The sequence below is a fragment of the Streptomyces griseoruber genome (genome assembly GCF_001514205.1).
In the GTDB taxonomy this organism is placed as follows: domain Bacteria; phylum Actinomycetota; class Actinomycetes; order Streptomycetales; family Streptomycetaceae; genus Streptomyces; species Streptomyces griseoruber.
Map to the genome: position 1 here is coordinate 259,510 of NZ_KQ948769.1, position 47,465 is coordinate 306,974.

Consider the following 47,465-nt stretch of genomic DNA (forward strand, 5'->3'; position numbering starts at 1 on the left):
CAGTGGAATTCGTCCACGCCGCTCTGGGAGGGGTCCAGGCCGTCGACCCTCGCGTACAGGTCCCCCTGCCGCGCGAAGTCCGAGATGTCGACCGCGCTGACCGACGGGACGAAGCACACGTGCGGTTGCCGCAGGTCCGCCTCGCCGCCGGCCTCGATCATCGACTTCGCGAGGATCTCGTACGTCGCGAGCGTCCCGCCCGGTGCGCCGTCCAGCTCCGGGAAGTCGCTGGTGGTGATGGTGCGTTCGGTCTCCGGGAACTTCCGGTACAGGTAGGCGACCGTCACGTCGTCGCCCTGCGCCTGGGCGTAGAAGGTGGTGCCGGGGTAGCGGACGTCGAGCCGCAGTGTGACCTCGCCGGGCTCGACGTCGGGCAGCCCGATGCCGTCGCCGCGGCCGTTGGCGACGGCCAGCTTGCGCGGGATCCGCGGCCACTGGCCGACCCGGTCCAACTCGTTGAGCAGTGCCGTGCGTTCGGGGGCCACCCCGATCTTCTGGGTGGTCTTGTCGTAGTGCTGCCACAGCATCTGCCGCGCGGCCGGGCTGTTCATCTGCTGCGCGAAGGGGTGGGGCTTGAGGTCCAGGCCGTGCGGGAGCAGGTGCGCGAACGCCTGGACGCCCGCGGGGATGGTGGCGCCGCGGTGCGGGGTGTCGAACGAGAAGTACACGCCCGTCTGGTGCTCGTCCTCGTGGAAGTCGGTCTCCATCCTGGCGAGGGTGTAGCGGGTGATCAGCCCGCCCATGCTGAAGCCGCCGACGATCAGCCGCTCGGAGCCCTCGCGGAGCTGGATGGCCTTGCGGATGGTGGCCTCGGCCGCCTTCGAGTTCTCCAGGATGGACGCGGTGCGGTTGTCGAAGCCGAGCAGGATCACGTCCCGGCCGCTGCGACGGAGTGCGGTGAGGAAGGGATGGTCCTCGCCGTCCAGGAACTGGTAGAGCTTGGCGAGGTCGCTCTTGCCGTGGTTGAAGCCGTCCGCGATGATCACCGGCCGGGTGAGGCGGCGGTCGTCGCCGGCGTGGAAGACCCAGGCGAAGCCCTTGTCGATGTCGGCGTCCCACACTTCGTGATCGGGGACGTCGATCGGCTGGCTGGGTGCGTCGAGCGGGTCGCCGATCCTGATCGGGCCGATCTGGGGCTCGGTCTTCTCGGACATGGTCGTACTCCTCGTGGGAGGGGAGAGGGGGACGACAACATCATGTGGCATATTTCGGGCAAATCGCCTGTCGGAAAATTTCTGAAAGCCGTGCAACCGTTCCCGCCCCCTGTGTGTCGTACAGGGCGTCGGGACCTCTGGAGGGGGATCTGGGGGGATCGCGGGGGGTTTCGACAGTTGGAGGGGGCAAGCCGAGGGGCCCGGTCGACGGACCGGGCCCCTCGAAGTTTTCCCGCGACGTTTCAGCAGGTCAGCGTCGCTAGAAGAACACCCCGCAGCGCAGCAGCACATTCGCGTACGGCCGTGCCTCACCCGTGCGGACCACCAGCCGCGCGCCCGCCGACAGCACCTTCAGTTCTTCGTGGGAGACGTACGCCAGCCGGGTGAAGTGCCCCGCCAGCAGCCTCGCCGCCGCCGGGTTCGCCTCCCGTACCTCCGAGGCCGCCGTCGCGCCCTCCACGACCAGTTCCTCCAGCAGCCCCTCCACCACCTCCGCGAAGGACGGCACCCCCGCCCGGAACGCGAGGTCGACCACCCGCGGCCCGTCGGGTATCGGCATACCGGCGTCGCACACCAGCACCCCGTCCCCGTGCCCCAACTCGGCCAGTGCCCCGGACAGATGACGGTTGAGGATTCCGGTCTTCTTCACAGCGCGTCGACCTCCTCGGCCGTGGGGAAGGACACCTGGGCGCCCTCCTTGGTGACAGCGGCCGCCCCGACCCGGGCGGCGTACGCGGCGGCGACGGCGGGCGGCTCGCCGAGACCCAGCCGCCAGGCCAGCGCCGCGGTGAACGCGTCGCCCGCCCCGGTCGTGTCCACGGCCGCGACCCGCACGGCCGGAATCCGGGCGGTCCCGTCCGCGTCCGCCACCAGCGCGCCCCGCGCCCCCAGGGTGACGACCACCGAGCGCGGTCCGAGAGCGAGCAGTTCCCGCGCCCAGTCCTCCGGTTCGGGGCCCGCGAGGTCCCCGAGCACCACGCGCGCCTCGTGCTCGTTCACGATCAGCGGGTCGCAGGCGGCCAGCACCTCGGCGGGCAGCGGCCGGGGCGGTGACGGGTTCAGGACGAACCGGCTGCCGGGAGCCAGACTCCGTACGGTCTCCACGACCGTCTCCAACGGGATCTCCAGCTGCGCCGAGACCACCCGGGCGGCCCGGAACAGGCTCCCGGCCGCCCGGACGTCGGCGGGGCTCAGCCGGCTGTTGGCACCCGGTGAGACCACGATGCTGTTGTCCCCGGACGGGTCCACCGTGATCAGCGCGACCCCGGTGGGCGCCCCGCCGGTGAGGATGCCGGCGGTGTCGACGCCGGCCGCTCGAAGGGAGTCGCCGAGCAGCCGGCCGTGCGCGTCGTCGCCGACCCGGGCCAGCAGCGCCGTACGGGCCCCCAGACGGGCGGCCGCGACAGCCTGGTTGGCGCCCTTGCCACCCGGGTGGGTGGCCAGGTCGGAGCCGAGGACCGTCTCGCCGGCCGCCGGGCGGCGGTCGACGCCGATCACCAGGTCGGCGTTGGCCGACCCTACGACCAGCAGGTCGTAGCCGTGCATCGTTGTGTTTCCTTACGTCGGTTTCGGCGTCCCGTGCGGGACGACGTCAACGGGTGCGCGGACGACGTCAGGAGGCGAACTCGGCGATGTTCGCCGAGGTGACGACCTTGACCGGCACCTTGACCGTCGTGTCGACCTTCTTGCCCTTGGCGGCCTTCACGGCGTTCTCGACGGCCAACTGGCCCAGCAGCTTGGGCTGCTGCGCCACCGAGGCGAACAGTGTGCCCGCCTTGACCGCGGTCAGTCCGTCCGGCGTGCCGTCGAAGCCGACGACCTTGACCGTCTTGCCCGCCTTGCTGCCCAGGGCCTTGATCGCGCCGAGCGCCATCTCGTCGTTCTGCGCGAAGACACCGGTGATGTCCGGGTGGGCCTGCAGCAGGTTGGTGGTGACGTCCAGGCCCTTGGTGCGGTCGAAGTCGGCCGGCTGCGAGGCGACGACCTTGATGTTCGGGTAGGCCTTCAGGCCCTCGGTGAAGCCCTGGCCGCGCTCGTTGGCGGCCGAGGTGCCGGCGGTGCCCTGGAGGACGAGGATGGTGCCCTTGCCGCCGAGCGCCTCGGCGATGGTCTGGGCGGCGAGCTTGCCGCCGGCGACGTTGTCCGAGGCGACGGTGGTGGCGACCGTGGCCTTGTTGACCGTGCGGTCGGCGGCGACGACGGGGATGTTCGCGTTGTTGGCGGCCTTGACGGACGGGCCGGCGGCGTCGGAGTCCACCGGGTTGATGATGATCGACTTCACGCTCTGGCTGGTGAAGTTGTCGATCTGGTTGGCCTGCTGGGAGGCGTCGTTCTGCGCGTCGGTGACGGTGAGGGAGACGCCCTCCTTCTTCGCCTCGGCCTGGGCGCCCTCCTTCAGCTGCACGAAGAAGGGGTTGTTGAGGGTGGAGAGCGACAGACCCACCTTCAGGTCGGAGGAGCCGGACGACCCGGAGTTGCACGCGGTGGCGGTGAGGGCGAGCGAGGCCATGACGGCCGTGGCGACGGAGATCTGCTTGATGCGCATGACGGTTCCTTGCGGGTGAGGGTGAGCGTAGGGGTGCGGGGGGACCGTGGGGACTGGGGACGGAGACGCGGCGGCGGCTACGAGCGCCGGCGCAGCGTGTCCAGCAGGACGGCGAGCGCGATCACGACGCCGATGACGACCTGCTGCCAGAAGGCGGAGACCGACAGCAGGTTGAGGCCGTTGCGGAGCACCGCGAGGATCAGCGCGCCGATGAGGGTGCCCGACGCCTTGCCGACGCCGCCGGAGAGGCTGGCGCCGCCGATCACGACCGCGGCGATGGCGTCGAGTTCGTATCCGTACGCCGCCTGCGGCTGGGCGGAGGCCAGCCGGGAGGCGAGGACGATGCCCGCGATGGCGGCGAAGGCGCCGGCCAGGGCGTAGATGACCAGCTTCTGGCGCTTGACGCGGATGCCGGAGAGCCGGGCGGCCTCCTCGTTGCCGCCGATCGCGTACATGGCGCGGCCGATGTACGTGCGGTTCAGGACCACGGCGGTGATCAGACCCATCACGATCATCACCAGGACCGGTACCGGCAGCCAGCCGCCGATGGTGGTGCCCAGATTCGACACGGAGTCGGGGAAGGCGATCGGGCTGCCCTGCGAGATGACCAGGGCGAGGCCGCGGCCCACCGACAGCATCGCCAGGGTCGCGATGAAGGGCGGCAGCTTGCCGAAGGAGATGAGCGCGCCGCTGATCAGTCCGCTGCCGACGCCGGTGGCGATGGCGAGCAGGACCGCGATCCACACCGGGACGCCCTGGTCGGTGGCGGCCCAGGCCAGCACGGTGGCGGAGAGCGCGGCGACCGAGCCGACCGACAGGTCGATGCCGGCCGAGACGATCACGAAGGTGACGCCGAACGCCAGGATCGCGGTGACGGCCGCCTGGACGCCGACGTTGAGGAGGTTCTGGGTGGCCAGGAAGTCGCCCGACAGGAACGACATCGCCACGGCCAGGACGACCAGCGCGGTGAGGGCGCCGTTGTTGAGGAGCATCCGGCGCAGTGCGAGGGCACCACCCGTGTGCGTACTGCTCTTGAGCGTGTCAGTGGCCACGGGAGACCTCCACATCCTTTGCTGCTGTGTCCGTTGCCGCGGTCGCGCTGACGGCCAGCGCCATGACGGCGTCCTGTGTTGCTTCCTGGGCGGAGAGTTCGCCCGCGATCCGGCCCTGGGACATCACCAGGACCCGGTCGCTCATGCCCAGCACCTCGGGGAGGTCGCTGGAGATCATCAGAACCGCGTGCCCGGAGGCGGTCAGTTCGTTGATCAGCTGGTAGATCTCGACCTTGGCGCCCACGTCGATGCCGCGGGTCGGCTCGTCGAGGATGAGCACCTTGGTGTCGGCGAGCAGCCACTTGCCGATGACGACCTTCTGCTGGTTGCCGCCGGACAGCGTCCGTACGTGCTGGTGCAGTCCGGCCATCCGGACCTTGAGCTGCCCGGAGATCCGGTCGGCGGCCCGCCGCTGCCCGGCCCGGTCGACGAAGCCCGCGCGGGTGGAGCGGCCCAGGGTGACCAGGCCGAGGTTCTCCTGCACGGTGGCGTCCAGCACCAGGCCCTGGCCCTTGCGGTCCTCGGGCACCAGGCCGATCCCGGCGTCCATGGCGGCGTTGACGTCCAGTCGGCGCAGCGGGCGGCCCTGCACCTCGACGGTGCCGGAGTCGTACGGATCGGCGCCGAAGACGGCCCGGACGACCTCGGTGCGGCCGGCGCCGACCAGACCCGCCAGGCCGACGACCTCGCCGGCCCGGACCTCGAAGTCGACGTCGTGGAAGCTGCCGGCCCGGGTGAGGCCGCTGACCTTGAGCAGCGGCGCCCCGGCCTCGGCGCGTTCGCGCGGGTACTGCTGCTCGATGCTCCGGCCGACCATGAGCCGTACGAGTTCGTCCTCGGGGGTGTTCGCCGGGACCTGGTCGACGCTGCGGCCGTCGCGCAGGACGGTGACGCGGTCGCCGAGGGCGGCGATCTCCTCCAGGTGGTGGGTGATGAAGACGATGCCGACGCCGTCGTCCCGCAGCCTGCGGACGATCCGGAAGAGCTTCTCGACCTCTTCGGTGGTCAGGACCGCGGTGGGCTCGTCCATGATCAGGACGCGGGCGTCGAGGCTCAGCGCCTTGGCGATCTCGACCATCTGGAGCCGGGCGATGCCCAGCTCGCGCACCTGGGCGCGCGGGTCGACGTCGACACCGACGCGGGCGAGGAGGTCGGCCGCGTCCGCGTTCATCCGCTTCCGGTCGAGGAGGCCGAAGCGGCGCGGCTGGCGGCCCAGGAAGATGTTCTCGGCGACGCTGAGGTCGGGAACGAGGTTGAACTCCTGGTAGATGGTGGCGATGCCGAGCCGTTCGGCGTCCTGCGCGCCCTGGACACAGGTCTCGGCGCCGTCCACCAGGATGCGGCCCTCGTCGGGCCGGTAGGCGCCCGAGAGCATCTTGATGAGGGTGCTCTTGCCGGCTCCGTTCTCGCCGAGCAGCACGTGCACCTCGCCGCGGCGCAGATCGAAGTCCACGCTGTCGAGCGCGACGACGCCGGGGAAGGTCTTGCGTATTCCTTCGATACGCAGCAGTTCGTCCGGGTGGCTCACGTGGTGCTCCTCAGGTCCTTCGGGGAAGAGGCGGCCTCGCCGCACGAGCGGCGCACGACGAGACGGGCGGGGAGGGTGACGGACCGCGAGGTCCGCCCCTCGATGCGGTCGACCAGGGCGCGTACGGCGGCCCGGCCCAGTTCCCCCGTCGGCTGGGCGATCGCCGTGATCGGCGGATCGGTGTGCACGAACCACCGGATGTCGTCGAACGCGGCCAGCGCGATGTCGTCGGGAACGCGCAGCCCGCGCGCGCGGATGGCGTCCAGTGCGCCCAGGGCCATCAGGTTGTCGGTGGCGAACACGGCCTCGGGCGGCTCGGGCAGGTCGAGGAAGCCCTCGGTGACCCGCCGTCCGCTCTCGGCCTGGAAGTCGCCCTGGCCGATGTAGGCGTCCGGGAGGGGAAGTCCGTACTCGGCCATGGCCTCCCGGAAGGCCTCGATGCGCTCGCTTCCGGTGGTGGTGGCGGCCGGGCCCGCGATGATCGCGAGCCTGCGGTGCCCCAGCCCGTGCAGATGCGCCACGAGGTCCCGCACGGCGGCCCGTCCGTCCGCCCGCACCACCGGCACGTCGACGCCCGGGATCCACCGGTCGACGAAGACCATCGGCGTCCCCCCGCGCGCGGTGCCCAGCATCAGCGGCGAGCCGCCGTCGGTGGGGGAGACGAGCAGACCGTCGATCCGGCGGTCCAGCAGGGTCCGTACGTGGTGGTCCTGGAGATCGGGCCGTTCGTCGGCGTTGCCGATGATCACGCTGTAGCCGAGCGCGCGGGCCTCCTCCTCCACGGAGCGGGCCAGTTCGGTGAAGTACGGGTTCATCACGTCGCTGATGACCAGGCCGAGGGTGTGGGTCTGGTCGGTGCGCAGCGACCGGGCCACGGCGTTCGGGCGATAGCCCAGAGCCTCGACCGCGGTCAGCACCCGCGTGCGTGCGTCCTCGCTGACCGACGGATGGTCGTTCAGGACACGCGACACCGTGGCGACGGAGACCCCCGCCTCGGCAGCGACGTCCTTGATGCTCGCCATCGCCGCGCCACCTCCTTGTGGACTCGGTACATGATCGGCATGGAATCGATTACATCCACGCGCATGAAGGATTGGAATCGATTACAAGGGGGTTAATCAAGACTCCGGAGTGGCCGAAACCGGATCGTGATGAATCCAGGGGTGCGGCGATCGGACGCCCGACCGGACTGTCGGTGCCGGGCGGTACCGTCGGATCATGACCGATCAGGCGGGGGCCTCCCCGGCGGGAGAGCGGCGACTGGCCACCCTCGAAGGCGTGCTGGAGCGCATCACGTACGCCAACGAGGAGAACGGCTACACGGTCGCCCGGGTGGACACCGGCAGAGGCGCCGGCGACCTTCTCACAGTCGTCGGCGCGCTGCTCGGCGCCCAGGTCGGCGAGTCGCTGCGGATGGAGGGCCGCTGGGGCTCGCACCCGCAGTACGGCAAGCAGTTCACCGTGGAGAACTACACGACCGTCCTGCCGGCCACCGTCCAGGGCATCCGGCGCTATCTGGGATCCGGCCTGGTCAAGGGCATCGGCCCGGTCTTCGCCGACCGCATCACCCAGCACTTCGGCGTCGACACCCTGACGATCATCGAGGAGGAGCCGAAGCGCCTGATCGAGGTGCCCGGCCTCGGTCCCAAGCGCACGAAGAAGATCGCCGACGCCTGGGAGGAGCAGAAGGCGATCAAGGAGGTCATGCTGTTCCTCCAGACCGTCGAGGTGTCCACCTCCATCGCGGTCCGGATCTACAAGAAGTACGGCGACGCGTCGATCTCCGTCGTCAAGAACCAGCCCTACCGGCTGGCGGCGGACGTGTGGGGCATCGGTTTCCTCACCGCCGACCGGATCGCCCAGTCCGTCGGCATCCCGCACGACAGCCCGGAGCGCGTCAAGGCGGGCCTGCAGTACGCGCTGTCCCAGTCCACCGACCAGGGCCACTGCTATCTGCCCGAGGAGCGGCTGATCGCCGACGCGGTGAAGCTGCTCCAGGTCGACACCGGCCTGGTCATCGAGTGCCTGGCCGAACTGGCCGAGCCGGACGAGGACTCCGGCGAGCCGGGAGTCGTACGGGAGAAGGTCCCCGGTACGGACGGCGAGGAGGTCACCGCGGTCTACCTCGTCCCCTTCCACCGTGCCGAACTCTCCCTGTCCGCCCAGGTGCTGCGCCTGCTGCGCACCGAGGAGGACCGGCTGCCGGCCTTCCGCGAGGTGGCCTGGGACAAGGCGCTGGCCTGGCTGAAGGGCCGTACCGGCACCGAGCTCGCGCCCGAGCAGGAGGCGGCCGTGCGGCTCGCGCTGACCGAGAAGGTCGCGGTGCTCACCGGCGGTCCGGGCTGCGGCAAGTCCTTCACCGTGCGCTCGATCGTGGAGCTGGCCCGCGCCAAGCGGGCCAAGGTCGTGCTGGCCGCGCCCACCGGCCGCGCCGCCAAGCGGCTGGCCGAGCTGACCGGCGCCGAGGCCTCGACCGTCCACCGGCTGCTGGAGCTCAGGCCGGGCGGCGACGCGGCGTACGACCGGGACCGGCCGCTGGACGCCGACCTGGTGGTGGTCGACGAGGCGTCGATGCTGGACCTGCTCCTGGCCAACAAGCTGGTGAAGGCCGTACCGCCCGGTGCGCGGCTGCTGTTCGTCGGGGACGTCGACCAGCTCCCCAGCGTCGGCGCGGGCGAGGTGCTGCGCGACCTCCTCGCCGACGGCAGCCCGGTGCCCGCCGTGCGGCTCACGCGGGTGTTCCGCCAGGCCCAGCAGTCGGGCGTGGTGACGAACGCGCACCGGATCAACGCCGGGCAGCATCCGGTCACCGACGGCATGAAGGACTTCTTCCTCTTCGTCGAGGACGACACCGAGGAGGCCGGCCGGCTCACCGTGGACGTGGCGGCCCGCCGGATCCCGGCGAAGTTCGGCCTGGACCCGCGCCGGGACGTGCAGGTGCTGGCGCCCATGCACCGCGGGCCCGCCGGCGCCGGCACGCTCAACGGACTGCTCCAGCAGGCCATCACCCCCGGCCGCCCCGATCTGGCGGAGAAGCGGTTCGGCGGGCGGGTGTTCCGTGTCGGCGACAAGGTCACCCAGATCCGCAACAATTACGAGAAGGGGGAGAACGGTGTCTTCAACGGCACCGTGGGCGTGGTCACCTCGCTCGATCCGGTGGACCAGCGCCTGACGGTACTGACGGACGAGGACGAGGAGGTTCCGTACGAGTTCGACGAACTGGACGAACTGGCCCACGCGTACGCGGTGACGATCCACCGTTCACAGGGAAGTGAATATCCCGCCGTCGTGATCCCCGTCACGACGGGAGCATGGATGATGCTCCAGCGGAACCTCTTGTATACGGCCGTCACGCGCGCGAAGCGCCTTGTCGTCCTCGTCGGCTCGCGCAAGGCGATCGGCCAGGCGGTGCGCACGGTCTCGGCGGGCCGGCGCTGCACGGCCCTCGATTTCCGGCTCTCGGGCCGTTGAGCACCCGATTCTCGAACACATCACAAAAAATGATCGATCAAACGAGTCGTAAAGGTCACAGAGCACTTCCCCAACCGTGACGAAGGCGGCAGGATGAGCAAGTTGGCGGCACTGAGTGCCGTCGATAAGCCCAATGGTCGACCCCGAGTGCACTCTCCTGCGCCAAATGGGGGAGGGTAGAGACAGTCAGGGCAACCTCGAAGAAGAGGCACAACGTCGGTGAGGGATGACGTGAGCGACAACTCTGTAGTACTGCGGTACGGCGACGGCGAGTACACCTACCCGGTGATCGACAGCACCGTCGGCGACAAGGGCTTCGACATCGGGAAGCTTCGCGCCCAGACCGGTCTGGTGACCCTGGACAGCGGCTACGGCAACACCGCCGCCTATAAATCCGCCATCACGTACCTCGACGGCGAGCAGGGGATCCTCCGGTACCGCGGCTACCCGATCGAGCAGCTCGCGGAGCGGTCGACCTTCCTCGAGGTCGCCTATCTGCTGATCAACGGTGAGCTGCCGACGGTCGACGAGCTGAGCGTCTTCAAGAACGACATCACGCAGCACACCCTGCTGCACGAGGACGTCAAGAACTTCTACAAGGGCTTCCCGCGTGACGCCCACCCGATGGCGATGCTGTCCTCGGTGGTCTCCGCGCTGTCCACCTTCTACCAGGACAGCCACAACCCGTTCGACGAGAAGCAGCGCAACCTCTCCACGATCCGTCTGCTCGCCAAGCTTCCGACGATCGCGGCGTACGCCTACAAGAAGTCGATCGGTCACCCGTTCGTCTACCCGCGCAACGACCTCGGTTACGTCGAGAACTTCCTGCGCATGACCTTCTCGGTCCCCGCCCAGGAGTACGACCTCGACCCGGTCGTCGTCTCCGCGCTCGACAAGCTGCTCATCCTGCACGCGGACCACGAGCAGAACTGTTCGACCTCCACGGTCCGCCTCGTCGGCTCCTCGCAGGCGAACATGTTCGCCTCGATCTCGGCCGGCATCAACGCGCTCTGGGGCCCGCTGCACGGCGGCGCCAACCAGTCCGTGCTGGAGATGCTCGAGGGCATCCAGGCGGGCGGCGGCGATGTCGACTCCTTCATCTCCAAGGTGAAGAACAAGGAGGACGGCGTCCGCCTGATGGGCTTCGGCCACCGGGTGTACAAGTCCTTCGACCCCCGCGCCAAGATCATCAAGGCGGCGGCACACGATGTCCTCTCGGCCCTCGGCAAGTCCGACGAGCTGCTGGACATCGCCCTCAAGCTCGAGGAGCACGCGCTCTCCGACGAGTACTTCGTCCAGCGCAACCTGTACCCGAACGTCGACTTCTACACGGGTCTGATCTACCGCGCGATGGGCTTCCCGACCGAGATGTTCACGGTCCTCTTCGCCCTCGGCCGTCTCCCGGGCTGGATCGCCCAGTGGCACGAGATGATCAAGGAGCCGGGTTCCCGCATCGGCCGTCCCCGGCAGATCTACACGGGCGTGGTCGAGCGCGACTTCGTTCCGGTCGAGGAGCGCTGACGCCTCCGGCGGGGAAGCCGCAGGGGTTCCCCGCCGCCGGTTCGTATGTCAGGTGCGGCTGAGTGGGGCGCGACCGGCCACCGTGTACCCGCACCCGAAAGTCGGCCCAAGCCGTCTGCACGGGCATAGGCACAGACATAGCGGAAGGCGCCCCGGCGTCAGTCCCCCCACGGGCCGACGACCAGGGCGCCTTCCCATGTCCCGGTGCGGATTCCCCCCACGGGATCCGGCCGGGCGTTTGTGAGGACAGCGCCTGAATTCGCTGTGTCGATATGCGGTTGTCGTACGGTTGTCGTGCCTGCGGTTGAGCACAACGGGTGGAACCCGCCGTACTACCGCGTGTGCGATCTGCCGGGACGCGCACGCTGGGAGGGCCGCTCAAAGCTTCCCGGTGTACGTGCCCCGGCAACGCATCTCCGAGGAAGTCCCCCAAGACATCCCCAGACGCCGGTCCGCGCCCCCCAAGACGCTTTCCGACACCGTCAACTTAGACCTTCGAACCCCTTCGGTGGTTACGTTCACATCACTGTGATCTGTGTCTCTTGCATATGTCCGTTAGATGCGCAAGAGCCCGGATACAGCGAGCGAGGCCCAAGCGTAAGGATGATGCGCGAGCCTTGTGAAGAGCTTATGTGAGGCTCGCGCAGGACTCCAGGGGGTCTCAGTCAAAGGTGCGCAACCTGAGACTGTTCGTCACCACGAACACCGACGAGAAGGCCATCGTGGCCCCCGCGATCATCGGGTTGAGCAGTCCGGCGGCGGCCAGCGGCAGCGCGGCCACGTTGTATCCGAAGGCCCACACCAGATTGCCCTTGATCGTGGACAGGGTCCGCCGGGACAGCCGGATCGCGTCCGCCGCCACCCGCAGATCCCCGCGCACCAGCGTCAGATCGCTCGCCTCGATCGCCGCGTCCGTCCCGGTGCCCATGGCCAGCCCCAGATCGGCGGTGGTGAGCGCGGCCGCGTCGTTCACGCCGTCGCCGACCATCGCGACGACCCGCCCCTCGCCCTGCAGCCGCCGTACGACGTCGACCTTGTCCTCGGGCAGCACCTCGGCGATCACCTCGTCGATCCCGACCGCCGCCGCGACCGCCTCGGCGACGGCCCGGTTGTCCCCGGTCAGCAGCACCGGTGTGAGCCCCAGCGCGCGCAGCTCCCGTACCGCCTCGGCGCTGGTCTCCTTGACCGCGTCGGCGACCGCGAGCACCCCGCGCGCGCTTCCGTCCCAGCCGACGACGACGGCCGTACGACCGTCCCGCTCGGCCTCGTCCTTGGCGCGGGCCAGCTCCGGCGGAAGATCCTCGAAGAGCCGCCCCACGGCCACCTCGCGCCCCGCCACGCGCCCTCGTACGCCCCGCCCGGGCACGTTCTCGAAGTGCTCGGCCGCGGGCAGCTCCCCGGCGCGTTCCTCCGCGCCCACGGCCACCGCGCGGGCGACCGGGTGCTCGGAGGCGTGTTCCAGGGCGCCCGCGAGCCGCAGCAGCTCGGTCTCGTCCGTGCCGTCCGCGACGTACACGTCCTGGAGGGTCATCCGGCCGGTGGTGACGGTGCCCGTCTTGTCGAGGACGACGGTGTCGACGCGGCGGGTGGACTCCAGGACCTCGGGCCCCTTGATGAGGATGCCGAGCTGGGCGCCGCGCCCGGTGCCGACCAGGAGGGCCGTGGGCGTGGCGAGGCCGAGCGCGCACGGGCAGGCGATGATCAGCACGGCGACGGCCGCGGTGAACGCGGCGACGGTGTCCCCGGTCGCGCCGAGCCAGCCGCCGAAGGTGGCGGTCGCGATCACCAGGACCACGGGCACGAACACACCCGCGATCCGGTCGGCGAGCCGCTGCACCTCGGCCTTGCCGTTCTGAGCGTCCTCCACGAGCCGCGCGATGCGGGCGAGCCGGGTGTCGGCGCCGATCCGGGCGGCCTCGACGACGAGCCGCCCGCCGGCGTTCACGGTCGCGCCGGTGACGGGGTCGCCCGGCCCGACGTCCACCGGCACGGACTCACCGGTCAGCATCGAGGCGTCGACCGCGGAGACGCCCTCGACGACCGTGCCGTCGGTGGCGATCTTCTCCCCGGGCCGTACGACGAACCGGTCGCCCACGACCAGCTTGTCGGCCGGGATCCGGGTCTCCCGCCCGTCGCGCAGCACGGAGACGTCCTTGGCGCCCAGCTCCATCAGGGCCCTGAGCGCCGCCCCCGCGCTCCGCTTGGAGCGGGCCTCGAGATAGCGGCCGAGCAGGATGAAGGCGGTGACCCCGGCGGCGACCTCCAGATAGATCACGGAGGCGCCGTCCGTGCGGGAGACGGTGAGTTCGAACGGGTGCCGCATGCCGGGCATGCCCGCGTCACCCAGGAACAGCGCCCAGACCGACCAGCCGAAGGCGGCCAGCGTGCCCACGGACACGAGGGTGTCCATGGTGGCGGTGCCGTGCCGCAGGTTCGTCCAGGCGGCCCGGTGGAACGGGGCGCCGCCCCAGACGACGACGGGTGCGGCGAGCGTCAGCGAGAGCCACTGCCAGAAGTCGAACTGGAGGGACGGGACCATCGCGAGCAGCACGACGGGCGCCGAGAGGAGGGCGGTGACGAGGAGCCGCTGGCGCAGGGCCGAGAGCTCGGGGTCGCTCTCGGCCGTGTTCCCGGCCCGCTCGTCGGCGGGCTCCTCGCGGACGGGTTCCTCGGCCGTGTAGCCCGTCCTCACCACGGTCGCGATGAGGTCGGCGACCTCGGTGCCGGGCGGGTAGCTGATCTTCGCCTTCTCGGTGGCGTAGTTGACCGTCGCGGTCACACCGTCCATCCGGTTCAGCTTCTTCTCCACGCGGGACGCACAGGAGGCGCAGGTCATTCCGCCGATCAGCAGTTCGACTTCGGTGGTCGGGGCGGCTATCGGCGCGTCGGTGGCGGTGCTCGTCGTCATGGCCGTGGCGGGGGCGGTCGGGTCAGGCCCGGCCGGCCAGCTCGAAACCGGCCTCGTCGACGGCGGCGCGCACGGCCTCGTCGTCGAGCGGGGCGGCGGAGACGACGGTGACCTCGCCGGTGGTGGCGACCGCCTTGACGGAGGTGACCCCGGGCAGTCCGGAGATCTCGCCGGAGACGGCGCCCTCGCAGTGGCCGCAGCTCATGCCGCTCACCTGGTAGACGGTGGTGACGGAGCCCGCGGTGTCGGTCTGAGCGGTCATGTCGTTCTCCTAGGGGGGAGGCGGATGGGGCCGGCGGGGACCGGAGAGGTCTCCCAGTAACCCCACACTATACCCCTAGGGGGTATTTCTCCAAGAAGGATCCTGGCGTGCCAGCGAGCGCACCCAGGCCACCCCGAGCAGGGCCACGAGCACCGTCGCGCCGACCGAGAACAGTGTCAGCAGATGCTGCTGCTCCGTGGTCGGCCGCGGGATGTACCCCTCCGCGAAGAGCCGCCTGTCCAGGCCGCCGGCGGTCAGCCGGGCCACCAGCCAGATCGCGATCCCATGGGTGGAGTCCCACAGAGCGTGCAGCAACGCGACGCCGACATACGTGCCGACGACGGGCGCGGCGAACTGGAAACGCCCGTTCGGACGGCGGTACTCCAACAGGACCCCGCCCGCGACCGCCGTCCACAGCCCGTGCCCGAAGGGGGCGAGCACCCCGCGCAGGATCTCGGTCTCCAGCAGGGCGCCGAGGTCGATGCCGACCGTCGAGACGGCCGCGTCGAAGGCGTACCCGGCGCTCTCCAGGGCCGCGAAGCCGAACCCGACGGTCGCGCCCAGCACCACCCCGGCGCGCAGGCCCCGCAGCCGGGTCTGCCGGCGCAGCACGAACATCAGCGCGCCGAGCTTCGCCGCCTCCTCGATCAGCCCCGCCGCGACGAACATCCACAGCGAGGGGTGCAGCAGGTAGGACTCCATCACCGACGCGCCCAGCACGCCCAGCGTGCCGCCGGTCAGGAAGCAGCCCAGGATCAGGCCGACGCCCAGGTCGCGGCCGTGCCGCTCGTACGCCCACAGCACGAAGGAGACCGGGACGAGGAAGCTGCCGAGCAGGATCAGGGTCGGCAGCAGGGTGGTGTTCGCGGTGGCGTACGTGACGAGCGCGGTGAGCGCCCACAGCAGCAGCCCGCCGCCCAGGCAGCGCTTCCACAGTCCGGCCCGGATCCGCGGGGCCGACGGAGGGGGCTGCTGCGGTCCGGGGATGCGGGCCCGGGGCGCGCCGGGCGGCGGGGAGTGGGTCACGGCAAATCCCCTCGTCGTCAAGGGCCGCCCGGGCAGGGGTGTGCACCCGGAGCGGATTTACCGGCACTTTATGTAGGTACGTCCTGACGCGCAGTCCGGGGCGGTCGTCCGGAGGAGGGCCGTCCGGGCGGCGGGCCCCCGGCTACGGGGTCGCGGTGGCCGCGGGGGTGCGGGCCGGGCGCTCGCCGACCAGCGGTCGCAGATAGCGGATCAGGACGTTCTTCAGCTCCCGGACGTACGCCGCGCGCTCGGCGCCCTCGTGACCCAGGACCAGTTCCAGACCCGCCTTGTACAGGCCCAGGCACATGTGGGCGGTGCGGGTGAGGTCGGCGGGGGGCGCGTCGGGCAGGAACGAGGCGAGCAGTTCCTCGATGCGGGAGAGGAGGGTCGCGTGGAGCGCGTCGTGCTCCTCGGTCATGCGGCCCGGGACGTCGGGGCCGTGCATCAGGGCGAAGAACACCGGGTGGTCGCAGTTGAAGGCGATGAACCGGTCGACGGCCGCGTCCACGGCCTCCTCCACCGGGGTCGCCGGGCCGACCGGGGCGAGCGCCTCGCCGTAGGCCTCCCGCATCTGGTGCATGAGCCGGTCGCCCAGCTCGATGGCGATCGCTTCCTTGTTCGGGAAGAACTGGTACAGCGTGCCCGGTGAGACACCGGCCTCGCGGGCGATCGCGTTGGTGCTGGCGGCGGTGTAGCCGGTGGTGGTGAAGACGGTGGCCGCGGCCTCCAGCAGCTGCGCGATGCGCCGCTCCCCGCGTGCCTGACGGCGGCGCGGCTGTTGCTTCTCCTGGTTCTCGGGCACGCGGTTATCCCCAGCTCTTCGAACGCGGTTGACAAACGCGAGAGGTCGCTCGCATTCTGGGACCAGAAACGCGAGCACTATCTCGTGTTTGCCATTTTACGGTTTTCACGACTGCTTGCAGGGTGAAGGGGACACCGCACGATGACCGAAGTCAACAGCCCACCCCGCGCCGGAGGATGGACCCGCTTCGTGACCGCCAGGCCGGGACTGACCCTGCTCGCGGCCCTGGTGCTCACCGTGCTCGCCGTGCTGGCCGGCAGCGGTGTGGCGGACCGGCTGGGCAGCGGCGGCTGGGAGGATCCGGACGCGCAGTCCACGTACGCGACCAAGGCCCTGGAGCGCGAGTTCCCCGAGTCCCAGCCCAATCTGCTGCTGCTCGTCGACTCGGGCGGCGCCTCGGTGGACACCCCGGCCGTGCGGGCCGAAGCCGCCCGGCTCACCGCCCGGCTCGCCGCCGAGAAGGGGATCGTGGGCGTCGGCTCCTACTGGGAGGCCGATGCCTCGACGGCACCCGCCCTGCGCGCCAAGGACGGCCATGAGGCGCTGATCGCCGCCCGCATCACGGGCGACGAGAAGACCATGGGCGAGACCCTCGACCGCATCGCCCCCTCCTACCGGGGCGAACAGGGCCCGGTGAAGGTCAGGATCGGCGGCATCGTCGCCGTGCGGCACGAGATGCAGACCACCATCCAGGAGGACCTCACCCGCGCCGAGCTGATCGCCCTGCCGATCACCCTGGTGCTGCTGGTGATGGTCTTCGGCAGCGCGGTCGCCGCCCTGCTGCCGCTCGGCATCGGCATCGTCGCGATCCTGGGCACCAACGCGGTCCTCAGCGGTCTCACCGCGTTCACCGACGTCTCCGTCTTCGCGATGAACCTGACCACGGCCCTCGGCCTCGGCCTCGCCATCGACTACGCCCTGTTCATCGTCCGCCGCTTCCGCGAGGAACTCTCCACCGGCGCCGAGCCGCTCGGCGCGATCGCCACCACCCTGCGCACGGCCGGGCGCACGGTCCTGTTCTCCGCACTCACGGTCGCCGTGTCCCTCGCGGCGATGCTCGTCTTCCCCCAGTACTTCCTGCGCTCCTTCGCCTACGCCGGCATGGCGGTGGTCCTGCTGGCCGCCGCGGCCGCCCTGATCCTGCTCCCGGCGGCCCTCGTCCTGCTGGGTGACCGGGTCAACGCCCTCGACCTGCGACGGGCGTTCCGCGGAAGGCCGAAGGCCTCCGGGACGGAGCGCACCGGCGAGGGCGGCAGGGGCTGGGCCCGCACGGCGGACCTGGTCATGCGGCGGGCCCCGTTCTTCGCCCTGGCGACGACGGCCGTCCTGGTCCTGCTCGGACTGCCCTTCCTGGGCGTGAGGTTCGGCACGGCCGACGACCGCCAGCTCCCCTCCTCCGCCGAGTCCCACGTCGTGCAGCAGCACATCAGGGACGGCTTCCCGGGCAGCCCCGGCGGCGGCCTGGAGGTCCTCGCCGAAGGGAAGGCGACCGAGGCGCAGTACAGCGCGTACAAGGCACGCGTCGCCGCGCTCCCCGAGGTGGTCCAGGTCGACGGCCCCCTGGTGAAGGGCGACGCGGCGTACTTCACCGTGCAGCCCGAGGGCGAGGCCGTCGGCGACGCGGCACAGCACCTGGTCGGGGACCTGCGCGCCCTGAAGACCCCCTTCGACACCAAGGTGACCGGCACGGCGGCGGTGCTGGTCGACTCCAAGCACGCGATCGGCGCACAACTTCCCTGGGCGGGCGCCTTCGTCGCCGTCGTCACCCTGCTGCTGGTCTTCCTCCTCACCGGCAGCGTGCTGATCCCGCTCCAGGCCGTGCTGCTGAACGCGCTCAGCCTGACGGCGATGTTCGGCGCGGTGGTCTGGGTCTTCCAGGACGGCCACCTCTCCGGCCTCCTCGGCTTCACCAGCCCCGGCTCCATCGAGACCACCCTGCCCGTGCTGATGTTCTGCGTGGCCTTCGGCCTCTCCATGGACTACGGCGTGTTCCTGCTCTCCCGCATCAAGGAGGAGTACGACGCCACCGGCGACCACGAGCGCGCGGTCCGCCTCGGTCTGCGGCGCACGGGCGGGCTGATCACGGCGGCCGCGGTGATCCTCGCGGTGGTGATGGTCGCGATAGGCACGTCCCGGGTCACCAACACCAAGATGCTCGGCCTGGGCATCGCCCTCGCGGTCCTGATGGACGCGATGGTGATCCGCAGCCTCCTGGTCCCGGCGATCATGCGCCTCACGGGCCGGGCGACCTGGTGGGCCCCGGCGCCGCTGCGCGGATTCCACGCGCGGTTCGGCTTGAGCGAGGGCGACGAAAACCCACCCGGGGGCGCGGGGAACTGGGCGACCGGCCACGATGGACCCGCAGACACACACGGCGACGGGAGCCCAGATGCGAGCGGTGGTCTTCGAGAAGTACAGCGAGCCGGCTGAGGTACGCGAAGTCCCCGACCCCCGGCCGACCCCCCACGGAGTGGTCGTGCGGGTGGAAGCCACCGGCCTCTGCCGAAGCGACTGGCACGGCTGGATGGGCCACGACCCCGACATCGTCCTCCCGCACGTCCCCGGCCATGAACTCGCCGGAACCGTCGAGGAGACCGGCGCCGGCGTCACCCGCTGGCGCCCCGGTGACCGGGTCACCGTCCCCTTCGTGTGCGGCTGCGGAAGCTGCCCGTCCTGCGCGGCCGGTGATCACCAGGTGTGCGAGCGCCAGACCCAGCCCGGCTTCACGCACTGGGGCTCCTTCGCCCAGTACGTGGCCCTGGACCACGCCGATGTGAACCTGGTCGCGATCCCGGACGACCTGTCGTACGGCACGGCGGCCTCCCTCGGCTGCCGGTTCGCCACCGCGTTCCGGGCGGTCGTGCAGCAGGGCCGGGTCGCGGCGGGGGAGTGGGTCGCGGTGCACGGCTGCGGCGGGGTCGGCCTGTCCGCGGTGATGATCGCGGCGGCGAGCGGGGCCCGGGTGGTCGCGGTGGACGTGTCGCCCCGGGCGCTGGAGCTGGCGCGGACCTTCGGCGCGGCGGAGTGCGTGGACGCGACGGGCGTGGCGGACACGGCGGCGGCGGTCCGTGACCTCACCGGCGGCGGCGCCCATCTCTCCCTGGACGCCCTCGGTTCCCCGGCCACCTGCGCGGCCTCGGTGAACGGACTGCGGCGCCGGGGCCGCCACCTCCAGGTCGGCCTGCTGCCCTCGCCCGAGGGCACCACCCCCGTCCCGCTGGCCCGTGCCATCGCCCTCGAACTGGAGATCCTCGGCAGCCACGGCATGGCCGCGCACACCTACCCCGCGATGCTGGAGGCGGTCCGGGCCGGGGTCCTGCGCCCCGACCTCCTGGTGACCTCGACGATCACCCTGGACGCCGTACCCCGGGCGCTGGCGGAGATGGGGACGGCGCCGGGGTCCGGGGTCACCGTCATCGAGCCGTGGAGCCGTGGAGCCGAGGAGCTGACGAGTTGACGAGCTGAGGAGCCGAGGGCGGACGGCACCGTGCCCCGCGCGAGGGCGGGGCACGGAACGGCGCGGGGAAGGCGAGGTCAGTCGGATCTGCGTCCGCGGTTGCCCGGCCGGGCGGCGGCCCAGGCGTGGACGGTGGCGGCGTACCAGTAGGGCTTGCCGCCGTCGACGCGGTCGGGCGGGGGGAGGAGTCCGTGCTTGCGGTAGGACCGTACGGTGTCCGGCTGCACCTTGATGTGCGCCGCGATCTCCTTGTAGGACCAGAGCCTTCGGTCGGTCATGAGTTGCACCTCCCTGCGCGCGCGGGGGTGGCGGCCGGGAGGCCGCCCGGGGGAGCCCGGCGCTGCGCTGGCGATCACCAAGCCTGTGCCCGGTGAACGACGCAGAGTGACTGTACGAACGCGGCTGTCGACCGTGCGTGACAGAAGACCCGCGTATGCGTGACAAGGGTGACAGGGAGGGGGTATTTGTGACGAAGGTGACACAAAGGAAGGTGAGGGACTCGCGGGAGTGGCGCGTTGACAACCGTGCCGGAGCCCAGGACAGAGGTGGGCCGGGCCCGCTGCGACAGGCCCGGCCCCACTCCGTCCCCGCCATCCCCCCGGGACAACCGGATCAACTGGCGAGACCCCAGCCTGTATTCAGCCAACCCGCCGGGTCTTGGAGAAATGCGCACCCGGTACGGACCAATCGCCCGGCCGGGCCGGCAGCACCAGGCTGGTGGCCTCCCCGCTCATCCGGTCCGCCGCCGGGGAGGCCGGTGCCGGCGACTGTCTGGCCTGGGTGAACTCCCTCGGTGTGCAGCCCGTCATCGCCTTGAACTCACCGCTGAGATGGGCCTGGTCGTAGAAGCCGCACTGGGCGGCGGTCTCCGCCGCGCTCCGCCCGGCCGCCAGCAGCCGGCGGGCGCGTTGCAGCCGCAGCACCCGTGCCGCGGCCTTGGGGCCGAGTCCGATCTGCTCCCCGAAGCGGCTCTCCAGGTGCCGTACGCTCCAGCCGACCTCCTCGGCCAGCCGGGGCACCGGGATCGCGCCCCCCGTGCGCACCAGCAGCGACCAGGCCCGCACCACCCGATCGGAACTGGGCACCCCCGCCTCCCACCACCGGGTGAACACCTCGTCCAGCAGCCCGAACCGCTCCGCCCAGCAGGGCAGCGCGGCCAGCGCGGCGGCGAGTTCCCGCAGGGGTGTGGCCAGGGAGTGCGGCAGCTCGTCGGGGTCGACGGTCCGGTTGACCAGCTCGTGCTGCGGTGTCCCGAACAGCGTGAACGCGGCCCAGGGCGTCAGCAGCACCTCGACACCCGAGATCCGCCCGCCGTGCTCCCCGATGGCCGCGGTGGTGGTGGGCCCGCAGTACACGGACACGAGCGTGTCCGGCGCCCGCCCGGCCCGGGATATCCGCACGGGCTGTTCGAACCCCAGCAGCAGGGTGGACGCCCCGATGGGCGTCTCCAGCCTCCGCCGGGGCCGGTTCATGGCGACCCGTATCCCGCGATAGCTCATCACCCCGGGCCGCAACCGGGGATGAGGAGCCCCGGTGGCGAACTCCCAGAACCCGCTGACCCCTTGTCCCGACCGAACCTGCACGGTGCCCACAGCCATGGGACGTCATGGTGCTACGGCAACGGCAACCCCGTTAAGGGGCGCGGGGAACTGCGCGCTCAGCCCCCACAACCCACACACGACATACGACCTACGCCCCGCAGGACCTCAGGAACGCCCGAGTCCGCTGCGCGATGGGCAACGGCCTGTCCGGCTCGCAGGGGTACATGTCCTGCTCCACGATCGCGAACAGGTCCACATCCAGCTTCCCCGCGGCCTCCAGCACAGGCCCCAGCGCAGGCACCCCCGCAGGGGGCTCGCACATCACGCCCTGGGCCACGGCCGGCCCGAACGGCGTCCCCTTGGCCTTCACGTCGGCGAGGATCTCCGGGTCCACCTGCTTGAGGTGGAGGTACCCGATCCGCGACCCGTACGTCTCGATCAGCTTCACGCTGTCGCCGCCGCAGTACGCGTAGTGCCCGGTGTCCAGGCACAGCGACACGAGGTCGGAGTCGGTGCCGTCCAGGAAGCGGACGACGTTCTCCTCGCTGTCGATGTGGGTGTCGGCGTGCGGGTGGACGACGATCTGGAGCCCGTACCGCTCCCGCACCTCCTTGCCGAGCCGCTCGGTCAGCGAGGTGAGGTTGCGCCACTGCTCGGGGGTGAGGGTGTCGGACTCCAGCACCTCGCCGGTCTTGTCGTCCCGCCAGAAGGACGGGATGACGACGAGATGCCCGGCCCCCATCGCCTGCGCGAGCACCGCGTTGTCCGCGACATGCGCCCAGGTCTTCTCCCACACGGCCTCGCCGTGGTGGAGCCCGGTGAAGACCGTGCCGGCGGACACCTTCAGACCGCGCTTGGCGGTCTCCTCGGTGAGGACGGCCGGGTCGGTCGGCAGATAGCCGTAGGGGCCCAGCTCGATCCACTCGTAGCCGGACTGCGAGACCTCGTCGAGGAAGCGCTGCCAGGGGACCTGCGCGGGGTCGTCCGGGAACCAGACGCCCCAGCTGTCGGGGGCCGATCCGATCCGGATGCGGGAAAGTGAGGATTGCCGGGACTGAGGTGACTGAGGTGACAACGACGTCATGGGCGCCAGCGTGCGGGCTCTCCTCAGGGGTGTCAAGACCTGGTCCGAATGTCTGGACAAACTATTGACAGGGTGCCCGGAGCCGGACTACAAAGCCGTGGAGAGCCGACACGGGGCCGGCCCGAACGGGGCCCAGCCGACACGAAGGGAACTCGATGGCGTACGACCTGATCACCATGGGGCGGATCGGGGTGGACCTCTATCCGCTGCAGACGGGTGTGCCGCTCCCGCAGGTCACGTCCTTCGGGAAGTTCCTGGGCGGCTCGGCGTCCAACGTCGCGGTCGCCGCGGCCCGCCTCGGCCGGTCCACCGCCGTGATCACCCGCACCGGCGACGACCCGTTCGGCACGTACCTCCACGAGGCCCTGCGCGGCTTCGGTGTCGACGACCGCTATGTCACCCCGGTGCCGGGCCTGCAGACGCCGGTCACCTTCTGCGAGATCTTCCCGCCGGACGACTTCCCGCTGTACTTCTACCGCAAGCCCAAGGCCCCGGACCTGGAGATCGACGCCCACGAGCTGGACCTCGACGCCATCCGTGAGACCGGCATCTTCTGGATCACCGGTACCGGCCTGAGCGAGGAGCCCAGCCGGACGGCGACCCTCGCCGCCCTCGCGCACCGCGCCAAGGCCGGCACCACGGTCTTCGACCTCGACTGGCGCCCGATGTTCTGGACCGACCCGGACGCGGCCCGCCCGTTCTACGCCGAGGCCCTCAAGCACACCACCGTCGCGGTCGGCAACCTCGACGAGGTGGAGGTCGCCACCGGCGTGCGCGAACCGCGGGCCGCCGCCCAGGCGCTGCTGGACGCGGGCGTCGAGCTCGCCGTCGTCAAGCAGGGCCCCAAGGGTGTCCTCGCCGTCCACCGCAGCGGTGAGTCCGCCGAGGTCCCGCCGCTGCCGGTGAACGTCCTCAACGGCCTCGGCGCGGGCGACGCCTTCGGCGGCTCCCTCTGCCACGGTCTGCTCGCCGACTGGGACCTGGAGCAGATCATGCGGCACGCCAACGCGGCCGGCGCGATCGTCGCCTCCCGTCTGGAGTGCTCCTCCGCGATGCCGACCGGCGACGAGATCGAGGCCGCCGTCGAGGCGGGGGCCGTCCTGTGACCATCGACATCTCCGAACTCGTCCGGCTGCGGGCCGAGCGTCCCGAGGCGATCGCCGAGGCCGCCGCCCGCCGCCCCCGCCGGCCGCTCCTGGGCGACTCCGGCCGGCTGATGATCGTCGCCGCCGACCACCCCGCCCGGGGCGCGCTCGGCGTCGGCGGCGACAAGCTGGCCATGGCCAACCGCGCCGACCTGCTGGAACGCCTGGTCCTGGCACTGTCCCGGCCCGGCGTGGACGGGGTCCTCGCCACCGCCGACATCCTGGACGACCTGCTGCTGCTCGGCGCCCTCGACGGCAAGGTCGTCATGGGCTCGCTGAACCGGGGCGGGCTCCAGGGCTCCGTCTTCGAGATGGACGACCGCTTCACCGGCCACCGCCCCGAGGACATCGAGCGCCTCCGCTTCGACGCGGGCAAGCTGCTGGTGCGGATCGACTACGACGACCCCGGCTCCCTCACCACCCTGGAGTCCACGGCCCGCGCGATCGACGACATGGCGGCCCGCCGGCTGCCGCTCTTCGTGGAGCCGTTCATCAGCCGCCGCACCCCCGAGGGCAAGGTGACGAACGACCTCTCCGCCGAGGCCGTCATCAAGTCCATCGCCATCGCCTCCGGCCTCGGCGGCACCTCGGCCTACACCTGGCTGAAACTCCCCGTCACCGACAACCCCGACGACATGGCCGAGGTCATGGAGACCTCCACCCTCCCCGCCGTCCTGCTGGGCGGCGAGGTCGGCGGCTCCGCGGAAGCGCAGGCCGGGGCGTACGAGAAGTGGCGCGGGGCGCTGCAACTCCCCACCGTCCGGGGCCTGGTGGTCGGCCGTTCGCTGCTGTACCCGGCGGACGGGGATGTCGTCGCCGCCGTGGACACCGCCGTAGGACTGCTGTGAGGGCCGCATGAGCAACGACCTGTACATCCCCAAGGGGACCACCGCCGACGGCGAACTCGCCCTCGACATCGACCCGAAGCGGGCCGGCTGGACCTACAGCAGTCTGCGGATCGTCGAGCTCGCCCCGGGCGGCAGCCACACCCTCACCACCGGTGAGAGCGAGTGGATCGTGCTTCCGCTCGAAGGTGGATGTACCGTGCAAACAGACGGAAACGAGTTCCAACTCCTGGGCAGGGAAAGCGTGTTCGCGTCGGTCTCCGACTTCGCGTACGTTCCCCGCGACGCCCGGGTCACGATCGCCTCCGGCGCGGGAGGCCGCTTCGCCCTGGCAGGAGCGAAGTGCGAGCGACAACTCCCCGCCCGCTACGGCCCCGCGCCGGAGGTCCCCGTCGAGGAGCGCGGCAGCGGCGCCCAGTTGCGCCATGTGCGCAACTTCGCCTCCGCCGACGCCTTCGACTGCGACAAGCTGATCGCCGTCGAGGTGATCACACCCGGCGGCAACTGGTCCTCGTACCCGCCGCACAAGCACGACGAGCACCGGCCGGGCGAGGAGGCCGAGCTCGAGGAGATCTACTACTTCGAGATCGACGGTCCGCACGGCTTCGGCTACCAGCGGGTGTCCCCCTCCCGCGAGGGCGGATCCGAGGTCCTCGCCGAGGTCCGTTCCGGTGACGCCGTCCTCGTCCCCGACGGCTGGCACGGCCCGTCGATCGCCCAGCCCGGCCACGCCATGTACTACCTGAACGTCATGGCAGGCCCCGGAGAGACCCGCGAGTGGCGGATCTGCTTCCACCCGGACCACACGGAGGGTTACCGATGACCACCAGGCTCACAGTGGCCCAGGCGCTGGTGCGCTTCCTCGCCGCCCAGTACACCGAACGCGACGGCGTACGGCAGCGGCTGATCAGCGCCACCTGGGGCATCTTCGGCCACGGCAACGTGGCCGGCCTCGGCCAGGCGCTGATCGAGTACGGCGACGACATGCCGTTCCACCAGGGCCGCAACGAGCAGTCCATGGTGCACGCGGCCGTGGGCTACGCCCGCCAGTCGAACCGGCTCTCCACCCACGCGGTGACGACGTCCATCGGCCCCGGCGCGACCAACCTGGTCACCGGCGCCGCCCTGGCCACCGTCAACCACCTCCCGGTCCTGCTGCTGCCCGGCGACATCTTCGCGACCCGCGTCGCCGACCCGGTGCTCCAGCAGCTGGAGGTGCCGTACGCGGGCGATGTGTCGGTCAACGACTCGCTGCGCCCGGTGTCGAAGTACTTCGACCGCGTCACCCGGCCGGAGGCCCTGATCCCGGCCGCCCTCCAGGCCATGCGGGTCCTCACCGATCCCGTGGAGACGGGCGCGGTCACCCTCGCGATGCCGCAGGACGTGCAGGCCGAGGCGTACGACTGGCCGGAGGAGTTCTTCGCCGAGCGCACCTGGGTCGTACGGCGTCCGGGCGCCGACCCGACCGAACTCGCCGAGGCGGTCCGGGTGATCCGCTCGGCGCGGCGGCCCCTGATCGTCGCGGGCGGCGGTGTCCACCACAGCCGCGCCGAGGAGGCCCTCGCCGAGTTCGCCGAGACCACCGGCATCCCGGTCTCCTCCACCCAGGCCGGCAAGGGCTCCCTGCGCTACGACCACCCCCAGGACGTGGGCGGCGTCGGCCACACCGGCACCGCCACCGCCGACGAACTGGCCCGCACCGCGGACCTGATCATCGGCGTCGGCACCCGCTACACCGACTTCACCACCGCCTCCAACACCCTGTTCCAGGGCGAGGGGGTCCGCTTCCTCAACCTCAACATCGCCCCCTACGACGGCCACAAGCTCGCCGGACAGCCGCTGGTCGCGGACGCCAGCAGCGGCCTGGCGGAGCTGACGGCGGCCCTGCGCACGCACCGGCACCGTGTCGCGGACGCCTACGTCACCGAGTACACCGAGGACAAGGAACGCTGGGAGCAGCGCGTCGACGCCTGCTACGAGGCCGACGAGCCCGACACCCGCCCCACGCAGCCGCAGGTCCTCGGCGCGCTCGACGCCCTCGCCGACGAGTCCGACGTGATCATCAACGCGGCCGGTTCGCTCCCCGGCGATCTGCACAAGCTGTGGCGGGCCCGCTCCCGGGACCAGTACCACCTGGAGTACGGCTACTCCTGCATGGGGTACGAGATCCCGGCGGCCATCGGAGTGAAGATGGCCGCGCCCGAGCGCAACGTCTGGGCGCTGGTCGGCGACGGCACGTATCTGATGATGCCGACGGAGATCGTGACGGCCGTGCAGGAGGGGATCGCGATCAAGATCCTGCTCGTGCAGAACCACGGCTACGCCTCGATCGGCGGGCTCTCGGAGTCCGTCGGCGGTGAGCGGTTCGGCACCGCCTACCGCTTCACCTCGGAGGACGGCACCTTCACGGGTGCGCCGCTCCCCGTCGACCTGGCCGCCAACGTGGCGAGCCTGGGCATGCGCGTCCTGCGCGCGAAAACCGTCCGCGAGCTGCGCGAGGCCCTCGCCGAGGCGCGCGCCGCCGACACTCCCACTTGTGTCTACGTGGAGACCGAAACGGCCGACACTGTGTCGGGCCCGCCGCCCGCGCAGGCCTGGTGGGATGTACCTGTCGCCGAGACCGCGACCCGATCGTCCGCGGTGAAGGCACGAGAGCTGTACGAACGGCACGTCTCCACCCGACGCCGCCATCTGTGAAGGAGTACTCGGTCATGACGAAGATCGTCAACCACTGGATCGGCGGCAAGACCGTCGAAGGCGCGTCGGGCACGTTCGGTCCGGTCACGGACCCGGCGACCGGCGCGGTCACCACCAAGGTCGCGTTCGCCACGGTGGACGAGGTCGACGCGGCGGTCCAGGCCGCCAAGGACGCGTTCGTGTCCTGGGGCCAGTCCTCGCTGGCCAAGCGCACGGAGATCCTCTTCCGCTTCCGCGCGCTGCTGGACGCCAACCGTGACGCCATCGCCGAGCTGATCACCGCCGAGCACGGCAAGGTGCACAGCGACGCGCTCGGCGAGGTGGCCCGCGGCCTGGAGATCGTGGACCTCGCCTGCGGCATCAACGTGCAGCTGAAGGGCGAGCTGTCCACGCAGGTGGCGAGCCGTGTGGACGTCTCGTCCATCCGCCAGCCGCTCGGCGTCGTCGCCGGCATCACGCCGTTCAACTTCCCGGCGATGGTCCCGATGTGGATGTTCCCGATGGCCATCGCGACCGGCAACACCTTCGTGCTGAAGCCGTCCGAGAAGGACCCCTCGGCCTCGATCAAGATCGCCGAGCTGCTGTCGGAGGCCGGTCTCCCCGACGGCGTGTTCAACGTCGTCCACGGTGACAAGGTGGCGGTGGACCGCCTCCTGGAGCACCCGGACGTCAAGGCCGTCTCCTTCGTCGGCTCGACCCCGATCGCCCGCTACATCCACACCACGGCCTCCGCGAACCACAAGCGCGTCCAGGCCCTGGGCGGCGCCAAGAACCACATGCTGGTCCTGCCGGACGCCGACCTGGACGCGGCGGCGGACGCCGCCGTGAGCGCGGCCTACGGCTCGGCGGGCGAGCGCTGCATGGCGATCTCTGCCGTGGTCGCGGTCGGCGCGATCGGCGACGAGCTGGTGGAGAAGATCCGCGAGCGCGCCGAGAAGATCAAGATCGGCCCCGGCAACGACCCGACCTCGGAGATGGGCCCGCTCATCACCGCCGTCCACCGCGACAAGGTGGCGTCGTACGTCACGGGCGCGGCGGCGGAGGGCGCCGAGGTGGTCCTCGACGGCACCGGCTTCACGGTCGACGGCTTCGAGGACGGCCACTGGATCGGCATCTCCCTGCTGGACAAGGTGCCGACCTCCGCGAAGGCCTACCAGGACGAGATCTTCGGCCCGGTCCTGTGCGTGCTGCGCGTGGACTCGTACGACGAGGGCGTGGCGCTGATCAACAGCTCCCCGTTCGGCAACGGCACCGCGATCTTCACCCGGGACGGCGGCGCGGCCCGCCGCTTCCAGATGGAGATCGAGGCCGGCATGGTCGGCGTGAACGTCCCGATCCCGGTCCCCGTCGGCTACCACAGCTTCGGCGGCTGGAAGGACTCCCTCTTCGGCGACCACCACATCTACGGCAACGACGGCACACACTTCTACACCCGCGGCAAGGTCGTCACCACCCGCTGGCCCGACCCGGCGGACGCCCCGTCCGGCGTGGACCTGGGCTTCCCGCGCAACCACTGACGCCCGCACGGCGGTACCGGTGCCCTGTCCCTCCGGGGGCGGGGCACCGGCGTTTCGTCGGCGCGGTCGGCGCGGTCGGCGCGGTCGGCGCGGTCGGGGCGGTCGGCGCGGTCGGCGTGGCGCAGGTGCGTCGTGGGTGCGTCGTGGGGCGCCCGTCGGGTCCGGATTCCGGACGGGGCGACGTTTTTTTGCCACGTTTCCTGCGGTTCCCGTACGCCCCGCGCGGGCCGAACGGACTGAGCGAAACTGCCGTAACCGAAGATCAGGCGGCTCTCGACCTACGGATTCCGTAGGTAAACACCTATTGACGCGCCGGTTTTCGTCGGGGTTCGATGCGGCAACACCGCAGCCTCCGGAGGCGATACCGCTCCGCCCCCCACCCCGCCGCACGAGTCGATCGGAATCCGCCGCATGACCGACACGCTCCGCCCTGTCGACACCGCCCTCCCCGAGGCGCCCGGCAGTCCCCAGACGCTCAAGCGCTCCATCGGAGTCGTCGGCGGCACCCTGCTGACCCTGTCCTGCGTGACCCCCGCCTCCACCCTCTTCGTGGTCGTCCCGGACCTCTTCGGCTCACTCGGCACCGCGACCGCCCTCACGATCGCGATCGGCTCGCTGCTCTGTATCGCCGTGGCGTTCTGCTACTCGGAGCTGGGCACCCTCATCCCCAGCGCGGGCGGCGAGTACGCCATGGTGTCGACGCTGGCCGGACGCCTCGCCGGCTGGCTGGTCTTCGTCCTCTCCCTGCTGGTCGTGATGATCGTCCCGCCGGTGATCGCGATGGGCACCGCCGACTACCTCGCCCCGGTCGTCCACCTCGACCCCTCCCTCGCGGGCGCCGGCGTCATGCTGCTCGCCACCCTCGCCGGTCTGCTGGACCTGCGCGCCAACGCCTGGATCACCGGCGTCTTCCTGGTCCTGGAGGTCATCGCCGCGGCCGTCGTGGCCGTCCTGGGCTTCGCGCACGGCCACCGGGGCCCCGGCAGCCTGGTCTCGATGCAGGTCGCGGACGCCCACGGCGGCACCGACACCGTCACCGCCCTGCTGGTCGTCTCCGGCCTCGCGATCGCCCTCTTCGTCACCCAGGGCTTCTCGACCGCCGTCTACCTCTCCGAGGAACTGGAGCACCCGCGCCGCACCGTCGCCCGCACCGTCCTCGCCACCCTCGCCATCTCCTCGGTGATCATCCTGGTCCCGGTCGTCGCCATCACCTTCGGCGCCTCCGACCTCGCCCAGCTCACCGGCGGCGACATCAGTTCCATGGTCACCGCCTGGTCGAACTCCGCCGTCGGCACCTTCGTCAGCCTCTGCGTGGCCCTGGCGATCATCAACGCCGGCATCGTGATGGTCATCCAGAACTCCCGCGTCCTGTTCGCCTCCGCCCGCGACCAGGCCTGGCCCGGACCGGTCAACCGCGTCTTCGCCAAGCTCGGCCGCTTCGGCTCCCCCTGGGTCGCCACCCTCGCCGTCGGCATCCCCGGCGCCGCCCTCTGCTTCGTGAACCTCGACACCCTCTACGGCGTCACCGGCGTCTCGGTGACCGGCATGTACCTGCTCGTCGCGGTCGCCGCCCTGCTCTCCCGCCGCGGCCACCACCGGCACACCCCCGCCTGGCGCATGCCCCTGTGGCCCGCCGTGCCGGTCCTGCTGATCGCCGTACTCGCCTACATCCTCACCCAGCAGGAGGCGAGCTACCTCCTGTGGACCGGCGGCATCACCGCCGCCGCCACCCTCTACTGGGCCCTCTACCTCCGCCCCCGCCCCGACACCCGCTGGCTGGTGACCCTGCCCGAGGACACGCAGGCCTGATACCGCAGCTGGTGTACGTACGTGGGCTCACGTACGCCCCTGGGAGGGCGGGCAGTTCGGTCTCCGGTCGACAACTCCCCGACAGGTTGACCCCGTACCGTTGAAGCATGGATCTTCGACTGCCCGGTCTGCGAGGACCACGGCGGCCGCGACGGCTTTTCGCCGCCGCGGCCGCCGTCGTCGTACTCGCCGGTGCCGGCACGTGGACGGCCGTCGCCGACGACGACGGCCGGCCCGCGGTGCGCCACAGCGATCAGGTGATGTCCGTGGACGGCGTCCGCCTGGACACCTCCTACTTCACCTCCGGCGGCTCCGGCCGCCGCCCCGCCGTCCTCCTCGGACACGGCTTCGGCGGCACCAAGGACGACGTGCGGCAGCAGGCCGAGGACCTCGCCCGCGACGGGTACGCCGTCCTGACCTGGTCCGCGCGCGGCTTCGGCAGGTCCACCGGCAAGATCGGGCTGAACGACCCGAAGGGCGAGGTCGCCGACGTCTCGAAGCTGATCGACTGGCTCGCCGCACAGCCCCAGGTGGAGCTGGACAAGAAGGGCGACCCGCGCGTCGGCGTCGCCGGCGCCTCCTACGGCGGCGCGATCTCCCTGCTCGCCGCCGGGTACGACGACCGCGTCGACGCCATCGCCCCCTCGATCACGTACTGGAACCTCGCGGACGCCCTGTTCCCCGACGGCGTGTTCAAGAAGCTGTGGGCCGGCATCTTCGTCAACACCGGCGGCGGCTGCGACCGGTTCGAGCCCGCGCTGTGCGCGATGTACCAGCGGGTCGCCGAGTCCGGCACCCCCGACACCGCCGCCCGCGCGCTCCTCGACGCCCGCTCGCCGTCCGCCGTCGCCGACCGCATCAAGGTCCCCACCCTCCTCGTCCAGGGCCAGGCCGACTCCCTCTTCACCCTCGCCCAGGCGGACGCCGCCGAGAAGGCGATCAAGGCCAACGGCGCCCCCGTGGACGTCGACTGGATCGCGGGCGGCCACGACGGCGGCAACCTGGAGACCAGCCGCGTACAGGCCCGCGTCACCGCCTGGTTCGACCGCTACCTCAAGGGCGAGAAGAGCGTCGACACCGGCCCCGCCTTCCGCGTCACCCGCACCGGAGGCGTCGACTCCACCGACGGCACGGTCCCGCTGCGCGGCGCGAGCGGCGACAGCTACCCCGGCCTGGAGAACGACCGCCGCGCGGTCCGGCTCACCGGCCGCGAGCAGTCCTTCGACAACCCCGCCGGCGCCAGCCCGCCCGCCATCTCCGCCCTGCCCGGCCTCGGCGGCTCCAGCCTCGGCCAGCTCTCCGCGTTCGGCGTCGGCGTCTCCCTCGACTTCCCCGGCCAGTACGCCGCCTTCGAGTCCGCGCCGGTCACCGGCGAGCTGCGGATCACCGGCGCCCCCACGGTCACCGTCCACGTGAAGTCCACCGCCGACACGGCCGTCCTCTTCGCCAAGGTCTACGACGTCGGCCCCGACGGCAGCCGGCAGCTGCCCTCCCAGCTGGTCTCCCCGATCCGCGTCGACGGCGCCAAGGCCGGCAAGGACGTCACGATCACCCTCCCGGCGATCGACCACGACATCGAGGAGGGCCACCGGCTGAGCCTGGTCCTCGCCTCCACCGACCTCGGCTACGCCTCCCCGGCCGCCCCGGCGACGTACACGGTCTCCCTGAAGGGCGATCTGCGGGTTCCGACGGCCCCCACGGTCACGACCGCCGCCGCCCCCCTGCCCTCCTGGGTGTGGTGGCTGCCCCTCGCGGGCGCGGCCCTCGCCCTGCTGCTCCTGCTGACCGGCCGCCGCCGCACCGCGATGCCGGCCCCCGACCCCGAACTGGCCGAGGTCCCGCTGCAGATCGCCGGCCTGAGCAAGAAGTACGCGGGCGGCGACCGCTACAGCGTCCGCGAACTCTCCTTCCAGGTGGAGAAGGGCCAGGTGCTGGGCCTCCTCGGCCCCAACGGCGCCGGCAAGACGACCACCCTGCGCATGCTGATGGGCCTCATCAAGCCCGACGAGGGCGAGATCCGGGTCTTCGGCCACGCCGTCCGCCCCGGCGCCCCCGTCCTCTCCCGGGTCGGCTCCTTCGTCGAGGGCGCGGGCTTCCTGCCGCACCTCACCGGCCGGGAGAACCTGGACCTGTACTGGAAGGCCACCGGCCGCCCCGCCGAGGACGCCCACCTGGAGGAGGCCCTGGAGATCGCCGGCCTCGGCGACGCCCTGGCCCGCGCCGTACGGACGTACTCCCAGGGCATGCGCCAGCGCCTCGCCATCGCCCAGGCCATGCTGGGCCTGCCCGACCTGCTGATCCTCGACGAGCCGACCAACGGACTCGACCCGCCGCAGATCCGCGAGATGCGCGAGGTGATGATCCGGTACGCGGCCGCCGGACGCACGGTGATCGTCTCCAGCCATCTGCTGGCGGAGGTCGAACAGTCCTGCACCCACCTCGTGGTCATGGACCGCGGCCGGCTCGTCCAGGCCGGCCCGGTCGGCGCGATCGTCGGCTCCGGCGACACCCTCCTGGTCGGCACCGCCACCCCGGTGGAGGAGCCCGTCCTGGAGAAGGTGGCGGCCCTGCCCGGCATCGCCTCCGCGGACCGCACCGACGACGGTCTCCTCGTACGGCTCGACGCCGACGGCAGCGCCCAGCGACTGGTCGCCGAACTCGTCCGGATGGACGTGCCCGTCCGGTCGGTCGGCCCGCACCGCCGCCTGGAGGACGCCTTCCTCACCCTGATCGGAGGTTCCGCATGAGCACGCTCACCGAGGTCGCCTCCGGCTACCAGCCAGGCCGCACCCTGCCGTTGCGCGTCGAACTGGCCCGCCAGCTCAAGCGCCGCCGCACGATCGTCATGGGCGGCATCCTCGCCGCCCTGCCGTTCGTGCTGCTGATCGCGTTCGCCGTCGGCGGCGAGCCGGGCGGCCGCAACAACACGGTGACCCTGATGGACACCGCGACCGCGTCCGCCGGCAACTTCGCGGCCGTCAACCTGTTCGTGTCGGCGGGCTTCCTGCTGGTCATCCCGGTCGCCCTGTTCTGCGGGGACACGGTGGCCTCCGAGGCCGGCTGGTCCTCCCTGCGCTATCTGCTCGCGGCCCCCGTGCCCCGGGGCCGGCTGCTGTGGTCCAAGCTCGTCGTCGGCCTCGCGCTCAGCCTGGCCGCGATGATCCTGCTGCCGGTCGTCGCGCTCGCCGTCGGCACCGCCGCCTACGGCTGGGGACCGCTGGAACTGCCCACCGGCGGCACGCTCGACGCGGTCACCGCGGCACAGCGCCTGCTGGTCGTCGTCGGATACCTCTTCGTGTCCCAACTCGTCACCGCCGGGCTCGCGTTCTGGCTGTCGACGAAGACCGACGCCGCCCTCGGCGCGGTCGGCGGCGCGGTCGGACTGACCATCATCGGCAACGTCCTGGACGCCGTCACCGCCCTCGGCGACTGGCGGAACTTCCTCCCCGCGCACTGGCAGTTCGCCTGGGCGGACGCCGTCCAGCCCACCCCCGAGTGGTCCGGCATGCTCCAGGGCACAGCCGTCTCCGTGACCTACGCCCTCATCCTGTTCGCCCTGGCCTTCCGGGGGTTCGCCCGCAAGGACATCGTGTCCTAGTGCCGCGGCCTGCCGCGGCACTGGGTCAACGGAGGGTCTCCGACCGGTCTCGGCGTGCCGCGGGCGTGCCCTGTTCGAGACGGACCCGCAACACCCCGTGCCGCACGTTCCGGCCCCCTGTCCCGTCACAGTCACAGACATCGACGGACACAGGGGGCCCGGCACATGAAAACGCATCGCATACCAGCACTCCTCGCCTGCACGGCGGCCACCGCACTCCTCCTCACCGGCTGCGGCGCGGGCGACTCCTCGGGCAGCAAGGCCTCCGACGGGGCGGCCCGCGGCGACGCCTTCCCGGCACCGAGCGCACCCGCCACCGAGGTGGACGGCGACGGGGCCGCCCCCGACCACCTCTCCACCTTCGCCCTCGACGTCGACACCGCCTCCTACGGTTACGCCCGCCGCACCCTCGCCGACGGTGAGCTGCCCGACCCGTCCACGGTCCGCCCCGAGGAGTTCGTCAACAGCTTCCGCCAGGACTACGACCGCCCCGACGGCAACGGCTTCTCGGTCACCGTGGACGGCGCCCGCACCGGCGACGACGACTGGTCCCTGGTCCGCGTGGGCCTCGCCACGCGCGCTGCCGACAACGAGAGCGCACGCCCGCCCGCCGCCCTCACCTTCGTCGTGGACGTCTCCGGCTCGATGGGCGAACCGGGCCGGCTGGACCTCGCCCGGCACTCCCTGGACACGATGACCGACCGGCTGCGCGACGACGACTCCGTCGCGATCGTCACCTTCAGCGCCGACGCCGAGACCGTCCTGCCGATGACCCGCCTCGGCGACCACCGCGCCCGCGTCCACGACGCCGTCGACCGGCTGAGGCCCGACGACTCCACCAACCTCGGCGCCGGCGTCGCGACCGGCTACGACACTGCCGTGCAGGGCCTGCGCAAGGGCGCCACCAACCGGGTCGTCCTGGTCTCCGACGCCCTCGCCAACACCGGCGACACCGACGCCGACGCGATCCTGGAACGCATCGGCACCGACCGCCGCGAGCACGGCATCACCCTGTTCGGCGTCGGCGTCGGCAGCGACTACGGCGACGCCCTCATGGAACAACTGGCCGACCGGGGCGACGGCCACACCGTCTACGTCTCCGACGAGGAGGAGGCCCGCGAGGTGTTCTGCGACGACCTCCCGCAGAACATCGAACTGACCGCCCGCGACGCCAAGGCCCAGGTCGCCTTCGACCCCGACACTGTCACCGACTTCCGGCTCGTCGGCTACGAGGACCGCGCGGTCGCCGACGAGGACTTCCGCGACGACCGGGTCGACGGCGGCGAGGTCGGCCCCGGCCACACCGTCACCGCCCTCTACGCCGTGCGCACCCGGCCCGGCGCCGAGGGCCGCCTCGCCACCGCCACCGTCCACTGGCTCGACCCCGACACCCGCACCCCGCACGAGGACACCGGCAGCCTGACGGCCGACGCCCTCCACGACTCGCTGTCCACGGCCCCCGCCCGCTTCCAGGTCACGGCGACGGCCGCCTACTTCGCCGACACCCTCCGCCACACCGGAACCCCCCTGCCGGCCACCCCGTCCCTCGCCGAACTCGCCGACCGCGCCCACGCCCTGGCGGACAGCACCGAGGACCAGGACGTACGCCGCCTGGCCCGGGCCATCGACGAGGCCGACCGCATCGGCGGCCTGGACGGCGGGCGTTGAATTTTCCCCACGGGTGCAGGGTCGCCCGCATCACCCGACTGGGTGAACCGGCCACCCGGCGAACGCACCATCGGCCGAAGCCCCGCCCCGGCACCGCCGTCCGTACCGCCGAGGTCCTCAAGTGAGGCACACGAACGGCGGGCCACCGGAGAACCGGTGACCCGCCGTGGGGTACGTCAGGCCGAAGTTCAGCCGTTCTGGGCGCCGTTGCCCGACAGGGCCGAGATGTCGTCCAGGATGTGCGACAGCGGCTCGTCGCCCTTGGCCTGGGTGGAGTTCTCGACGCACTGCTGGTTCTGGGGGGCGGAGAGGATCGGGATGTCCTGCAGGGCCACGCCCAGACCCAGGGCGGCCCCGCCGATGTTGCCCTTGAGCGGCAGGCCCACACACGGCTTGTTCAGGGAACCCTGGATCAGCGAGAGCTGCGGGCTCATGTCGCCGAACGTGGCCGAGTTGCCGAACTCCTGCGAGGCACCGTTGCCGCTGGCGGAGGTGGTGCCGCTGTCGTCGCCGATGGCCAGGGCCTGCGGCGCGGAGGCGACCGCGACACCGGCCAGGGACGCGGCGACGGCCGCGGTTGCCCACAGCTTCTTCATGATCTTTCCCTTTCGAAAAGCGGACTCCGGGGGAGGAGCTGCGTGATCGTCAACGCGTCATCCCCGGGGAATGTTGCGCACTTTGCCCCGTTTGGAGCAGCGCGACGGACATCGGGACCGTGCGCTCCTCACCCGGATGCGGAACAGCGGGCCGCCGATGCTCGGCGACCCGCTGTCGTGGTGGAACGTCAGTGGTTGGCCGCGCCGTTGCCGGCGAGCAGCGAGATGTCGTCCAGGATGTGCGACAGCGGCTCGTCGCCCTTGGCCTGGGTGGAGTTCTCGACACACTGCTGGTTCTGCGGCGCCGACAGGATCGGGACGTCCTGGACGGCGATACCGGCGACGCCGCCGATTCCGCCGAGGTTGAGCTTGGCGGGCAGCCCGATGCAGGGCTTGTTGAGGGACCCCTGGATGAGCGCCATCTGAGGGCTCATGTTGCCGAAGGTGGCCGAGTTGCCGAACGACTGGCTGGCGCCGTTGCCGCTGGCGGAGGTCGTGCCGCTGTCGTTGCCGATGGCGAGCGCCGGAGCCGCGGCGGCGGCGGAGACGCCGACGACGGAAGCGGCGACCGCGGCGGTGGCCAGTACCTTCTTGATCACTTGCTAGTCCCTTCTGGAGAAACCCCGGCCATCGGAGCGATCTGATCAACTGCCCCCGCCGTGTTTGGTTGCTGCCCTTCACTCCGACGGCCTATTTCTCTGAGGAATGGACCGGCGAGGGAACTCCTATTGAGTGAAGGGCCGCAACCATTCCCGGCGCCCCTGGTTGAGTCGGGCGCAGACACATGGTCTTGGCGCCGGAGCCAGGGCAGGGAAAGGAAAGCGAAATGCTGAAGAAGGCAATGGCCGTGGCGGCGGTCGCCGCTTCCGTCGTGGGTGCGTCGGCGGCGGTCGCGCCTCAGGCGCTTGCCATCGGCGACGATGCCGGTACCACCTCCGCCAGCGGCAACGGCGCGCGCGAGGCGTTCGGCAACTCGGTGACCAAGGGCGACATGAGCCCGCAGGCCACCCTGGTCCAGAGCTCCGTGAACAAGCTGTGTGTCGGTCTGCCGGCCAAGCTCAACGCCATCGGGTTCGGTGTCGTCGCCGGCATCGCCGCCCAGGACATCCCGATCCTGTCGGCGCAGCAGAACCAGCAGTGCGCCGAGAACTCCACCCAGGCCAAGGGTGACGAGCCGGCGTCGCACATCCTGGACGACATCTCCGCGCTCTCGGGCAACGGCGTGCAGAACGGCTGACGGCCGGCACCGCCCGTCCCGGACGGCCCGCACATCGGTGCGGGCCGTCCGGCTTTTTATATGAAGACATTCGAGTGAATACCACGACCGTACGCGTTCGTCGCTTTCCCCCGCCGTCAATCTCTCGTGTGCAGCCTGTCGGTTCCGACCGTCAACGAGGCATGGCCGCAGAGAAGGGAAAACTCATGAAGAAGAGTGCCGCTGTCGTCGCGGGCCTGGTTCTGGCCCTGGGCGCCGCCACTCCGGCGTTCGCCGACAACGAGACCACCGGTGTCGCCGCCAACTCCCCGGGCTTCCTGTCCGGGAACGTGGTCCAGATCCCGATCGATGTGAACGCCAATGTGTGCGGCAACACGATCAGCGTGATCGGGCTTGTGAACCCGGCCTTCGGCAACCACTGCAGCAACGGCTGACGCCACGCCACCCCAGCCCTCGGGCTGGGCCGAGGCCGGTCCCGGGACAGCTTCCACGCGTTCCGGGACCGGCTTTCCCACTTCTTCGAGCAGGAAGACAACGAGAGTGCGACAGACCCTGAGAAAGGGGATGGTCGCGGCCGCCGCCGCGACGAGCATCCTGTACCTGGGCGGAGGCGCCGCCGTCGCGGACACGTACGAGGACGGTACGGCCACGAGTGCGCCGGGCGTGGTGTCGAGCAGCCCCGACGCGCCCCAGGCGGCCGAGCCCACGAGCCACACCCACGACACGTCGTCGTCCGGCGACCAGGACTCCGCCCACCGGGGCTACGGCGACGAGGACTCCGGCTACGGCAGCTCCGAGAAGCCCGGCCACGGCGGCCATGAGAAGCCGGGTTACGAGAAGCCGGGCCATGAGAAGCCGGGTTACGAGAAGCCGGGCCATGAGAAGCCGGGTTACGAGAAGCCTGGCTACGGCGGTCACGAGAGCCCGAGCCAGGGTGGCCATGAGAAGCCGGGCCACGACGACCACGGCAAGCCCGACCACGAGAAGCCCGGCCACGACGAACACGGCAAGCCCGGCCACGGCAAGCCCGGTCACGAGAAGCCCGGTCACGACGAGCACGGCAAGCCCGGCCACGGCAAGCCCGGTCACGAGAAGCCCGGTCACGACGAGCACGGCAAGCCCGGCCACGAGAAGCCCGGCCACGAGAAGCCCGGCCACGACGAGCACGGCAAGCCCGGCCACGAGAAGCCCGGCCACGACGAGCACGGCAAGCCCGGTCACGAGAAGCCCGGCCACGACGAGCACGGCAAGCCCGGCCACGGCAAGCCCAGTCACGACGGCTCCGGTTACGGCGACCACGGCAACGGGGGCTCCGACTACGGGAACGGGCACGACGACTCCAGCCACGGCTCGCACCCGCCGCACACCAAGCCCCCGCACACGAAGCCCCCGTACACCAAGCCGCCGACCCACGGCTACCCGCCGCACACCCACCCCCCGCACACCACCCCGCCGGAGCACACCTACCCGCCCCACAAGCCGCCGGAGCTGTCCCACACCGGCAGTGAGGCGATGCTGGCGGCCACGGGTGTCAGCGCCGCGCTGATCGCGGGCGGCGCCATCCTGTACCGGCGAGGCCGGACCGCCTCCCGCCGGTGACCGCGCCGGGTGCCGGACGCCCTCGCGCCCGGCACCCGCGCCGCACGGATCCCGTACGGCCCGTCAGCGGCTGCCCGCCTTCTCGTCGTCCGTCTGTTCCGCCGGGGGCGGTGGCGCGGGTGCGGGGACCCGGCCGAGCAGGGCGGCGGCGCGGGGTCCCGGTGGGGCGGAGCGGGGAAGGCGGTCCCGCAGACGCCGGGTGACATGGGCGCACCACAGCCGCCGCATCGCCCGTCCGGGGGCGGGGTCGTCCCCGGCGTACCAGGCCAGTTCACGGCCCTGCGGGGCCGGACGCAGCGCGGCGAGCGGTGCGTAGTTCTCGACCACGAAGGTCCGCCCCGGCAGCGGCTCCCCGGCCGGCAGCGGACGGTGGGTCAGATCCAGGTGCTGGGCGCGTACGACGTCCAGTCCGGCGGCGTCGGCGAAGAGCCGGAACTGCGCGCCGGGACGGGGGTTGAAGTCGAGCAGGTGATAGGCGCCGGTACGGCCGCACCTGCGGAAGTCCAGGTCGAGGACGCCCCGGTAGCCGAGCGTGTCGACGAGCCGTTCGGCGAGCGTGCCGACCTGCGGGTTCTCGGTCCACTCACCCACCGCCGTCAGCCCGGCCCCGCGTGGCCAGGCGCACAGCTTGCGCCCCGTCCCGCCGCCGCGCAGCGTGCCGCGGCGGTCGGCGTACCCGTGGAAGAACCAGTCCCGGTCCGGGCCCGGCGGGAGGAAGGCCTGGAGCAGCAGCCGGCTGCCGGCTTCCTCGGTGCGCAGATACAGCTCGCGCGCGTCATGGGCGGAGCGCACGACGACCGTGCTGCGCAGTCCGCTGCCGGCCGGCAGCAGCCAGGGCCGGCTCCACTTCGCCACCAGCGGCAGCCCGAGGCGCCCCGCGGCGCAGACGGCCCCTTCGGCGCTGTCGGGGACGGCCGTCTCGGGGTGCGGTACGTCCGCCGCGGCGCACAGTGCGGCCAACTCGGCCTTGTCCGCGACCTGTTCGGGCAGCGCGCCGGGCTGCTGCGGCAGCAGATAGGCGGCCGCCAGCTCCTCGCGCAGCCGGGCCACGGCGACCGCGCCCGCGTCGTCCATGGGGATCAGTACGGCGGGCCGTTCGATGCGGGCGGCCACGCGCAGCAGGGCGGCGGCGATGTCGGCGGGCGCGGCGCCGGGCGGCGGCGGGGGATGCAGCTGGCGTACGAAACGGGATCTGCTCACGGGGCTTCCCGTCGCGTCGGCGACCACGTGCACCTCGATCCCGGCCCGGCCGAGCGAGCGTACGGCGCCGAGGGTTCCGTGGTGAAAGGGGTTCCGGTCGATCCGCAGCAGTACGGCGGGGACGCGGGTGTCGAGCAGCGACACGGGCATTGCGCTCCTGTGGTGGGGCCGGATCACCGGTTCGGTCGAGCAGGGCACCCGAAAGCCGTAACGGCGGTGGCGGCACATCCTTTTGTGTGACTTTCATATGGCTACGTATCAGTAGTGCAATTTCATCCCCCGCCCGGATTCATGCTCCGTTGACACCGTGAAAGTGAGGAGGGAGCCGGCATGGCCTCACAACAGCGACGCACCCGGTCCCGGCGGCCGGTCTTCGCCGTCGCCACGGCGGCGGCCGCGGTGTCGGTGGTCCTGGCGTCCGGGCCCGGACCCGCCGTCGCCGACCCCGCCCCGGTGCCGAACGCGACGCCGGCGCAGATCCCACAGGCGGCACCCCCACAGGACCCCGGCACCCAGCCGGCACCCCCCGCCGCCCCGACCCCGGACACCCCGACTCCCGCCGCCCCGACCCCGGACACCCCGACTCCCGCCGCCCCGACCCCGGACACCGCGCCCCCCGACCCGACGATCCCCGACTCGGCCCCCGACCCGACGGCCACCGAGTCCACACCCCCCGCCGCCCCGACTCCGTCCCCGCCGACCGCCCCCACCCTCACGCCCACGCCCACCCCCGTCCCTTCGACCGCCCCCGCCCCCGCCTTCGGTGCCTACCTCGACTTCGGTGCACGGGGGGTGGCCCGGATCGCCCGGCTCAGTGCCTGGCTGGGCGGGGCCGAGCTGCGGGTCGGGCACACCTATCTGCCGGGTGATCAGTGGTCGAACATCGAGGGCCTGCCCGGCTTCCTCGACGTATGGGCCGACTGGCGGCGGGAGAAGGACGACCGGATGCTCGTCCTCAACGTGCCCATGCTGGAGCGCAACGAGGAGGGCGTCGCCGATCCCGAGGTGCGCGATCTGCTCCAGCGGGGCGCGTCCGGGGAGTTCGACCACCACTTCCGCGCCCTCGCCGAGCGGCTGGTCGGGCTCGGGGTGCCGGACACCGTGATCGTGCTCGGCTGGGAGATGAACGGCACCACGTACACCCACCGCTGCGGCCCGGACCCGGAGGCCTGGAAGGCGTACTGGAACCGGATCGTCACCGCCATGCGCGCGGTGCCGGGCCAGCGGTTCCGGTTCGACTTCGCGCCCACCCGGGGCAGGGACGCCGTGCCGTGGACGGAGTGCTATCCCGGGGACGACACGGTCGACATCATCGGCATGGACGCCTACGACCAGCCGAGCGGACTCTCCTTCGACGAGCAGGTGTCCGAACCGCTCGGCCTCCAGGAGCACGTCGACTTCGCCCGGGCCCACGGCAAGCCCGTCTCGTATCCCGAATGGGGACTGTTCCGCAACGGCGACAACGCGGAGTACATGCGCCGCATGCTCGACTGGATGGACCGGCACGGAGCCCTCTACAACACACTGACCGACTACTGCCCGCACGGGGTGTGGCAGTGCCGCGGGAACCCGCGGGCGTCCGCGGTCTACCGCTCCCTCCTTTCGGACCCCGTGACCCCGACGGCGCCCACGGCCCCCCAGCGCCCGGACCACTGCACGCCGATCGCCCTCGGGAACTGGCTCGAGAGCCGGCTCGGCGGCCGGCTCTGTCTGCGGCTCGGCTGGTGGTCGCCCGCCCGCTGAGGCCACCGGGGCGGGCGGGACCCCGTCAGGTCCCCCCGTCACCGGCGTGCTCCTTCCGCCGCTCCCAGCGCAGCAGCAGTTCCTTGCCCCGCCGGCGGGCGGCCACGTCGCAGACGACCGCCGACAGCAGCGGGGCGGTCCGCCGCCGGGCCAGCAGCAGCCGCTGGTTGACGACCGGTTCGGGCCGCCAGTGATGCTTGTACGGCTCGTCGCCGCGCAGCAGGCTCAGCGCGGCCCGCCCCCCGTCCCGGGTGTGCTCGGCGCACGCGTCGAGCAGCATCACCGCCACGTCCGCCTTGCGCTCCCGCAGCCGGGGATGGGCGCCGTAGAGGTACCCGCCCGCCAGCCGGTGCGACAGCAGGGTCAGGTCGACGGCCACCACGTCGTCGTCCAGCCGGAACTCGGTGACCACCGCGTTTCCCGAGCGCACCATCGGGCCGACCGAGCGCACCAGGTGCTCGCAGAAGCGCGGCCGCAGATGCTCGCCGGTCACCTTGCGGCCCTGCCACTGCAACCGGTGCAGATCGAGGAGCCGGTGCAGCGCCGCGTCCACCTCGTCGGGCCGTACCGCGTGCCGCTCCACGCCCAGCGCGGTCAGCTTGCGCAGCTTGGCCCGCACCCGCTGGGCCTTCGCCGACGGCAGCCGGGCGACCAGCTCGTCCATGGGGAGGGCCGGCAGCTCCAGGCACATCGAGTCGCCCACCCGCCGACGCGGGCCGCGCCAGCGCTCGTAGACCTGTTCGACCGCGCCGCCCGGCCGTACCTCGCGGAAGTCGATGAGAGCCGTGCGGGCGGCCGCCGCGAGGGCTTCGGTGAGCGCGGTGACGGCCCGCTCGCCGTGGCCGTCGTCGACGAGGACGTCCGCGTAGTCGGAGATCGCCCCGCCGAGCGGGACCAGCGCGGGCACCGGGCGGCGGACGGCCATCAGCGGGGCGACGGCGACGAGTTCGGCTCCGTCGCGGACCACGAGCAGGCGCAGCCGGCCGGGCGTGCCGTACGACAGCCACCAGGAGTGCAGCCAGGCGTGGCTCTGGAACGGGGTCGCCGTCGCGCACCGCCGGTAGAGACGGTCCCAGGCGGGCGCGAGCCCGGCGAAGTCCCGCTCGTCGGTGATGAGTCCGGTGGCGTACGGCGGTTTCACAGCGCTCCATGGAATACGTCGTCGCGCGCGGCCGGGGCCGGTACGGCGGTCGGGGCGTCCGGTGTCTCCCGCTCCCGTCGCGGCCGTACCAGCAGCACCAGCCCCCCGAGCAGCCCGCCCGCGCTCGCCCCCACGAGGGAGGTCAGCACCGGGGACGGCGAGGACGGGTCGGTGGGCTCGACCGCGCGGGCGAACTGCTGGAGTTCGACGTTGGTGGTCTTCCGGGTGCTCAGCGCGTGCTCGGTCAGCGAGCGGGACACCGCGTTGGCCATGTCGGCGGCCAGCGCGGCGCGCGGGGCGGTGGCCGTGATGGAGACCAGCGGGGCGTCCGGCGAGGTCGCCGTCGTCACCTGGCGCTGCAAGGTGCGGGCCGGCACCCCCGCCGCCGTCTCGGCGTCCCCGAGCACCGCGAGCTGGGTCGCGACCCGCCCGTAGGCCTGCGCGAAGCCGAGTGCGGACGCCGGGTCGGACTTCTCGGTGGGAACGGCGACGACATAGGCGGTGGCCGTGTACACGGGCGGGGTGAGGGCCCCGTACGCGCCGCCGGCCAGACCGCCGGTGACGACCGCGGCGGCCAGCAGGGACCACGGCGGGAGCGTCCTGGCGCGGCGGAGGGCGGAGGGGCGGCGGCGGGGATGCGCGGTCATGCGGAACTGACTCCCTGGGGTGTCGGGGAAGCGGCGGAGGAGGCGGGGGCCGGCAGGGGCCGTCCGGTGACGGCGGCGGTGTACACGTCCATGAGCCGGCCGGCGCTGCGGGCGATGTCGTAGCGGTGGGCCGCGTCGGGCGCGGTGCGCGGGCCGGGGGGAGCGGCGCGGGCCTCGGTGAGCGCGCGGACGAACGCCTCGGTGCCGCCGGTGACCCGGAGGGCGCCGGGGGCGGTGAGACCGTCGAGGGCGGGGCAGGAGGCGTAGCGCACGGGGAGTCCGCAGGCCAGCGCCTCGACCACCGCGAGCCCGAAGGTCTCCTCGGGGGACGGGGAGACGAGCACGTCCATCGCGCAGACCAGGGACGGCAGATCGGGCCCCGGGGTCCCGTCGGGGACGTAGGGGCGTTCGCCGGTGAGCAGGACACGGTCGGCGACCCCCGCCTCCTGGGCGAGGCGGCGCAGCGCGTCCTCCTCCGGGCCGCCGCCGACCAGCAGCAGCCGGCAGTCGGCGGGCAGCCGGGCGAGGGCGCGGACGGCGATGTCGAAGCGTTTGCCCGCGGCCAGCCGGCCGATGCCGCCGACGACGTACGCGTCCGGCGGCAGGCCGAGCTGCCGGCGGGCCCGGTCGCGGGCGGCCGCGTCGAAGCGGAAGCGGGCCAGGTCGATGCCGTTGGGCACCACCGCGATCCGAGCGTTCGCCACGCCCCAGGCGCGCAGCCGTCCGGCGACCGCGGGGGAGACCGCGACCGTGGCGCGGCCGAGCCGCTCACCGGCGAGATAGAGCGCCCGGACCCCGGCGGTCAGCCGTCGGCCCTCCAGCTGAGTCCCGCCCAGGGAGTGTTCGGTGGCGACGACCGCCCGCACCCCGGCGAGCCGGGCGGCCGGGCGGCCGTAGACGCAGGCCCGGTAGAGATGGGTGTGGACGAGGTCGTAGCGGCCGGCCCGGATGATCCGCACCAGGCGGGGCAGCGCGGCCAGGTCGCGGTTGCCGCGCATCCCGAGGTCGACGACCCGCACCCCGTCGGCCCGCAGCCCCTCGGCGACCGCGCCCGGGTTCGTCAGCGTCACGACCTCGCAGTCGGCGGGCAGATGCGGCAGCAGCAGCCGCAGTTGCTGCTCGGCGCCGCCCACGCCGAGGCCGGTGATGATGTGCAGGACCCTCACCGCGGCGCCTCGACCCGGCGGCGGCGCAGCGGGTGCAGCCGGTACTTGAGGAAGAGGCGCGCGGAGGTGTCGTTCTGGCCGACGTGGACGCGCGGGAAGGCGTACGGGCCGGTGAGCGGGCCGGGGTCGATCGCGCAGGCGTAGGTGTATCCGGCGTCCCGTACGGCGTCCACGGCCCGCCGGTCGATCGTGCCGTAGGGGTAGCAGAAGCCGGCGGGTGCCGTGCCCAGCAGTGCGGCGAGGGCGCTGCGGCTGTCGGCGGTCTCCGCCTTCAGGGTGAGGTCGTCGGCGCGGGTGAGGTCGAGGTGGGTGAGGCCGTGCGAGCCGATCTCGACGCCCTCGGCGGCGGCCTGCCGGATGCCGTCGGCGGTGAGCAGCGGTTTGCGCGGGCCGAGCGGGTCCCAGGCGTTGTCGCCGCCGAGCCGGCCGGGCAGCACGAACAGGGTGGCCGTGCAGCCGTGGCGGCGCAGGACGGGCAGGGCGTGGGTGACGAAGTCGGCGTACCCGTCGTCGAAGGTCAGGCCGACGAGTCCGCCGGGGGCGGGCGCGGCGAGCAGCTCGGCCATGGAGACGCCCCTGAGGCCCCGCCGGACCAGCCAGGCGAGCTGCCGGTCCAGCCGCTCGGGCGTGATGGTGACGCGGTACGGGTCGTCGGCGCGGTCCTCGGTCACCGAGTGGTACATCGCCACCCAGGGGACGGAGCTGCGTCTGGTGGTGTCAGGAGCGGCCATGGGCGAGCCTCCGGGTCGCGGAACGTACGGAACGGAGTGCGCGGGCGATGCCCTGGACGCCCAGGGCCCGGCCCAGCAGGACGAAGACGGCGGTCACGGTGAGCCCCCCGGCGACCAGCCCCGTGAGGGTGCCCGTGCAGCGGGCGGCGACGAGGATCCCCGCCACGGTCGCGAACAGTGCGGCGAGCACCGGGCGGCCGAGTTCGAGCAGCACGGCCCGGGTGCGCAGCGGGACGCTGCGGGGGCCCGTCCCGGCGAGCAGGACCGTCGCGGTGACGGTGATGCCGGCCGCGTTGGCGACGGCGATCCCGTACACCCCCCAGGGGCCGACGCACAGCGCGCCGACACCGGAGGTCACCGCGATGCCGATGGCCATCGCGCCGACCGGGTACCAGCGGCCGCGGCCGCCCGAGAAGTAGGAGCGGACGAGGACGCCGGTGAGGGTCTGGCCGAGCAGCCCCAGCGCGTACACCCGCATCACCCCGGCCGTGGCCGCGGTGTCCTGGGCGGTGAACGCGCCCCGCTGGAAGAGGATCTCGATGATCTGCGGGGCGCAGGCCACCACGGCGGCGGTGCCGAGCAGCACGATGCACGCGGCCAGCGACAGATCCCGCTCCACCCGGGTCCGGGCCCGCTCGGTGTCCCCCTCGGCCAGCGCCCGCGCGACCACCGGGAAGGTGACCGTGCAGACCATCACCGACAGGATCATCGGCATCTGCGCGACCTTCTGGGCGTAGTTGAGGTGCGAGATCGCCCCGGCGGGCAGGTTCGAGGCGAGGAACCGCTCGATGAGCACCTGCGACTGCCGGCACAGCGCGAAGAGCAGCACGGTGGTCAGGAGCGCGGTGTCCAGCGGCCGGGGTTCCTCCCCGGCGGCCTCCCGGGAAGCCGCCCCCTTCCTCAACTGCCTTACCAAAGAGGGAAGTTGTACGAAGACCATCAGGAACCCGCCGACCGCCACCCCGGCCGCCGCCGAGCGCACCCCCCACCGCCCGCCGAGTGTGAACATCCCGGTGACGATGCCGACGTTGTACGCCACGTAGATCGCCGCGGGCGCCACGAACCGCCGGTGCGCGCGCAGGGCGGCGCTGCAGTACCCGGCGAGCCCGAAACTCACCACACAGGTCGCGGTGAGCCGGGTGCAGTCCACGGCGAGCGCCGGGTCGGGCAGCCCCGGGGCGAGCACCCCGACCAGCTGGGGGGCGATTGCGGCGAGCAGGGCGCCGATCGCGACGAACGCCAGCGACAGCCGCGGGAGCGTGCCGGCGACCAGGGCGCGGACCGGATCACCGGGGGCGCCCTGGGAGCGGCGGGCCAGCGCCATGCTGAACGCGGGGATCAGCGCGAACGCCAGCCCGTCCTCGATGAGCAGGGTGGCCGCGAACTCCGGGACGGTCCAGGCGACGAGGAAGGCGTCCGTGTCGCTGCCCGCCCCGAACAGCCGCGCCAGCGCCTGGTCCCGGACCAGCCCGAGCAGCGACCCGGCGACCGAGAGCACGGCGGTGACGAGCGCCGCCTTGGCGAGAAAACCCCCGGAGGCCGGGGGAAGCCCGGTGACCCCTTCGTCATCGGACCGCTCCCCGGCCGGGGCGACGTCCCGCGCCACCGGCACGACCACCTCCCCGTCGACCCCCCTCACCTGCCGGGGCGCCCGAAACGGCACCACCCTCACCGCCCCCACCCCTCCCCGACGACCCCACGCTCCCGGTCTCCCTCGGCCTTCCGGGCCTCCTGGGCTTTCCGGGCCTCTTGGGCCTTCCGGTCCGTCCCGGCTTCCCGGTCCGTCCCGGCCTTCC

37 protein-coding genes and 2 pseudogenes (1 of these 39 running past the window's edge) are annotated in these 47,465 nt (G+C 71.9%); 17 read left to right on the plus strand and 22 right to left on the minus strand.

The genetic code is table 11. The features are described 5' to 3' along the window. The 7 genes and pseudogenes from AQJ64_RS19995 to AQJ64_RS20020 form a co-directional block, all read right to left on the minus strand. Positions 1 to 1,154, minus strand: partial view of an esterase/lipase family protein gene (locus AQJ64_RS19995; protein ID WP_055638971.1) — the 5' portion only. The gene continues 70 nt to the left of window position 1, outside the view; 1,154 of the gene's 1,224 nt are visible here — the first part of the coding sequence; the start codon lies at positions 1,152 to 1,154; the stop codon falls past the left edge of the window. A 259-nt stretch (positions 1,155 to 1,413) separates the two neighbouring features. Continuing rightward, entirely contained in the window at positions 1,414 to 1,803 is a 390-nt protein-coding gene (gene rbsD / locus AQJ64_RS20000; protein WP_055638992.1) for a D-ribose pyranase, read from the minus strand. Beyond that, complete coding sequence (locus tag AQJ64_RS20005; RefSeq protein WP_055638991.1) at positions 1,800 to 2,699, minus strand: ribokinase; 900 nt, start codon at positions 2,697 to 2,699, stop codon at positions 1,800 to 1,802. The genes rbsD and AQJ64_RS20005 overlap by 4 nt, the downstream gene beginning before the upstream one ends. A gap of 67 nt (positions 2,700 to 2,766) precedes the next feature. Further along, a pseudogene (locus AQJ64_RS52385) lies at positions 2,767 to 3,630 on the minus strand (D-ribose ABC transporter substrate-binding protein); the annotation flags it as partial. 149 nt (positions 3,631 to 3,779) lie between these two features. After that, positions 3,780 to 4,751 (minus strand): annotated as a pseudogene (locus AQJ64_RS52390) (ABC transporter permease); the annotation flags it as partial. Further along, the gene (locus AQJ64_RS20015; protein WP_055637266.1) at positions 4,741 to 6,279 is read right to left on the minus strand and encodes a sugar ABC transporter ATP-binding protein; all 1,539 of its coding nucleotides are present in this window, start codon (positions 6,277 to 6,279) and stop codon (positions 4,741 to 4,743) included. The gene AQJ64_RS20015 and the pseudogene AQJ64_RS52390, both read right to left, overlap by 11 nt. Next, complete coding sequence (locus AQJ64_RS20020; RefSeq protein WP_055637267.1) at positions 6,276 to 7,301, minus strand: LacI family DNA-binding transcriptional regulator; 1,026 nt, start codon at positions 7,299 to 7,301, stop codon at positions 6,276 to 6,278. Before AQJ64_RS20020 ends, AQJ64_RS20015 begins: the two co-directional genes overlap by 4 nt. A 196-nt stretch (positions 7,302 to 7,497) precedes the next feature. On the opposite strand from AQJ64_RS20020, the gene recD2 reads away from it, so the two are divergent. Both recD2 and AQJ64_RS20030 read left to right on the plus strand, forming a co-directional pair. Next, on the plus strand, positions 7,498 to 9,750 hold the full coding sequence (gene recD2, locus AQJ64_RS20025; RefSeq protein WP_055637268.1) for an SF1B family DNA helicase RecD2: 2,253 nt from the start codon (positions 7,498 to 7,500) through the stop codon (positions 9,748 to 9,750). Positions 9,751 to 9,981: 231 nt separating this feature from the next. Continuing rightward, complete coding sequence (locus tag AQJ64_RS20030; protein WP_055637269.1) at positions 9,982 to 11,271, plus strand: citrate synthase; 1,290 nt, start codon at positions 9,982 to 9,984, stop codon at positions 11,269 to 11,271. A 661-nt stretch (positions 11,272 to 11,932) separates the two neighbouring features. On the opposite strand, the gene AQJ64_RS20035 is transcribed toward AQJ64_RS20030, so the two are convergent. The 4 genes from AQJ64_RS20035 to AQJ64_RS20050 form a co-directional block, all read right to left on the minus strand. Then, entirely contained in the window at positions 11,933 to 14,179 is a 2,247-nt protein-coding gene (locus AQJ64_RS20035; protein WP_055637270.1) for a heavy metal translocating P-type ATPase, read from the minus strand. A gap of 22 nt (positions 14,180 to 14,201) precedes the next feature. Continuing rightward, positions 14,202 to 14,441, minus strand: a complete 240-nt coding sequence (locus AQJ64_RS20040) for a heavy-metal-associated domain-containing protein (RefSeq protein ID WP_055637271.1) — start codon at positions 14,439 to 14,441, stop codon at positions 14,202 to 14,204. Between the two features lie 75 nt (positions 14,442 to 14,516). Further along, the gene (locus AQJ64_RS20045; protein WP_055637272.1) at positions 14,517 to 15,467 is read right to left on the minus strand and encodes a PrsW family intramembrane metalloprotease; all 951 of its coding nucleotides are present in this window, start codon (positions 15,465 to 15,467) and stop codon (positions 14,517 to 14,519) included. A 142-nt stretch (positions 15,468 to 15,609) separates the two neighbouring features. Then, on the minus strand, positions 15,610 to 16,269 hold the full coding sequence (locus AQJ64_RS20050) for a TetR/AcrR family transcriptional regulator (protein WP_055637273.1): 660 nt from the start codon (positions 16,267 to 16,269) through the stop codon (positions 15,610 to 15,612). A gap of 141 nt (positions 16,270 to 16,410) precedes the next feature. On the opposite strand from AQJ64_RS20050, the gene AQJ64_RS20055 reads away from it, so the two are divergent. Beyond that, positions 16,411 to 18,699 (plus strand): MMPL family transporter, encoded by a 2,289-nt coding sequence (locus AQJ64_RS20055; protein ID WP_055637274.1) that lies wholly within the window; start codon positions 16,411 to 16,413, stop codon positions 18,697 to 18,699. Next, positions 18,659 to 19,726, plus strand: coding sequence for a zinc-dependent alcohol dehydrogenase family protein (locus AQJ64_RS20060; RefSeq protein ID WP_055637275.1), 1,068 nt, complete (start codon positions 18,659 to 18,661; stop codon positions 19,724 to 19,726). Before AQJ64_RS20055 ends, AQJ64_RS20060 begins: the two co-directional genes overlap by 41 nt. Positions 19,727 to 19,803: 77 nt before the next feature. Here AQJ64_RS20060 and AQJ64_RS20065 read toward each other — a convergent pair whose 3' ends face one another. The 3 genes from AQJ64_RS20065 to AQJ64_RS20075 form a co-directional block, all read right to left on the minus strand. Continuing rightward, positions 19,804 to 20,004, minus strand: a complete 201-nt coding sequence (locus tag AQJ64_RS20065) for a MerR family DNA-binding transcriptional regulator (RefSeq protein ID WP_055637276.1) — start codon at positions 20,002 to 20,004, stop codon at positions 19,804 to 19,806. 360 nt (positions 20,005 to 20,364) lie between these two features. Beyond that, positions 20,365 to 21,198, minus strand: a complete 834-nt coding sequence (locus AQJ64_RS20070; protein WP_055637277.1) for a helix-turn-helix domain-containing protein — start codon at positions 21,196 to 21,198, stop codon at positions 20,365 to 20,367. Between the two features lie 217 nt (positions 21,199 to 21,415). Next, complete coding sequence (locus AQJ64_RS20075; protein ID WP_055637278.1) at positions 21,416 to 22,351, minus strand: sugar phosphate isomerase/epimerase family protein; 936 nt, start codon at positions 22,349 to 22,351, stop codon at positions 21,416 to 21,418. A 155-nt stretch (positions 22,352 to 22,506) separates the two neighbouring features. Between AQJ64_RS20075 and iolC the strand changes: the two genes are divergently transcribed. The 9 genes from iolC (at position 22,507) to AQJ64_RS20120 (ending at position 35,630) form a co-directional block, all read left to right on the plus strand. Next, complete coding sequence (gene iolC / locus AQJ64_RS20080) at positions 22,507 to 23,457, plus strand: 5-dehydro-2-deoxygluconokinase (protein ID WP_055637279.1); 951 nt, start codon at positions 22,507 to 22,509, stop codon at positions 23,455 to 23,457. Further along, positions 23,454 to 24,344 (plus strand): Cgl0159 family (beta/alpha)8-fold protein, encoded by an 891-nt coding sequence (locus tag AQJ64_RS20085; RefSeq protein WP_055637280.1) that lies wholly within the window; start codon positions 23,454 to 23,456, stop codon positions 24,342 to 24,344. The genes iolC and AQJ64_RS20085 overlap by 4 nt, the downstream gene beginning before the upstream one ends. A 7-nt stretch (positions 24,345 to 24,351) precedes the next feature. Further along, positions 24,352 to 25,164, plus strand: coding sequence for a 5-deoxy-glucuronate isomerase (gene iolB, locus AQJ64_RS20090; protein ID WP_055637281.1), 813 nt, complete (start codon positions 24,352 to 24,354; stop codon positions 25,162 to 25,164). Next, positions 25,161 to 27,038, plus strand: coding sequence for a 3D-(3,5/4)-trihydroxycyclohexane-1,2-dione acylhydrolase (decyclizing) (gene iolD / locus AQJ64_RS20095; protein ID WP_055637282.1), 1,878 nt, complete (start codon positions 25,161 to 25,163; stop codon positions 27,036 to 27,038). Before iolB ends, iolD begins: the two co-directional genes overlap by 4 nt. A 14-nt stretch (positions 27,039 to 27,052) precedes the next feature. Next, entirely contained in the window at positions 27,053 to 28,555 is a 1,503-nt protein-coding gene (mmsA, locus tag AQJ64_RS20100) for a CoA-acylating methylmalonate-semialdehyde dehydrogenase (RefSeq protein ID WP_055637283.1), read from the plus strand. A gap of 411 nt (positions 28,556 to 28,966) precedes the next feature. Further along, a complete protein-coding gene (locus AQJ64_RS20105) occupies positions 28,967 to 30,364 on the plus strand; it encodes an APC family permease (RefSeq protein WP_055637284.1) in 1,398 nt (465 codons plus the stop codon). Between the two features lie 107 nt (positions 30,365 to 30,471). Continuing rightward, positions 30,472 to 33,111, plus strand: a complete 2,640-nt coding sequence (locus tag AQJ64_RS20110; protein WP_055637285.1) for an alpha/beta fold hydrolase — start codon at positions 30,472 to 30,474, stop codon at positions 33,109 to 33,111. Next, the gene (locus AQJ64_RS20115; RefSeq protein ID WP_055637286.1) at positions 33,108 to 33,962 is read left to right on the plus strand and encodes an ABC transporter permease; all 855 of its coding nucleotides are present in this window, start codon (positions 33,108 to 33,110) and stop codon (positions 33,960 to 33,962) included. The genes AQJ64_RS20110 and AQJ64_RS20115 overlap by 4 nt, the downstream gene beginning before the upstream one ends. 165 nt (positions 33,963 to 34,127) lie before the next feature. Beyond that, positions 34,128 to 35,630 (plus strand): vWA domain-containing protein, encoded by a 1,503-nt coding sequence (locus tag AQJ64_RS20120; protein ID WP_055637287.1) that lies wholly within the window; start codon positions 34,128 to 34,130, stop codon positions 35,628 to 35,630. Between the two features lie 188 nt (positions 35,631 to 35,818). On the opposite strand, the gene AQJ64_RS20125 is transcribed toward AQJ64_RS20120, so the two are convergent. After that, complete coding sequence (locus AQJ64_RS20125) at positions 35,819 to 36,226, minus strand: rodlin (RefSeq protein WP_055637288.1); 408 nt, start codon at positions 36,224 to 36,226, stop codon at positions 35,819 to 35,821. Between the two features lie 188 nt (positions 36,227 to 36,414). Then, complete coding sequence (locus AQJ64_RS20130; RefSeq protein WP_055637289.1) at positions 36,415 to 36,825, minus strand: rodlin; 411 nt, start codon at positions 36,823 to 36,825, stop codon at positions 36,415 to 36,417. 227 nt (positions 36,826 to 37,052) lie between these two features. On the opposite strand from AQJ64_RS20130, the gene AQJ64_RS20135 reads away from it, so the two are divergent. The 3 genes from AQJ64_RS20135 to AQJ64_RS20145 all read left to right on the plus strand — a co-directional run bounded on the left by AQJ64_RS20135 (position 37,053) and on the right by AQJ64_RS20145 (position 39,041). Next, positions 37,053 to 37,463 (plus strand): rodlin, encoded by a 411-nt coding sequence (locus AQJ64_RS20135; RefSeq protein WP_055637290.1) that lies wholly within the window; start codon positions 37,053 to 37,055, stop codon positions 37,461 to 37,463. A 185-nt stretch (positions 37,464 to 37,648) separates the two neighbouring features. Then, entirely contained in the window at positions 37,649 to 37,876 is a 228-nt protein-coding gene (locus tag AQJ64_RS20140; protein WP_055637291.1) for a chaplin, read from the plus strand. 106 nt (positions 37,877 to 37,982) lie between these two features. Continuing rightward, a complete protein-coding gene (locus AQJ64_RS20145) occupies positions 37,983 to 39,041 on the plus strand; it encodes a putative sodium/potassium/calcium exchanger (RefSeq protein ID WP_159060304.1) in 1,059 nt (352 codons plus the stop codon). A 63-nt stretch (positions 39,042 to 39,104) separates the two neighbouring features. Here the strand turns inward: AQJ64_RS20145 and AQJ64_RS20150 are convergent, their stop codons facing one another. Next, on the minus strand, positions 39,105 to 40,391 hold the full coding sequence (locus AQJ64_RS20150) for a carboxylate--amine ligase (RefSeq protein WP_059202831.1): 1,287 nt from the start codon (positions 40,389 to 40,391) through the stop codon (positions 39,105 to 39,107). Positions 40,392 to 40,571: 180 nt separating this feature from the next. Here AQJ64_RS20150 and AQJ64_RS20155 point away from each other — a divergent pair, with 180 nt between their 5' ends. Further along, complete coding sequence (locus tag AQJ64_RS20155; RefSeq protein WP_059202832.1) at positions 40,572 to 41,984, plus strand: glycoside hydrolase family 26 protein; 1,413 nt, start codon at positions 40,572 to 40,574, stop codon at positions 41,982 to 41,984. 25 nt (positions 41,985 to 42,009) lie between these two features. On the opposite strand, the gene AQJ64_RS20160 is transcribed toward AQJ64_RS20155, so the two are convergent. The 5 genes from AQJ64_RS20160 to murJ are packed head-to-tail and all read right to left on the minus strand — an operon-like array spanning position 42,010 to position 47,341. Continuing rightward, positions 42,010 to 43,125 carry a GNAT family N-acetyltransferase gene (locus AQJ64_RS20160; protein ID WP_059202833.1) on the minus strand — a complete coding sequence of 372 codons (1,116 nt, stop codon included), beginning with the start codon at positions 43,123 to 43,125 and terminating at the stop codon, positions 42,010 to 42,012. Then, positions 43,122 to 43,772: a YveK family protein gene (locus AQJ64_RS20165; RefSeq protein ID WP_059202834.1), complete on the minus strand. Its 651-nt coding sequence runs from the start codon at positions 43,770 to 43,772 to the stop codon at positions 43,122 to 43,124. Before AQJ64_RS20165 ends, AQJ64_RS20160 begins: the two co-directional genes overlap by 4 nt. Continuing rightward, positions 43,769 to 44,938 (minus strand): glycosyltransferase, encoded by a 1,170-nt coding sequence (locus tag AQJ64_RS20170; RefSeq protein ID WP_059202835.1) that lies wholly within the window; start codon positions 44,936 to 44,938, stop codon positions 43,769 to 43,771. The genes AQJ64_RS20165 and AQJ64_RS20170 overlap by 4 nt, the downstream gene beginning before the upstream one ends. After that, entirely contained in the window at positions 44,935 to 45,669 is a 735-nt protein-coding gene (locus tag AQJ64_RS20175; protein WP_055638833.1) for a polysaccharide deacetylase family protein, read from the minus strand. The genes AQJ64_RS20170 and AQJ64_RS20175 overlap by 4 nt, the downstream gene beginning before the upstream one ends. Then, positions 45,656 to 47,341, minus strand: coding sequence for a murein biosynthesis integral membrane protein MurJ (murJ, locus tag AQJ64_RS20180; RefSeq protein ID WP_425315614.1), 1,686 nt, complete (start codon positions 47,339 to 47,341; stop codon positions 45,656 to 45,658). Before murJ ends, AQJ64_RS20175 begins: the two co-directional genes overlap by 14 nt. Positions 47,342 to 47,465 lie beyond the last annotated feature (124 nt).

What these genes read in the sequence shown, in the direction of transcription:
- AQJ64_RS20005 (WP_055638991.1), bottom strand. Translation starts at nt 2,699, where the DNA reads ATGCACGGCTACGACCTGCTGGTCGTAGGGTCGGCCAACGCCGACCTG.
- AQJ64_RS20020 (WP_055637267.1), bottom strand. Translation starts at nt 7,301, where the DNA reads ATGGCGAGCATCAAGGACGTCGCTGCCGAGGCGGGGGTCTCCGTCGCC.
- recD2 (WP_055637268.1), top strand. Translation starts at nt 7,498, where the DNA reads ATGACCGATCAGGCGGGGGCCTCCCCGGCGGGAGAGCGGCGACTGGCC.
- AQJ64_RS20035 (WP_055637270.1), bottom strand. Translation starts at nt 14,179, where the DNA reads ATGACGACGAGCACCGCCACCGACGCGCCGATAGCCGCCCCGACCACC.
- AQJ64_RS20040 (WP_055637271.1), bottom strand. Translation starts at nt 14,441, where the DNA reads ATGACCGCTCAGACCGACACCGCGGGCTCCGTCACCACCGTCTACCAG.
- AQJ64_RS20055 (WP_055637274.1), top strand. Translation starts at nt 16,411, where the DNA reads ATGACCGAAGTCAACAGCCCACCCCGCGCCGGAGGATGGACCCGCTTC.
- AQJ64_RS20060 (WP_055637275.1), top strand. Translation starts at nt 18,659, where the DNA reads ATGCGAGCGGTGGTCTTCGAGAAGTACAGCGAGCCGGCTGAGGTACGC.
- AQJ64_RS20065 (WP_055637276.1), bottom strand. Translation starts at nt 20,004, where the DNA reads ATGACCGACCGAAGGCTCTGGTCCTACAAGGAGATCGCGGCGCACATC.
- AQJ64_RS20070 (WP_055637277.1), bottom strand. Translation starts at nt 21,198, where the DNA reads ATGAACCGGCCCCGGCGGAGGCTGGAGACGCCCATCGGGGCGTCCACC.
- AQJ64_RS20075 (WP_055637278.1), bottom strand. Translation starts at nt 22,351, where the DNA reads ATGACGTCGTTGTCACCTCAGTCACCTCAGTCCCGGCAATCCTCACTT.
- iolC (WP_055637279.1), top strand. Translation starts at nt 22,507, where the DNA reads ATGGCGTACGACCTGATCACCATGGGGCGGATCGGGGTGGACCTCTAT.
- iolB (WP_055637281.1), top strand. Translation starts at nt 24,352, where the DNA reads ATGAGCAACGACCTGTACATCCCCAAGGGGACCACCGCCGACGGCGAA.
- iolD (WP_055637282.1), top strand. Translation starts at nt 25,161, where the DNA reads ATGACCACCAGGCTCACAGTGGCCCAGGCGCTGGTGCGCTTCCTCGCC.
- mmsA (WP_055637283.1), top strand. Translation starts at nt 27,053, where the DNA reads ATGACGAAGATCGTCAACCACTGGATCGGCGGCAAGACCGTCGAAGGC.
- AQJ64_RS20105 (WP_055637284.1), top strand. Translation starts at nt 28,967, where the DNA reads ATGACCGACACGCTCCGCCCTGTCGACACCGCCCTCCCCGAGGCGCCC.
- AQJ64_RS20110 (WP_055637285.1), top strand. Translation starts at nt 30,472, where the DNA reads ATGGATCTTCGACTGCCCGGTCTGCGAGGACCACGGCGGCCGCGACGG.
- AQJ64_RS20115 (WP_055637286.1), top strand. Translation starts at nt 33,108, where the DNA reads ATGAGCACGCTCACCGAGGTCGCCTCCGGCTACCAGCCAGGCCGCACC.
- AQJ64_RS20120 (WP_055637287.1), top strand. Translation starts at nt 34,128, where the DNA reads ATGAAAACGCATCGCATACCAGCACTCCTCGCCTGCACGGCGGCCACC.
- AQJ64_RS20125 (WP_055637288.1), bottom strand. Translation starts at nt 36,226, where the DNA reads ATGAAGAAGCTGTGGGCAACCGCGGCCGTCGCCGCGTCCCTGGCCGGT.
- AQJ64_RS20135 (WP_055637290.1), top strand. Translation starts at nt 37,053, where the DNA reads ATGCTGAAGAAGGCAATGGCCGTGGCGGCGGTCGCCGCTTCCGTCGTG.
- AQJ64_RS20140 (WP_055637291.1), top strand. Translation starts at nt 37,649, where the DNA reads ATGAAGAAGAGTGCCGCTGTCGTCGCGGGCCTGGTTCTGGCCCTGGGC.
- AQJ64_RS20150 (WP_059202831.1), bottom strand. Translation starts at nt 40,391, where the DNA reads ATGCCCGTGTCGCTGCTCGACACCCGCGTCCCCGCCGTACTGCTGCGG.
- AQJ64_RS20155 (WP_059202832.1), top strand. Translation starts at nt 40,572, where the DNA reads ATGGCCTCACAACAGCGACGCACCCGGTCCCGGCGGCCGGTCTTCGCC.
- AQJ64_RS20165 (WP_059202834.1), bottom strand. Translation starts at nt 43,772, where the DNA reads ATGACCGCGCATCCCCGCCGCCGCCCCTCCGCCCTCCGCCGCGCCAGG.
- AQJ64_RS20175 (WP_055638833.1), bottom strand. Translation starts at nt 45,669, where the DNA reads ATGGCCGCTCCTGACACCACCAGACGCAGCTCCGTCCCCTGGGTGGCG.